Origin of the sequence: Kitasatospora sp. NPDC059795, assembly GCF_042732175.1 — a bacterium.
Lineage (GTDB): Bacteria > Actinomycetota > Actinomycetes > Streptomycetales > Streptomycetaceae > Kitasatospora.
Genome location: NZ_JBHWID010000012.1, coordinates 1 through 56,799, shown reverse-complemented (window position 1 = coordinate 56,799; position 56,799 = coordinate 1). Strand labels below are relative to the sequence as shown.

Genomic DNA, 56,799 nt, shown 5'->3' with positions numbered 1-56,799 from the left:
GAGGTCGCCGAACATCGGGTCGAGGACGACCATCAGGTCGGTGATCTCGCCGAGCATCTCCTCGTCCGGCTCCTCGCCGTCGGGGACGACCAGCAGCGCGGCCAGCACGCCGAGCGGGGCGGTCTCCTGGCCGGGCTCGGCGAACGCGGTGGTCTCGTACAGCACGTGCAGCGCCTCGTCGAGGATCTCGGCGGCCTGGTCCCGGGCGTCCTCCACCTCGGCGAGGCCGTCGGAGTCCTCGGCGCCGGCGTTCACGTCGCCCTCGACCACCTCCGGGTCCACCGACTCGGCCTCGGCGGCGAGCTCGCGGACCAGCTCGGCGGCCTCGAACCACAGGCCGAGCACGGCCGCCGGTTCGCCCGCCTCGACGGCCGGCAGGTCGGGGCCGGGGACGGCGATGTGGGTGCCGCCCTCGGTGGTGCCGGTCTCCACGACGCCGAGGTCGCAGGCCAGCGCCCAGGCCCGCATCGCCTCGATGACGTCTTCCTCGTCCGGGTCCTCGTAGCCCAGCATCCGGGCCGCCCGGACGCGGTCCTCGGGGCCGAGGTCGCCGTGCTCGTCGACGTCCCGGTGCGGGTCGACCCAGCGGGCCAGCGCGACCACCCGGGCGATCAGCGGGACGGCGAGCGCCGCGTCGGCGAGTTCGCGGTCCGTGGGCAGCGCGATCGGCGGGATCAGCACCGCGGTGTCGTCGGGGTCCTCGTCGCCGCTGTGCGAGCCGTACAGGTCGGCGAGGTCGTAGTCCGCGGGCAGCAGGCCCTCGGCGTCGGACGGCTGCTGCTCAGGGGTGTTACGGCTTCGTCCGGCCATCGCGCGCGATCTCCCGCAGGTTCCTCGGAGGGCGCCGCCGCCCGGTGGGCAGCCCGACGGGCTTCGGCGGCGCGGGCCGACACGTGTGCCGGCCCGTCAACCCAGCGTATCGGCCGCCATGACCGAAACCCCGCACCGGGCGGGCGTCCCCCCGAACGAGTGGGACAGGGTGCATCCGAACGAGTACCCGAGTGCACGTATCCTTCGGTGGGCATCGCGCACACCCCCGCGCGGGCGCCCGCGGAGCGACGAGGCTCCGAACCCCTTTCATGTGCACACCCGCACCGCTCGGGTCACGCCGCCGTGCCACCACTCCCGGCCTGGCCGCGCCCGACGGCGCCTTGCCACAGGAGACCCCTGCCATGGCGGACCTCTCCCCCGCCGGCCCCGGCCTGAGCACCGCTCAGTACGCCGGCCGCCGACTGTCGGAGGCCCTGCTTCCTCTGGAACTCGCGCCCCGCAAGCAGCTCCAGCTCTCCGCGATCAGCCGCTGGAACGCGCTGCGCGGCATCCGCGTCGGCCTGGTCGCCGCCGCCCTGCTGCTGATGCTGATCGGCGCCAACCTGGTCACCCCGCTCTACCCGGCGCTCCAGGTACGGCTCGGTCTGACCCCGCTCGACACCACGGTCCTGTTCACGGTCTACGTGTTCGCCCTGGTCCCGGTGCTGGCCGCGGTCGGCCACTGGTCGGACCACCTGGGCCGGCGCGCCATGATCCTCCCCGCGGTGGCGCTCTCCGCCGCCGGCGACGCGGTCTTCGCCACCGCCGACTCCTTCTGGCAGCTGGCCGCCGGACGCGCCGTCCAGGGCATCGCCGTCGGCCTCTCCACCGGCGCGGCCGGCGCCGCCCTCGGCGACCTGCTGCCCGACCGGCCCACCCTGGCCGCCAAGCTCACCCTGGCCTGCTCGGCGGGCGGCGTCGCCCTCGGCCCGCTGGTCGGCGCGGCCGCCGCCAGCGGCGCCAACCCGCTGCCCGGCCTCTTCCTCACCCACGCCGTCGCGCTGCTCGCCCTGTGCGTGCCGCTCGCCCTGGTGCACCCGCGGATGCCCGGCTCGGTCCGCCCGCCGGCCTCCGCGCCGCGCATCACCACCCCCGCCCACCTGCGCCCGCAGCGCCTGCGGCTGCCCCGCTCCGGACGCCGCGAGTTCCTGCTCGCCTCCGGCGCCGGCTTCGTCGCGTACGCGGTCTTCGGGGTCTACCTGGCCCTCGCCCCCGCGTTCGCCGGGACGCTCCTGCACACCGAGTCCCGGATGGCGGGCGCCGCCGTCGCGGCCCTCCTGCTCGGCTCCTCGGCGCTCGCCCAGCTGGTCGTCCCGCCGACCTCGGACCGGGTCGTCGTCGCCGCCGGCCTCACCGGCCTCGCCGCCGGCCTCGGCCTGCTCACCGCGGCCGCCGCCACCGGCACCCCCGCGCTCCTGTTCGTCGGCAGCGTCCTCGCCGGCGTCTCCCAGGGCATCGCCTTCCGCTCCCTGTTCACCACCGCCGTCGCCGCCCTCGACCCCGCCCGCCGCGGCAGCGAACTCTCCGCCCTCTGGGTGATCGTCTACCTCGGCTCCTCCGCCCCCATCATCGCCGTCGGCGCCCTCACCCGCGCCTACGGCCTGCTCCCCGCCGTCACCGCCTTCGCCGTCCTCGCCGCCACCGCCTCGCTGGCCCTGGCCGCCGCCGTCCTGCGCCGCACGCGCTGACCGCCCGCGCTCCTGACGCCCCGCAGGCCCTTCACGGCCGGTGGGGCGTCAGATCTTCCAGGCCATGTTCGACATGGTCGAGTCGCAGTCCCACTGCTGGACGGTGGCGCCGTCGTCCAGGTCCGAGTCCTCCACCTCCAGGCACTTGCCGCTGCGGTGGTTGACCAGCATCCGGTTGCCGGTGCCGCCGCGCAGGTCCCAGTGCTGCCCGGCGCCGCCGTTGCAGGCCCACTGCTGGGCGTGGATGCCGTCGTCCGTGCCGGGGCCCGGGATCTCCAGGCACTTGCCGCTGTTGACGTTGCGGATCTCCCAGCTGTCCCCGACCCAGTGCAGCACCCACTGCTGGGTGGGGATGCCGACGTAGGTCCACTGCTGGGCGCGGCCGCCGTCCTCGGTCGCGGAGTCCTCGATCTCCAACGCCATGCCGCTGTTGGCGTTGAGGATGCCGCCGCTGATGTCGGCGGGCGCCTGCGTGGCGGGCGCGGTGGGAGGGCCGGCAGCCGCGGACGGCGTGGCGGCCGACGTGGAGGGGTCGCCCGGGGCGGACGCCGGGGCGGAGCCGGTGCCCGAGGGCTGCGGGGCGAGGGACGGGCGCACCGCCCCGTCCGCGGGCGAGGCGCTCGTCCCACCCGCGGCCTTCGGCTTCGTCGTCCCGCCGGTCAGCTCCGCCACCGCGACCGTCCCCCCGCCGATCAGCACCACGGCCCCCACGGCGGCGCCGATCTGCCGCACGCGTCTTCGCCGCAGGGTCTCCCGCTCGTGCTCGTTCGCCAGTTCGGCCCAGTCCGGTTCGCCGCCGCCCGCCCCAAAAGTCATGGGTCCGGATTCTAGGACCCGGAGACGCGAGAAGGGGCGGGATCCGTAAGGATCCCGCCCCTTCGAACCGTCCGGGCCGATCAGACGTTGAAGCCGAGCGCGCGCAGCTGGTCGCGGCCCTCGTCGGTGATCTTGTCGGGGCCCCACGGCGGCATCCAGACCCAGTTGATCCGCAGGTCCTTGACCAGGCCGTCGGTGGCGGTGCGGGCCTGGTCCTCGATGACGTCGGTGAGGGGGCAGGCCGCGGAGGTCAGCGTCATGTCGACGGTGGCGGTGTCGTCCTCGTCGATGTGCAGGCCGTAGATCAGGCCCAGGTTGACGACGTCGATGCCCAGCTCGGGGTCGACGACGTCCATCAGGGCCTCCATGAGGTCCTCGGTGGAGACGGTCCCGGCGGTGGTGAACGCACCGGGGCTGTCGGACACCGCGACCTCGGCCGGGGCGGCCTCGGGGGTCTCGTTCTCGCTCATGAATTCAGTGTCCTAACGGGACGTCAGTCGGAAATCTCGGGGTGGCCGGCCAGCGCCTTGGCGGTGGCGTCCTTCCAGGCCATCCAGCCGAGCAGGGCGCACTTGACCCGGGCCGGGTACTTGGAGACCCCGGCGAAGGCGACGGCGTCCTCCAGGATCTCCTCGTCGCCCTCGGACTGCCCCTTGCTCTGCATCAGTTCCAGGAACGCCTCCTGGACCTGCTGGGCCTCGCCGACCGTCTTGCCGACCACCAGGTCGTTGAGCACGGAGGCGGAGGCCTGGCTGATCGAGCAGCCCTGCGACTCGTAGGAGACGTCCGCGACGACCGCGCCGTCGAGCTTCACCCGCAGGGTGATCTCGTCGCCGCAGGTCGGGTTGACGTGGTGCACCTCGGCGTCGCCGTCCCGCAGCCCCTTGCCGTGGGGGTTGCGGTAGTGGTCCAGGATGATCTCCTGGTACATCGAGTCGAGCTTCATGGCAGCCACCTCAGCCGAAGAAGTTGCGGACGTGGTGGAGGCCGTCGATCAGCGCGTCCACCTCGCCGGGCGTGGAGTACAGATAGAACGACGCCCTGGTGGTCGCCGGAATTCCGTACCGCAGGCAGACCGGCCGTGCGCAGTGGTGGCCGACCCGGACGGCGATGCCCTGCTCGTCGAGGACCTGGCCGACGTCGTGCGGGTGGATGTCGCCCAGCGTGAACGAGATCGCCGCACCGCGGTCGACGGCCGTGCGCGGGCCGATGATCCGCAGGTCGGGCACCTCGGCGAGGCGCTCGATCGCGTACGCGGTGATCGCGTGCTCGTGCGCGGCCACCTTGTCCATGCCGATCGCCGACAGGTAGTCGATGGCGGCGCCCAGGCCGACGGCCTGCGCGATCGGCGGGGTGCCGGCCTCGAACTTGTGCGGCGCGGGCGCGTAGGTGGACGAGCCCATGGTGACGGTCTCGATCATCTCGCCGCCGCCGAGGAACGGCGGGAGGTCCTCCAGCAGCTCCTGGCGGCCCCACAGCACGCCGATGCCGGTCGGGGCGAGCATCTTGTGGCCGGTGAAGGCGACGAAGTCGGCCTCCAGCGCCTGCACGTCGAGGACGGCGTGCGGGGCGGCCTGCGAGGCGTCGATGGCGACCAGCGCGCCGACCGACTGGGCCTTGCGGACGATGGTCTCCACCGGGTTGACGGTGCCCAGCAGGTTGGACACCAGCGTGACGGAGACGATCTTCGTCTTCTCGGTGATCAGCTCGTCGATGTTGGACAGGTCGAGCCGGCCCTCGTCGGTGAGCCCGAACCACTTCAGCTTCGCGCCGGTGCGCTGCGCGAGCAGCTGCCACGGAACGATGTTGGAGTGGTGCTCCATCTCGGTGATGACGATCTCCGAGTCGGCGTCCACCCGGTACGGCTCGTCGGCCCAACCCAGCATGTTGGCAACGAGGTTGAGCGACTCCGAGGCGTTCTTGGTGAAGATCACCTCGTTCCGGCTGGGCGCGTTGATGAACGCCGCGACCTTGTCCCGGGAGCCCTCGTACAGCGCGGTCGCCTCCTCGGCGAGCACGTGCACGCCGCGGTGGACGTTGGAGTTGTGCTGCTCGTAGTAGGCGTTCAGCGCGTCCAGGACCTGGCGCGGCTTCTGCGAGGTCGCCGCGTTGTCCAGGTACACCAGCGGCTTGCCGTCGTGCAGCACCCGCGACAGGACGGGGAAGTCCTTGCGGATCGCGTCGGTGTCCAGGAGTCCGGTCAGATGGGAGTGGGTCACTCGGAAGCGCCGCCCTTCACGTAGCTCTCGTAGCCCTCTTCCTCCAGCTTGTCGGCGAGCTCGGCACCGCCGGACTCGACGATCCGGCCGCCCGCGAACACGTGCACGAAGTCGGGCTGGATGTAGCGCAGGATGCGGGTGTAGTGGGTGACCAGCAGGGTGCCGACCTCGCCGGTGGAGCGGACCCGGTTGATGCCCTCGGAGACGATCCGCAGCGCGTCGACGTCGAGGCCGGAGTCGGTCTCGTCGAGGATCGCGATCTTCGGCTTGAGCAGCTCCAGCTGGAGGATCTCGTGGCGCTTCTTCTCACCGCCGGAGAAGCCCTCGTTGACGTTGCGCTCGGCGAACGCCGGGTCCATCTGCAGGGCGGCCATCGCCTCCTTGACCTCCTTGACCCACAGCCGCAGCTTGGGGGCCTCGCCGCGGACGGCGGTGGCGGCGGTGCGCAGGAAGTTGGAGACCGAGACGCCGGGAACCTCGACCGGGTACTGCATGGCCAGGAACACGCCGGCCCGGGCGCGCTCGTCGACCGACATCTCCAGCACGTCCTCGCCGTCCAGCAGCACCTGGCCGCCGGTGACGGTGTACTTCGGGTGGCCGGCCAGCGAGTAGGCCAGGGTGGACTTGCCGGAGCCGTTCGGACCCATGATCGCGTGGGTCTCGCCCTGCTTGACCGTCAGGTCGACGCCCTTGAGGATCTGGCGCGGGCCGCCCTCGGCGTTGACGGAGACGTGCAGGTCACGGATTTCAAGCGTTGCCATGGGGTACTCAGTTCTCCTGGTTGACGGAGACGAGCACATCGTCCCCTTCGATCTTTACGGGGTAGACGGCGACCGGCCTGGTCGCGGGCAGCCCGGACGGCTTTCCGGTGCGCAGGTCGAAGCTGGAGCCGTGCAGCCAGCACTCGATCATGCAGTCCTCGACCTCGCCCTCGGAGAGCGAGACGTTGGCGTGCGAGCAGATGTCGTTGATCGCGAACACGCCCTCGTCGGTCCGGACGATCGCCACCGGGACGCCGTTCAGCTCGACCTTCTTGGGCACGTCCTCCTGCAGCACGCTCAGCGCGCAGGCACGCACATAACCGGCGCTCATGCGACCGTCGCTTCCAGCTCGGCCTCGATCTTCGTCAGCAGGCGGTCCTGGATCTCGGCGACGCCGATCTGCTGGACCAGCTCGGCGAAGAAGCCGCGCACCACCAGGCGACGGGCCTCGTCGGCCGGGATGCCGCGGGACTGCAGGTAGAACAGCTGCTCGTCGTCGAAGCGGCCGGTCGCGGAGGCATGGCCGGCACCGACGATCTCGCCGGTCTCGATCTCCAGGTTGGGGACCGAGTCGACCCGGGCGCCGTCGGTGAGCACCAGGTTGCGGTTGAGCTCGTAGGTGTCGGTGCCGACCGCGGCCGCGCGGATCAGCACGTCGCCGATCCACACCGCGTGCGCGTCCTCGCCCTGCAACGCGCCCTTGTAGGCGACGTTGGAGCGGCAGTGCGGGGTGTCGTGGTCGATGATCAGGCGGTGCTCCAGGTGCTGGCCCGCGTCGGCGAAGTACAGGCCGAACAGCTCGGCCTCGCCGCCGGGGCCCGCGTAGGAGACCCGCGGGTGCAGGCGCACCACGTCGCCGCCGAAGGTGACCACCACGGACTTGAAGGTGGCGTCCCGGCCGACCAGCGCGTTGTGCTGGGCGGCGTGCACCGCGTCCCGCTCCCAGTCCTGGACGGAGACGAAGGTCAGCTTCGCGCCGTCGCCGACCAGCAGGTCGACGTTGGCGGCGCGGGTGCCGGTGCCGGTGTGGTTCAGCACCACGACGGCCTCGGCGAACGGCTTGACCTCGATCACCACGTGGGCGAAGCGGACCCCGCCCTCGCCGTGCACGTCGATCCGGACCGGCTCGGTCAGCACCGTCTCCTTGGGGACGGTCACCACCAGGGCCTGCTCGAAGGCGCTGAACGCCTGCGCGGCGATTCGGTCCACCGGGGTGCCGGCCTTGCCGAGGCGGGCGTCGTCGCGCCCGACCAGCTCGGAGGTCACGCCCTCCGGCAGGCCCAGCTCGATCTTGTCCTCACCGCGGACGGAGTCGACGGCGGTGCCGTCGTGCAGGCCGCCGAGGCGGTGCATCGGTGTGAAGCGCCAGTCCTCCTCGCGGCCGGTCGGCACCGGGAAGTCGTTGACGTCGAAGGACGGCTTGACGGCGACCCGGGCGTCGATCGGCTGCCGGACGCTCTCGCGGCCGGTGCCCGGACCGGCGAGCTGCGTGCCGGCGCCGGCGGTGCCCACCTCGATCGAACCGGCGGTGGTGGAGCCGGGGGTGTTCTGCTCAGCCATGGCTGTTCGTGTTGCTCTCTTTCGGAAATGGTCGACGGACGGGCGGGGGCTGACGGTGCGTCAGCCGACCGCGCCCTCCATCTGCAGCTCGATCAGCCGGTTCAGCTCCAGCGCGTACTCCATCGGCAGCTCGCGCGCGATCGGCTCGACGAAACCGCGGACGATCATCGCCATCGCCTCGGTCTCGCTCAGGCCGCGGCTCATCAGGTAGAAGAGCTGGTCCTCGGAGACCTTGGAGACGGTCGCCTCGTGGCCCATCGACACGTCGTCCTCGCGGACGTCCACGTACGGGTAGGTGTCCGAACGGGAGATGGTGTCGACCAGCAGCGCGTCGCACAGCACGTTCGACTTGGCGCCGTGCGAGCCCTCGCCGATCTCGATCAGACCGCGGTAGGAGGTCCGGCCGCCGCCGCGCGCCACCGACTTGGAGACGATGTGCGACGAGGTGTTCGGCGCCATGTGGACCATCTTCGCGCCGGCGTCCTGGTGCTGGCCCTCGCCCGCGAACGCGATCGACAGCGTCTCGCCCTTGGCGTGCTCGCCCATCAGGTAGACGGCCGGGTACTTCATGGTGACCTTGGAGCCGATGTTGCCGTCGACCCACTCCATGGTCGCGCCCTCGTACGCCACGGCGCGCTTGGTGACCAGGTTGTAGACGTTGTTCGACCAGTTCTGGATGGTCGTGTAGCGGCAGCGGCCGCCCTTCTTGACGATGATCTCGACCACCGCGGAGTGCAGCGAGTCCGAGGAGTAGATCGGCGCGGTGCAGCCCTCGACGTAGTGGACGTAGGCGTCCTCGTCGACGATGATCAGCGTCCGCTCGAACTGGCCCATGTTCTCGGTGTTGATCCGGAAGTAGGCCTGCAGCGGGATGTCCACGTGCACGCCCTTCGGCACGTAGATGAACGATCCGCCGGACCACACCGCGGTGTTCAGCGAGGCGAACTTGTTGTCGCCCACCGGGATGACGGTGCCGAAGTACTCCTTGAACAGCTCCGGGTGCTCACGCAGCGCGGTGTCGGTGTCCAGGAAGATGACGCCCTGCTCCTCCAGGTCCTCGCGGATCTGGTGGTAGACGACCTCGGACTCGTACTGGGCGGCGACACCGGCGACCAGGCGCTGCTTCTCCGCCTCCGGGATGCCCAGCTTGTCGTAGGTCGCCTTGATGTCGGCGGGCAGGTCCTCCCAGGACTCCGCCTGCTTCTCGGTCGAGCGCACGAAGTACTTGATGTTGTCGAAGTCGATGCCCGACAGGTCGGAGCCCCAGGTCGGCATGGGCTTCTTGCCGAACAGCTTCAGGCCCTTGAGCCGAAGGTTGAGCATCCACTCGGACTCGTTCTTCTTCGCCGAGATGTCGCGGACGACCGCTTCGCTCAGGCCGCGCTTGGCGGCGGCACCGGCCGCGTCCGAGTCGGCCCAGCCGTACTCGTACGTGCCGAGGCCTTCGAGCTCGGGGTGTGCGATGTCAGTCATGCGAGGTTCCTCCGCGCGGTGGAGCCGGTTTCGTTGGGGGACGTACCGGCAGGCGGCACGGCACCGGGCGTCCGGGAGGACGACGGTGCGGCACCGGATGCCGGCACATACGTGGTGCAGACCCCGTCGCCGTGGGCGATGGTGGCCAGCCGTTGCACATGGGTGCCCAGGAGCTGCGAGAAGACCTCGGTCTCGGCCTCGCAGAGCTGCGGGAACTGCTCGGCGATGTGCGCCACCGGGCAGTGGTGCTGGCAGAGCTGGGCGCCGGCCGGGGCGGCGGGCGCCGAGCCGGCGGTCGGAACACGCCGCACCGTGGCAGCGTACCCGTCGTCGCTAAGGGCCCTGGCGAGTGCCTCGGCGCGCTGCTGCGCGTCGGCCTGCTCGACCGCGCCCCGGTACTTCCTGCCCTGCTCGGCGAGCCGGGCCCGGGCGAAGGCGGCGACCGCCTGCCCGCCCGCCTCGCCGCCGCCGGCCGCCTCCGAGATCCAGCGCAACGCGTCCGCGGCGAGCTGGTCGTAGGCCTGGTGGAAGGCGTCCCTGCCGCCGTCGGTCAGGGCGAACACCTTGGCCGGGCGGCCGCGGCCGCGACTGCCGTACACCCGCTGCTCGCGGGACTCGACCAGCCCGGCGGCGGTCAGGCCGTCCAGGTGGCGGCGCACCGCGGCGCTGGTCAGGCCGAGGCGTCCGGCCAGGTCGGCGGCCGAGGACGGCCCGTGGTCGAGGATCGACCGGGCCACCCGTTCCCGGGTCGCCCGGTGCCCCTCGGTCAGGGCCTCCGGCATCGCCGTCGCAGGCATGTCGCAGCCGGGAGCCTCGGGCTCCCGCTGGGCGGCATGCTCGCGATTGTTTTTCACAACACGATTGTTGCGTAATTCGTCGGCCGGAAACAAGCCGTGACCCCGGTCTCACCGGTGGCCTCCGTCACGGAAGGCATGCCTTACCTGATCGGAGCCGTGAACTGCTCCTACACTCGCCGGTATGCATGCAGACCCCGCCGTCGAGGTGACCGGACTGGTCAAGCGGTACGGCGACAAGATCGCCGTGGACGGCCTGGACCTGGCCATCGCACGCGGCGCCGTCACCGCGGTGCTCGGCCCCAACGGCGCAGGCAAGACCACCACCGTCGAGACCTGCGAGGGCTACCGCCGCCCCGACGCCGGCACCGTCCGGGTGCTCGGGCTGGACCCGGTCGCGCAGGCCGCGCAGCTGCGGCCGCGGATCGGCGTGATGTTGCAGTCCGGGGGCGTGTACGCCGGTGCGCGCGCCCTCGAAATGCTCCAGCACACCGCGAAGCTGTACGCGAACCCGCTGCCCGTCGGCCCGCTCGCCGAACGCCTCGGCCTGGACTCCTGCGGCCGCACCCCCTACCGCCGGCTCTCCGGCGGCCAGCAGCAGCGCCTGGCCCTCGCCATGGCCGTGGTCGGCCGCCCCGAGCTGGTCTTCCTGGACGAGCCCACCGCCGGCCTCGACCCGCAGGCCCGCCGCGCCACCTGGGAGCTGGTCTCCGAACTCCGCGCCGCCGGCGTCACCGTCGTCCTCACCACGCACCAGATGGACGAGGCCGAACAGCTCGCCGACGACGTCGCGATCATCGACCGCGGTCGCGTGATCACCCAGGGCTCCCCCGACGAACTGCGCGGCAGCGAAGCCCAACTGCGCTTCGACGGCCCCGCCGGACTGGACCTCGCAGGCCTCCGCAAGGTCCTCCCGGACACCGCGGTGGTCGCCGAGCCCGCGCCCGGCTCCTACCGGGTGGAGGGCGCCCTGGACGCCGCCCTGCTCGCCGCCGTCACCGGCTGGTGCGCCGAGGCCGGGGTGATGCCCGACAAGCTCGCGGTGCAGCGCCGCAGCCTCGAAGACGTCTTCCTCGACCTGACCGGACGGGAACTGCGATGACCGCCACCGACCTCACCCCCCGCCCGGGCGCCGCCCCGGTCGGCCGGATGCTGCTCGCGCAGACCGCCCTGGAGACCAGGATGCTGCTGCGCAACGGCGAACAGCTGCTGCTCACGGTGGTCATCCCCACCGTGCTGCTGGTGCTGTTCTCCGCCGTCGACGTGGTCGCCGTGGACGGCCCCGGCAAGCGCGTCGACTTCCTCGCCCCCGGCCTGCTGGCGCTCGCCGTGATGTCCACCGCCTTCACCGGCCAGGCCATCGCCACCGGCTTCGAGCGCCGCTACGGCGTCCTCAAGCGGCTCGGCGCGACCCCGCTGCCCCGCTGGGCGCTGCTGACCGCGAAGACCGGCTGCGTGCTGGTCACCGAGCTGCTCCAGGTGCTGCTGCTGTCCGGCATCGCGCTGGCCCTCGGCTGGTCGCCGCACGGCAACCCGCTGGCGGTGCTGCTCCTGCTGGTGCTCGGCACCGCGGCGTTCTCCGGCCTCGGCCTGCTGATGGCCGGCACCCTGCGCGCCGAGGCCACCCTGGCCGGCGCGAACCTGGTGTTCATCCTGCTGCTGCTGGCCGGCGGCGTGGTCGTCCCGCTCGCCAAGTTCCCGGACGCGGTGCGCCCGGTGCTGGAGCTGCTGCCGATCTCGGCGCTCTCCGACGGCCTGCGCTCGGTCCTGCAGCTCGGCGGCGGCACGCCCTGGGCCGACCTCGGCATCCTGGCCGTCTGGTCGGTGCTGGGCCTGGCCGCCGCGGCCCGCTTCTTCCGCTGGGAGTAGGGCCCCGGGCGGGGCCCCACCCCTGGGTCAGGAGGAGGCGGCGGCCTTCTTGCGGCGCGCCTTGTACACGAGCGCGCCGCCCGCGGCGATCACCAGCGCCCCGCCGACGGTCAGCGGCACCAGGCCCTCGGCGCCGGTGAACGCCAGCCCGCCACCGCCACCGCCGCCGCTGCCGCCCGAGGCGCCGTGGCTCGCGGACGCCGACGGGGTGGCGCCGGCCGATCCGCTCGGCGCCGGGCTGCCCGAGCCGCCCGGGGTCGGCGACTCGCTGCCGCCGGGGGTCGAGGCGCTGCTCGACGGCGACGGGCTCTCCGAGCCGCCGGTGGAGCTCGACGGCGTCGGGGACGGCGAGGTCGGCGGCACCACGGTGCCGGGCAGGCAGCCCTCGAACGGGTAGTGGTGGGTCTCGGCCCCGCCGCTGCCGGTGAGCGACTTCGCCCACACCGAGCCGTTCACCGGACCGCCCTTGCCCAGGTCGAACGCCGCGTTCGGCGCCAGGATGCTGCCCGGCCAGGCGTTGCCGCTGTGCTTGGTGATCTTCGTGGCGGTGGGGAAGTTCCACAGCAGCTTCGCCCGCTCGGCGCCGCCGTCCGCGGACTGCAGCTTGTCGTCCAGCACGTAGCTCTTCCTGGCGTTGTCCCAGATCAGGAAGCCGCTGGTGGGGGCCTTGGTCTGGTCGTAGCTGCCGCCGGTGACGGTGATCACGGTGGACGAGCCGGCCGGGACCTTCAGCTGGATCTCGCCCGCCTTCTGCAGGGTGTCCGCCGCCACCGTGAAGAAGTTGGCCTTGGCGTCGGCGCCGGTGAAGGTCAGCGTCCGGCCGTCCGCCGTCGGGGCCGCGCCCGCGGTCTTCGCCAGCTCGGCGGAGAGCGCCCGCAGCTTGGCGAACTCGGCGGCGAAGTCGATCGGACCGGCGCCCTTCGTGACGCCCTCCAGCTGGCCGCCGCCGACGATCTGGCCGGCCACCACGCCCTTGCCCTTCATCACCTGGACGTGGGCGCCGTTCTGGATCAGGTTGCCGCCGACCACCAGCGCGTTGCCGCCGGGCAGCGCGGCCACCTGGGCGGCGGTGAGCTCGTTGCCGACGGTGAAGCCGCCGTGGCTGAAATCGGCGTTCCCGCCGATCGCCACCGCGCCCTCGGCGTCGGGGCTGTGGGTGTCGTCGCCCTCGATGAACTCGCCGTACCGGCCGGCGACACCGAGGCTGAAACAGGTGCCCTCGCCGGGGGAGGCGGTCGCCTGGGTGGGGACGACCAGGGCCGCGAGGGTGAGAGAGCCACCGAGTGCCACGGCGGCAGCGGATATGGACTTGCGCATGTGCAGGACTCCGCGGGTGGAGACGGGCAGGGGGATATGAGCCCGAACCGTGAAAGGTCTGGACCAAACCGCACTCTTTCGGCCACTCGCCGAGTGGTCAAGACCAATGACCCGACACGCTCGATCCGCCCCATTTGTCCGCGCGTCCCCCGCCGGGCCGGTCGCCGGACCCGCCCGCGCCGGAGCCGCGTGTAAGCCCGCCTACGATGGTCCGGTGACCAATCCGTTCTCCCTCCTCGCCGAGCGCTGGCATCCCAGTCCGCAGCACGTCCGCCTGGCCGCCATGGCCGCCCTGGTGATGAGCGTGGTGATCGTGGTCACCGGCGGCGCCGTCCGGCTCACCGACTCCGGCCTCGGCTGCACCACCTGGCCCCGCTGCACCAGCGAGAGCCTGACGCCGACGGCCGCGATGGGCATCCACGGCATCATCGAGTTCACCAACCGGATGCTCACCTACGTGCTGTCCGCCGCGGTCGGCTGGTTCATTCTGGCCGCCCGCTGCTGCAAACCGTGGCGGCACTCGCTGACCAGGCTCGGCTGGGCGCAGTTCTGGCTGGTGATGTCGAACGCGGTGATCGGCGGCATCACGGTGCTCACCCACCTCAACCCGTACGTGGTCGGCTTCCACATGGTGGCCGCGCTGGGCCTGGTGTGGACGGCGGTGCTCAGCTGGGAGCGGTCCAAGGAGGGCGACGGCGAGCCGCGGCTGCTGGTCGCTCCGGCGATCCACCGCTTCGCGCAGGTGCTGGTGGCCTCGATCGGCGCGCTCGCGCTGGTCGGCACCCTGGTCACCGGCGCGGGCCACCACCCGGGCTCGGCCGGCACCCCCCGCATCACCACCTTCGACTACGACCGGCTCACCCAGGCCCACGCCGACCTGGTGTTCCTCTCGGTCGGCCTGACGCTGGCCGCGCTGCTGGTGTTCGCCGCCGTGAAGGCCCCGCCGGCGGCCCGCGCCCGGGTGCGCGACCTGTTCGTGCTGCTGCTCGCGCAGGGCGTGCTGGGCTTCGTCCAGTACTTCACCGACGCGCCGGAGATCATGGTCGGCGTGCACATGTTGGGCGCCGCCCTGGTCTGGGGCGCCGCGCTGCGGATCCCGCTGGCACTGCGCAGCCGCTCGCAGATCCCGGCCCAGGCCGGTGCCCCGGCCGCCGAGCTCGTCGCGTAGCGCTCACCACCTGTCCCAGTGCAGGACCTGCTCGCGCGGGATCCGTCGGGCCGGCTTGAAGTCGGTCCCGACGGTGTGCGCGAGCGGGATGAACGCCGCCAGCATCACCTCCCGGTGCGGGACGCCGAGCAGCTCGGCCAGCTCCCGTTCCACCGGGCCCTGCGCGGTGGTCCACACGGTGCCGAGGCCGCGGGCCCGGGCGGCCAGCATGAAGCTCCAGACGGCGGGCAGGATCGAGCCCCAGGTCATCGACTGGTCGAGCACCGAGGCGCCCTCGGTGCGGCCCTCGATCGCCGGAATGACGAACGCGGGCACCCGGTGGACGTTGTCGTACAGGTGCTGCAGCCCGTCGTAGATCCGCTCCATGCTGCCGGGGTGGGCGTGCATCCGGGCGTGGTCGCGGGCGGTGGGCGGGGCGCCGCCGCCGGTGCGCAGCGCCGTGCGGAAGAGTTCGGCGACCTTCAGCCGCTGTTCGGCCTCGGTGACCACCAGGAAGTGCCAGCGCTGCCGGTTGCGGCCGGTGGGGGCCTGGGTGGCGAGGTCGACGCACTGTTCGATCAGCTCGCGGGAGACTTCGCGGTCGAGGTCCAGGCGCTTGCGGACGGCCCGGGTGGTGGACAGCAACTGGTCGGGATCGAGGTCGAGCAGCACAGCACTCCCCTATCGTCTGGCGGCAGACAGTTGTTGCGCAGATGATCCGGAAGCATATGAGCCCATCGATCGACGGTCAAACAATCTGCGGCCAGACGATTACACTGCTGCCCACGACCGATCAGGAGAACGGATGACCGACGGCTACTTCCCGCAGCTCGCCGCCGAGCGGCCCGACATCGCGCTGTGCCGCGCCTCCTCGGCGGTGGCCCGGATCACCGAGGCGCACGCCCGCGCGGCCGGCCTCGGCGTGGGCCCGCACCTGGTGCTGAAGATGCTCGCCGAGCGCGGCCCGTCCTCGCAGCGCGCCCTGGGCGAGCAGCTGCGGATCGACCGCACCGTGATGGTCGGCGTCTGCGACGGCCTGGAGCAGGACGGCCTGGTCCGCCGCGAACGCGACCCCGCCGACCGCCGCGCCTACGCCGTCACCCTCACCCCGGCCGGCCGCCGCCGCCTGACCGCCGCCGAGACCGCCGTGCCCGCCCTGCTGGACGAGGCGCTCGCCCCGCTGAACGCACAGGAGCGCGGACAGCTGTCCGCGCTCCTGCTCAAACTCACCGCCCAGCGGTGACGGGCCCCGTCAGATCTGGATGCCCGCCATCCGCTTCCACTCGTACGGGCCGGTCTTCACCTTCAGGCCGAGCTCGCCCTCGAAGTCGTCGTGCAGGGTGAGCCCGGCGAGTTCGGCGGCCCGGCGGCCGATCGCGTAGGTCGGGGCGACCTGGTCGCCCCAGGTGCCGTCCGCGCCGACCACGACGATCCGGGTGGCGGTGCGGCCGACGTACTCGACGACGCCGTCGGCGCTGCCGCCGTGCTGCGCGGCGAAGCTGCTCAGGTGCTTGGCAATGCGCTTGGCGCGGCGCTCGATGCGGGCGTCCGGCGCGGCGGTGGTGGCGGTCTCTGCGCTGGTCATGCCCGCATGCTACCGACCGGTAGTGCCGGTGGCGACGGCGCCGCCCTGTGCCGACGGCCACATGGCGGGCAGCGGCAGCTCACCGGCCCCGGCGTAGGCCAGCGCGAAGGCCGTGCCCTCCGGCCCGGGGGCGGCGATCCGGCGGATCCGCTCCAGGCGCAGCCGCAGCGCGAACCCGCGTTCCTCGGCCGCCAGCCCGGCGGGCAGGTGCAGCAGGTCGAGCAGCTGCTCGGAGAACTCCTGGGTCTGCCAGGCCGCGTCCAGCCGGCGCCGTTCGTAGCCGTCCAGCGCGTCGTGGCTGTCCAGCGCGTCGTGGCCGTCCGGCGCGCCGCCGTCGTCGCCGCCGCGCAGTTCGGCGAGCAGCGCGCCCGCCAGGTCGGCGGCGTCGGCGACCGCCGAGTTGAGGCCCTTCGCGCCGGACGGCGTGACGGTGTGCGCGGCGTCCCCCGCGAGCAGCAGCCGGCCGGAGCGCATCCGGTGGGCAACCCGGCCGCGCATCCGCAGCATGCCGGTCTCCAGCAGCTCGCCGAGCACCGGGTCGTTGCCGCCGAGGGCCAGCCGGCGGTGCAGCTCGGCGCGGATCCGCGGCTCGTCCCAGGCGGCGGGCTCCTCCCCGGCGGGCACCTCCAGGTAGAACCGTCCGACGTCGGCGGTGCGCGGCATCATCCCGGCGAACCCGTCGGCGTGCACCGCGTACCGGATCTGCTCGACCGGCCGGGAGATCCGCGCCAGCACCGTCAGCCAGTCGTACGGGTAGCGCCGCCCGGGCCCCTGCGCGCGGTCGGGGAAGGCGGCGGCGACGATGCCGTGCGCGCCGTCGCAGCCGATCGCGTACTCGGCGTGCAGCGGGCCGTCGGCGGTGTCCAGCACCGGCCGGCCGTCGGCGTCCGCCGTGACGCCCCGCACCGGCCGGTCGAAGGCGATGGAGCCGCCGGCCTGCTCGTAGGCGGCAATCAGGTCGCGCAGCAGCAGCTGCTGCGGGTACACCCAGTGCCGGACGCCGCCGGACAGCGCGCCGTAGTCGACCAGCACGTTCTCGCCGAGGCAGGTGATCTCGCACCGGCCGTGCCGTTCGCCCTCGGCGGTCAGCCGGTCGGCCAGGCCGAGCGCCCGCAGGTACTCGACCACCCGGTGCTCCAGCACCCCGGCCCGGGCGGCGCTCTCCACGGCGGCCCGGGAGAGGCGCTCGTGGACGGTGACGGCGATCCCGGCCCGGTGCAGCACGTGGGCGAGCACCAACCCGGCGGGCCCGGCCCCGACGATCGCGACGGTGGTGGTGCGGCGGGTCATCGGCGGCCTCCGGCGAGCAGTGCGGCGACGGGCGCGGCGGGCACCGCGGCCGGGTCGAAGGTCTCGGTGACGACGGCCAGCGGCTGCGTCCCGTGCCACATCAGGTAGGTCTTGTACGCGGCGTCCGCGCCGTCCCAGTCGCGCACCCCGGCGTCCAGCACGGTGCGCCGCAGGCCGGTGCCGGAGGCCTGGAGGGCGGCGCCGATGGGCGCGGCGGGGTCGGTCAGGCACTGTTCGGCGGCGGCGGAGAGCACCGGCCGGGCGACCACCAGGTTGCGCGAGAGTTCGGCGTCGGCGGGGCCGGTGAGCACCGAGCGGCGGACGATCAGCTCCTCGTCCGCCGCGGCCCGCAGCAGCGCCGCCGCCCCGGCGGGCGCCCCGGCGGCCGCCACCCGCCGGTGGTCGGCGCACCCGACCCGCACGGGCGCCCCGGTCCAGGCCGCCAGCAGCGTGGTGGTCAGGCCGTCCGCGCCGAGCAGTATCCGGGTGGCCGGTTCGGCGAAGGCGCCGATCCGTTCGGCGAGCTCGGCCGGTTCACGGACCCGGAGGCGGTACCCGGACACGACGATGGATTGCAACGGCATCGGTTCCCCCGAAAAGATGACGATGGGCGCACGGCGGTGGCCGACCCTACTGGAGAACTGTTTCCGCTGACGAACCGTCACTCCTCGAACCGGCCCCCGAAGACGTGAATACTGGCCGGGTGAACGATTTCCGCGGCTGGCCCGCCGAGGCCCTGGAGTTCTACGAGCACCTGGAGGCCGACAACTCCAGGACGTTCTGGACGGCGCACCGCGCCCGGTACGAGGAGTTGGTGCGCGCCCCGATGGAGGCGCTGCTGGCCCGGTTGGAGCCCGAGTTCGGCCCGGGGAAGATCTTCCGGCCGAACCGGGACGTCCGTTTCTCGGCCGACAAGTCGCCGTACAAGACGCACATCGGCGCGGTGCTGGAGTCCGGCGGGTACGTGCAGCTGTCCGCCGACGGGCTGGCCTGCGGGCTCGGCTACTACCACCTGGCGAGCGACCAGCTGGCGGCCTACCGCACCGCGGTCGCCGAGGACCTGCCGGGCGCGGAGCTGGAGCGGGTGGTGGCGGCGGTGCGCGCGGCCGGGCCCGAGGTGGTCGGCCGGGACAGCCTGAAGACCGCGCCGCGCGGCTACCCGAAGGACCATCCGCGGATCGAGCTGCTGCGGCACAAGGGCCTGATCGCCTGGCAGCGGTGGGAGCCCGCGCCGTGGTTGGGCACCGCGAAGGCGTACGGCCGGATCACCGGCTTCCTGCACGCGGCGGCCCCGCTGCACGAGTGGCTGGAGAACCACGTCGGCCCCAGCGGGCTTGCGCCGCGCTGAGGCCGAGTGTCAGAAGGGGGGCCGAGAACCGATCAGCCGATGAACGGGTCGATCGCGATTTCCAGGAAGAGCAGCGTCAGGTAGGTGATCGACCAGTGGAACAGCCGCATCTCCTTGAGCTTGGCGCCCACGACGCCGGCCTTGGCGCGCGACTGGAGCGCGTACGCCTCCTTCATCCACAGCACGCCGAGCACGGCGGCGGTGGCCGGGTACAGCCAGCTGGTGTGCGCGACCGGCCAGACCAGCAGCGAAGTCGCCACCATCACCCAGGAGTAGACGACGACCTGCTTGGCGACGCCGATGTTGCCGCGGATCACCGGCAGCATCGGCACGCCGGCCCGGGTGTAGTCGTCGCGGACCTTCATCGACAGCACCCAGGTGTGCGGCGGCGTCCAGAAGAACACCACCAGGAACAGCAGCAGCGCCGCCCAGGAGAGCGAGTTGGTGACGGACGCCCAGCCGACGAACACCGGCATGCAGCCGGCGATGCCGCCCCAGACGACGTTCTGCGCGGTGCGCCGCTTCAGGCCCAGCGTGTAGACGAACACGTAGAACAGCAGTGCGGCCAGCGCGAGCGCCGAGGACAGCCAGTTGACCAGGACTCCGAGCCAGACGGTGGAGACCACGGCCAGCGTCACGCCGAAGACCACGGCCTCCCGCGGGGAGACCATGCCGGTGACGATCGGACGCCGCTCGGTACGGGACATCACCGCGTCGATGTCGCGGTCGATGTACATGTTGAGCGCGTTGGCGCCACCCGCGGACAGGTAGCCGCCGACCACCACCGCGAGCACCCGCCACAGGTTGGGCACGCCGCCCTGGGCCAGGAACATCACCGGCACCGTGGAGATCAGCAGCAGCTCGATGATCCGAGGTTTGGTGAGGGCGACGAAGGCCCCGATGCGGGCCCCGAACGGCCGGCGTGCGGTGCTCGTCCCTACCACCCCGGCGGGGCGGGATTCGACGGCGGTCACGGACACCTCAACAGTCGATGAACTTCCACAGGCGTCCCGGAGACCCGCAGGGTGCCCACCGTCCGCGCTGCGCGTACCACGCAACCATAGACGTTCCATATCTCCCGATCCGCCCCGGGGTCCCCCGGCGAGCCGTGCCCGCGCGCGTCTTGCCCCTCGGACGGGCAAACCCTCCCCTGCCGGGTGAATGTAGGACAGAGCAGTTGACGACCCACCAGGGGAATGCGACGCCGCCGGTCCTCGTTGCCCGGCACGCAGGGTGAGGTGCCCCGCAAACGGTAGGCTCGCACAGAGAAGCGGGATCAACCCTCCGTGATCGGCACCAGCCACAGCGGCGTGGCCGACCGGTCCCCTTCACGGGGTGAGACTTCTACAAAAATCCGGAAGGAGCCCTGAGTCAGGGTGAGCACGACGCCGAACGTATTCGAGTGGAGCGAGCTGGACCAACGAGCCGTGGACACGGCCCGGGTCCTGGCCATGGACGCCGTGCAGAAGGTGGGGAACGGGCACCCGGGCACGGCCATGTCGCTGGCCCCCGCCGCCTACCTCGTTTTCCAGCGCTTCCTGCGCCACGACCCGACCGACCCGACCTGGGTCGGCCGCGACCGCTTCGTGCTCTCGCCGGGGCACACCTCCCTCACGCTGTACACCCAGCTGTTCCTGTCCGGTTACGGACTGTCGCTGGACGACCTGAAGGCCTTCCGGGTCGCGGGCAGCCGCACCCCGGGCCACCCCGAGCACGGCCACACCGCCGGCGTCGAGACCACCACCGGCCCGCTCGGCCAGGGCGTCGGCAACGCGGTCGGCATGGCGATGGCGGCCCGCTACGAGCGCGGTCTGTTCGACCCGGACGCGCCGGCCGGCGCCTCGCCGTTCGACCACACCGTCTGGGCGATCGTCTCCGACGGCGACCTCCAGGAGGGCATCTCCGCCGAGGCGTCCTCGCTGGCCGGCCACCAGAAGCTGGGCAACCTGGTCGCGCTGTACGACGACAACCACATCTCCATCGAGGGCGACACCGCCACCGCGTTCTCCGAGGACGTGCTGGCCCGCTACGAGGCGTACGGCTGGCACGTCCAGCGGGTCGTCCCGAAGGCGGACGGCGACATCGACGTCGTCGCGCTGGCCGCCGCGCTGGAGGCCGCCAAGGCCGAGACCGGCAAGCCGTCGATCATCGCGATGCGCACCATCATCGCCTGGCCCGCGCCGAACGCCCAGGACACCGCCAAGGCCCACGGCTCGGCCCTCGGCGACGCCGAGATCGCCGCCACCAAGAAGGTGCTGGGCTTCGACCCGGAGAAGACCTTCGAGGTGACCGACGAGGTCGTCGCGCACACCCGCGAGGTCGTGCAGCGCGGCCAGGCCGCCCGCACCGCCTGGGAGGAGCAGCTGCGCGAGTGGCGCGCCGCCAACCCGCAGCGCGCCGCCGAGTTCGACCGGATCCAGATCGGCGAGCTGCCCGACGGCTGGGAGAAGGCGCTGCCGTCCTTCCCGGCCGGCAAGGACGTCGCCACCCGCAAGGCGTCCGGCGACACCCTGAAGGCCGTCGGCAAGCTCGTCCCCGAGCTGTGGGGCGGCTCCGCGGACCTCGCCGAGTCGAACCTGACCACCATCGACGAGGAGTCCTCCTTCCTGCCGGAGGGCAACCCGCTCAAGAGCGCCTCGCCGTACGGCCGCACCGTCCACTTCGGCATCCGCGAGCACGCCATGGGCTCCGTGATGAACGGCATCGCGCTGCACGGCCGCACCCGCATCTACGGCGGCACCTTCCTGGTGTTCTCCGACTACATGCGCCCCGCGGTCCGGCTCGCCGCGCTGATGAAGCTGCCGGTGACGTACGTCTGGACGCACGACTCGATCGGCCTCGGCGAGGACGGCCCGACCCACCAGCCGGTGGAGCACCTGGCCGCGCTGCGCGCCATCCCCGGCCTGGCCGTGGTCCGCCCGGCGGACGCCAACGAGACCGCCGTGGCCTGGCGCACCGTGCTGGAGCGGCAGACCAGCCACCCCGGCCCGGTCGGCATGGTGCTGACCCGGCAGGGCGTGCCGACCTTCGACCGCGAGGTGTTCGGCTCCGCCGAGGGCGCGGCCAAGGGCGGCTACGTGCTGGCCGAGGCCGAGGGCGGCGAGCCCAAGGTCATCCTGATCGGCACCGGCTCCGAGGTGCAGCTGGCCGTGCAGGCCCGCGAGGCGCTGCAGGCCGAGGGCGTCCCGACCCGCGTGGTCTCGATGCCGTCGGTGGAGTGGTTCGACGAGCAGGACCAGGCGTACCGCGACAGCGTGCTGCCGCCGAACGTCCGGGCCCGGGTCTCGGTCGAGGCGGGCATCGCGCAGGGCTGGCGCGAGCTGGTCGGCGACGCCGGCCGGATCATCAGCCTGGAGCACTTCGGCGCCTCCGCCGACTACAAGGTGCTCTACCAGGAGTTCGGCATCACCGCGGACGCCGTCGCCAACGCGGCCCGCGCCTCGCTGCGCACGGTCGAGGCCGTCTCCCGCTAGCGCTCACCCCGGCCCGGGGGATCCGCACTCCCCCGGGCCGGGCCCCGGACTCCACCAGACGTACGAAAAGAAGAAGAGGGACTGAAGCACCATGACCGACGCATTGAACCGCCTCAGCGAAGAAGGCGTGGCGATCTGGCTGGACGACCTCAGCCGGGAGCGCCTGAACTCGGGCAACCTGGCCGAGCTGGTGCAGGAGAAGCACGTCGTCGGCGTCACCACCAACCCGACCATCTTCCAGAAGGCCATCGCGGGCAACGGCGCGTACAACCGCCAGCTGGAGGACCTCGCGGTGCGCAAGGTCACCACCGACGAGGCCGTCCGCATGATCACCACCTCGGACGTCCGCGACGCCGCCGACGTGCTGCGCCCGGTGTACGACGCCTCCAACGGCCGTGACGGCCGGGTCTCCATCGAGGTCGACCCGCGCCTCGCCCACGAGACCGCGGCGACCGTCGCCGAGGCCAAGCAGCTGTGGTGGCTGGTCGACCGCCCGAACGTGCTGATCAAGATCCCCGCCACGCTGGCCGGTCTGCCCGCGATCTCCGCGGTGCTCGCCAAGGGCATCAGCGTCAACGTCACGCTGATCTTCTCGCTGGAGCGGTACAAGGCCGTCATCGACGCGCACCTGACCGGCCTGGAGCAGGCCAAGGCCGCCGGTCTGGACCTCTCGCAGATCGAGTCGGTCGCGTCGTTCTTCGTCTCCCGCGTCGACACCGAGATCGACAAGCGCCTGAACGCGCTCGGCGGCGAGGCCAAGGACCTGCGCTCCAAGGCCGCGGTCGCCAACGCCCGCCTCGCCTACCAGGCGTACGAGGAGGTCTACGGCTCGGTCGACGGCGCCAAGCCCGCCTCGGCCCGCTGGGCGGCCCTGGAGGCGGCCGGCGCCAAGCCGCAGCGCCCGCTGTGGGCGTCCACCGGCGTCAAGGACCCGAGCCTGCCGGACACCCTCTACGTGACCGAGCTGGTCGCCCCCGGCACCGTCAACACCATGCCCGAGGGCACCCTGGACGCCACCGACGACCACGGCGTCGTCACCGGCGACACCATCACCCCGAACTACGCGGACGCCCAGGCCGTGCTGGACGCGGTCGCCGCGGCCGGCGTGGACTACGACGACGTGGTCCGGGTGCTGGAGGAAGAGGGCGTGCAGAAGTTCGAGGTGTCCTGGAACGAGCTCCTCGACACCGTCACCGCCGCGCTCCGGTCGCACGGCGACAACTGACCCTGCTCACGGAACCGACGCACGGAAAGCGGAGCACACCACAGTGAGCAACACCCAGCCGTACCCGGACGTGGAGGGAACGGAGCCGGCCGCGGGAGACACCCCGGACCGGCCCGTCAACCCCCTTCGGGACCCTGCCGACCGCCGGCTCCCGCGGATCGCCGGGCCGTCCGGCCTGGTCATCTTCGGCGTCACCGGCGACCTGTCGCGCAAGAAGCTGATGCCGGCCATCTACGACCTCGCCAACCGCGGCCTGCTGCCGCCGGGCTTCTCGCTGATCGGCTTCGCCCGGCGCGAGTGGGCCGACGAGGACTTCGCGCAGGTGGTGCACGACGCCGTCAAGGAGCACGCGCGCACCCCCTTCCGCGAGGAGGTCTGGCAGCAGCTCGCCAAGGGCATGCGGTTCGTCCAGGGCGACTTCGGTGACGACGACGCCTTCGACATGCTGCGTCGCACCATCGAGGAGCTCGACCAGGCGCAGGGCACCAGCGGCAACTTCGCGTTCTACCTGTCGGTGCCTCCGAAGTTCTTCCCCACCGTGGTCCAGCAGCTGAAGAAGCACGGCCTGACCGACCCGGCGCCGGGTTCCTGGCGCCGGGCCGTCATCGAGAAGCCGTTCGGCCACGACCTGGAGAGCGCCCAGGAGTTGAACCGGATCGTCCACGAGGTCTTCCCCCGTGACGAGGTCTTCCGGATCGACCACTACCTGGGCAAGGAGACCGTCCAGAACATCCTGGCGCTGCGTTTCGCCAACCAGATGTTCGAGCCGATCTGGAACCGCTCGTACGTCGACCACGTGCAGATCACCATGGCCGAGGACATCGGCATCGGCGGCCGGGCCGGCTACTACGACGGCATCGGCTCGGCCCGCGACGTCATCCAGAACCACCTGCTCCAGCTGATGGCGCTCACCGCCATCGAGGAGCCCGCGTCCTTCCACCCGAAGGCGCTGGTCGCCGAGAAGCTGAAGGTGCTCAGCGCCGTCAAGCTCCCCGCCGACCTGGGCAAGCACACCGTGCGCGGCCAGTACTCCTCCGGCTGGCAGGGCGGCGAGGAGGTGGTCGGCTACCTGGACGAGGACGGCATCAACCCCGAGTCCAAGACCGACACCTACGCGGCCATCAAGCTGGAGATCAACAACCGGCGCTGGGCGGGCGTGCCGTTCTACCTGCGCACCGGCAAGCGGCTGGGCCGCCGGGTCACCGAGATCGCGGTGGTCTTCCAGCGTGCCCCGTACCTGCCGTTCGACTCCTACGCCACCGAGGAGCTCGGCCAGAACGCCCTGGTGATCCGCGTCCAGCCGGACGAGGGCGTCACCGTGCGCTTCGGTTCGAAGGTCCCCGGCACCGCGCTGGAGGTCCGCGACGTCACCATGGACTTCGCCTACGGCGAGTCGTTCACCGAGTCCAGCCCCGAGGCGTACGAGCGCCTGATCCTGGACGTCCTGCTGGGCGACGCCAACCTCTTCCCGCGGCACCAGGAGGTCGAGCTGTCCTGGCAGATCCTCGACCCGATCGAGCAGTACTGGGACGCCAACGGCAAGCCCGCGCAGTACCCGGCCGGCACCTGGGGCCCGGTCGAGGCGGACGAGATGCTCGCACGAGACGGCAGGAGCTGGCGTCGGCCATGAAGATCGATCTGACGAACACCACGTCCAGCAAGATCAACGCTGCCCTGATGGACGCCCGGCGGGCCAGCGGCTCGACCGCCGCCGGCATGGTGCTGACCCTGGTCATCGTGACCGACGAGGGCAGCGCCTACGACGCCCTGAAGGCCGCCAACGACGCCTCCCGCGAGCACCCCTCGCGGACCCTGGCCGTCATCAAGCGGGCCGGACGCTCGCCCCGCGCCCGCGCCGAGACCCGGCTGGACGCGGAGATCCTGGTCGGCAGCGACGCCGGCTCCGGCGAGACGGTGATCCTGCGCATGCACGGCGAACTCGCCTCGCACGCCCAGTCCGTGGTCCTGCCGCTGCTCCTGCCGGACGCCCCCGTGGTGGTCTGGTGGCCGGACAACGCGCCGCTCAACCCCGCCCAGGACCCGCTGGGCGCGCTCGCCCAGCGCCGGATCACCGACGCCGTCACCGCCGAGTCCCCGGTCGGGCAGCTCGCCCAGCGGGCCACCGGCTACACCCCCGGCGACACCGACCTGGCCTGGACCCGGATCACCGGCTGGCGCTCCATGCTGGCCGCCGCGCTCGACCAGCGCGACGTCGGGATCACCGCCGCGGTGGTCGAGGGCGAGTCGTACAACCCCAGCGTCGAACTGCTCGGCCTGTGGCTGCACAACCGCCTGCGGGTGCCGGTCGAACGCGTCGTCACCGGCGGCCCCGGCATCACCTCGGTCACGCTCCGCACCAAGGACGGCGACATCGTCCTGGACCGCCCCGACGGCCTGCTCGGCACCCTGTCGATGCCCGGCGCGCCCGACCGCATGGTCGCGCTCAAGCGCCGCGACACCGCCGAGCTGATCGCCGAGGAGCTCCGCCGCCTCGACCCCGACGACATCTACGCCACCGCCGTCCGCACCCCCGTGGACCGGCTGCGCGAGCGGATCGCCGGAGTCGAGCACGCGGGCCCCGGCGGCACCGTCGAACAGGCCCACGTCGAGGAGCACGCGGTCGGCGAACGGGAGACCCCCGCCGCCACCAAGAAGGCCGCCGCCCGGAAGAAGACCGCCCAGTGAGCACCGACCGGATCCTGGTCCACCGCGGCCCGGCGCTGCTCGCCGAGGCGGCCGCCGCCCGGCTGATCACCGCCACCGTGGACGCCCAGGCCGCACGCGGCGCCGCCCACCTGGTGCTCACCGGCGGCCGCAACGGCAACGCCCTGCTCGCCGCGCTCGCCGCCCACCCGGCGCGCGACGCGGTGGACTGGGCGCGGGTCGACCTCTGGTGGGGCGACGAGCGCTTCGTGCCGCACGACTCCCCGGACCGCAACGCCGTCCAGGCCGCCGCGTTCCTGGACGCGGTCCGCCCGCTCGGCGCCCGCATCCACGAGATGCCCCCCGCCGACGGCACCACCAGCGCCGAGGACGGCGCCGCCCGCTACGCCGCCGACCTCGCCGCCGCGGGCCGGCCGGCGTTCGACGTCCTGCTCCTGGGCGTCGGCCCCGACGCGCACGTCGCCTCGCTGTTCCCCGGCCACCCCGGGGTCCACCGGACCGACACCACGGTCATCGCCGTCCACGACTCCCCCAAGCCCCCGCCGACCCGGCTGTCGCTGACCCTCCCGATGCTCAACAGCGCCCGCGAGGTCTGGCTCCTCGCGGCCGGCGAGGACAAGGCCGAAGCCGTGGCCCTCGCCCGCACCGCCCCGCCCGCCGCCACGGCCCCGGCCGGCGCGGTCAAGGGCACCGAACAGACCCTCTGGTTCCTGGACGAAGCCGCCGCGAGCAAGCTCCCCTGACACCCGCCACCCGACGCCCCGTCAGGGGCGCGTGGGGGCACCTCCCAGCCCGCCAGGGCTGGGGAGAACTGCGCGAAGGGGAACGCGACAACCGGAAAGCCGCCCACCCAGGGAATCCAACCCCCGGTGGGCGGCTTTCGCGATATCAGGTGCACTCCCCCCGGAGGGAACGCCACAAGCAGAAAGCCGCCCACCCCGGAGAACCCTCCAGGTGGGCGGCTTTCGTGTTGCCGAACGGCTCAGATCTCGCCGCGCAGCTTGGCCAGCGCCTCAGCGAGAATCGCCTCGCCGTCCGCGTCCGTCCGCCGCTCGCGCACGTACGCGAGGTGCGTCTTGTACGGCTCGTTGCGGGCCGGGGCGGGCGGGTTGTGCTCGTCCTGGCCGGCCGGGAAGCCGCAGCGGGGGCAGTCCCAGGTGTCCGGGATGGCCGCCTCCGCGGCGAAACTGGGGCGCGTCTCATGCTTGTTGGCGCACCAGAAGGAGATCCGGTTGCGGGGGGCGGACTCGCCGCGCTCCGCCTCCCCCATCGGGCCGGCACCGACTCTGCTGCCTCGGATCGCGTTGCCACTTGCCACGGTCTGACTCCCCTGCGTGCTGGTGCCGTCCGGCCGCGGCTGGGCGGACGGTGGCGAAGTCGTCCTAGTGTAAGCGGCGGTTAAGACTGTGCCACCACCGCCCGCCGACTTCCTGTCAGTTGTCGGCGTCCGTCACGAACGTCAGTTGCCCTTGAGCAGCAGGCCCAGCACGATGATGCACGCGAACCAGGCCAGGCCGATGACGACGGTGATGCGGTCCAGGTTGCGCTCGGCCACTGCGGAGCCGCCACCGGTGGACATCGCGCCGCCGCCGAACATGTCGGACAGGCCGCCGCCCTTGCCCTTGTGCAGCAGGACCAACATGATCATCAGCACACTGAGGACGATCAGTGCAATCTCGAACCCGAGAACCACGACGGGACCAACTCTCTCGAATCTTCGGCGAAGGGGCCGGGCCCGCTTGAGCGGTCCGGCCCCAAAGCCTACGTTGCGGTGGCGGCGTTAGCCTACTGCCTGGTCACGGAAGCGCACGATCTTGACGAACTCGTCGGCGTCCAGCGAGGCGCCGCCGATCAGTGCGCCGTCGACGTCGGGCTTGGCCATCAGGCCGGCCGCCGACGAGGACTTCACCGAACCGCCGTACAGGACGCGGACCTTGTCGGCCAGGTCGGTGCCGTACAGCTCGCCGAGCCGGGCCCGGATCGCGCCGCACACCTCCTGCGCGTCCTCGGGGGTGGCGACCTCGCCGGTGCCGATCGCCCAGACCGGCTCGTACGCGACCACGATGCTCTCCGCGTCGGAGGCCGGGACGCCGTCCAGCGCGCCGTCCAGCTGCGCGAGGGTGTACGCGACGTGGGTGCCGGCCTTGCGGATCTCCAGCGGCTCGCCGATGCACAGGATCGGGGTGATCCCGTTGCGGTAGGCGGCCTTGACCTTGGCGTTGACGATCTCCTCGTTCTCGCCGTGGTACTGGCGGCGCTCGGAGTGGCCGATCACCGCGTAGGTGCAGTTCAGCCGCGACAGCATCGGGCCGGACACCTCGCCGGTGTAGGCGCCGCCGTCGTGCTGCGAGATGTCCTGCGAGCCGTACTTGATCTTCAGCTTGTCGCCGTCGACCAGGGTCTGCACGGAGCGCAGGTCGGTGAACGGGACGAGGACGGCGACCTCGACGGCCGCGTAGTCCTTGTCGGCCAGCGAGAACGCCAGCTTCTGGGTGTGGCGGATGGCCTCGAGGTGGTCGAGGTTCATCTTCCAGTTGCCCGCCATCAGCGGGAGACGCTCAGTCATGTCTCTCTCAGTCCTCCAGGGCGGCGAGACCGGGGAGGGTCTTGCCCTCCAGGTACTCGAGGCTCGCGCCACCGCCGGTCGAGATGTGTCCGAACTTCGTCTCGTCGAAGCCCAGGGTGCGCACCGCCGCCGCCGAGTCGCCGCCGCCGACCACCGTGAACGCCTCGGAGTCGAGCAGCGCCTGGGCGACCGCCCGGGTGCCGTCGGCGAACGCCGGGTGCTCGAACACGCCCATCGGGCCGTTCCAGAACACCGTCTTCGCGTCGGCGATCTTCTCCGCGAACAGCTGCGCGGTCTTCGGGCCGATGTCCAGGCCGATCGCGCCGTCCGGGATGGCGTCCACGCCGACGACCGCGAAGTCCTCGACCGGGGCGCCGCCCTTGACGTCCGGGAAGGAGCCGGACACCGCGGTGTCCAGCGGGATCACGAACTCCACGCCCTGCTCGGCGCCGCGCTTCAGGTAGTCCTGGACGACCGGGATCTGGTCCTCCTGGAGCAGCGAGGCGCCGACGCCGTGGCCCTGGGCGGCGATGAAGGTGTACATCATGCCGCCGCCGATCAGGATCCGGTCGGCCTTGTCGAGCAGGTTCTCGATCACGCCGACCTTGTCGGAGACCTTGGAGCCGCCGAGCACCACCACGTACGGGCGGGCCACGTCCTCGGTGAGGCGCTTGAGGACGCCCACCTCGGTGGCGATCAGGTCGCCGACGGCGTGCGGCAGCCGGGCCGGCAGGTCGTACACGGAGGCGTGCTTGCGGTGCACCGCACCGAAGCCGTCGCCGACGTACAGGTCCGCCAGGGCGGCCAGCTCGTCGGCGAACGCGCCGCGCTCGGCGTCGTCCTTGGACGTCTCACCGGCGTTGAACCGCAGGTTCTCCAGCAGCGTGACCTCGCCGTCGCCGAGAGCGGCGACGGTGGCCTTCGCGCTGTCCCCGACCGTGTCGGTGGCGAAGCTCACCGGGCGGCCGAGGATCTCGCCGAGGCGGACCGCCACCGGTGCGAGCGAGAACTTCGGGTCCGGCTCGCCCTTCGGACGGCCCAGGTGCGAGGCGACGACCACCCGCGCGCCGCGCTCGACGAGCTTGGCGATGGTCGGCGCGACGGCGCGGATCCGGCCGTCGTCGGTGATGGTGTCACCGGACAGCGGCACGTTGAGGTCGGCGCGGACGAACACCCGCTTGCCGGAGACCTCCAGGTCTTCGATCGTCTTCACGGTCTTGCTCCTCGATGGATGGATCGGCAGGCGGTGACACGGCGCAGCCAGTCACCGGGAAAAGGTAGGACGGACGAGGGTGGGCGCAGCGGCAGGGCCCGGTCGGCGGTCACAGCCGTCCGGGCCCTGCCCCTTACGTCACGTCAGCTACCGCTGGGAGTCAGAGCTGCTCGCCGATGATGGCGACCAGGTCGACGAGGCGGTTCGAGTAGCCGAACTCGTTGTCGTACCAGCCGAGCACCTTGACCTGGTTCCCCTGAACCATCGTCAGCTGCGAGTCGAAGATGCAGGAGTGCGGGTCGTTCACGATGTCCGCGGACACGATCGGGTCTTCGGTGTACGCCAGGATGCCCTTGAGCGAGCCTTCCTGGGCGGCCTTCTGGAACGCGGCGTTGACCTCGTCCTTGGTGACCTCGCGCTCCAGGGTGACCACCAGGTCGGTGATGGAGCCGGTCGGCACCGGGACGCGCAGCGAGGTGCCGTCCAGCTTGCCCTTCAGCTGCGGAAGGACCAGGGCGGTGGCCTTGGCGGCGCCGGTCGAGGTCGGAATGATGTTCTGCGAGGCGGCGCGGGCGCGACGCAGGTCCTTGTGCGGGAAGTCCAGGGTGACCTGGTCGTTGGTGAAGGCGTGCACGGTCGTCATCAGGCCCTTGACGATGCCGAAGTTCTCGTCGAGCACCTTCGCCATCGGCGCCACGCAGTTGGTGGTGCAGGAGGCGTTGGAGATGATGTCGTGCGCAGCCGCGTCGTACTTGTCGTCGTTGACGCCCAGCACGATGGTGATGTCCTCGCCGCTGGCGGGCGCCGAGATGACGACCTTCTTCGCACCGGCGGTCAGGTGCTTCTTCGCACCCTCGGCCTTGGTGAAGATGCCGGTGGACTCGACGACGATGTCGGCGCCCAGCGCGGCCCAGGGGAGGTTCGCGGGGTCACGCTCAGCGGTGACCTTGAAGGTGTGACCATCGACGGTGATGGTGTCCTCGGTGTGCGAGACCTCGCCGGGGAAGGTTCCGAGAGTGGTGTCGTACTTGAGCAGGTGAGCCAGCGTCTTGGTGTCGGTCAGGTCGTTGACACCGACGATTTCGATGTCCGCGCCCTGGGCCTTGACCGCACGGAAGAAGTTGCGGCCGATGCGGCCGAACCCGTTGATGCCTACCCGGATCGTCACGAACCGATCTCCTAACAGGTACGCCGGGCCGGAGCCCGACGGGGGTGAAATTTTGGGTTTTCCCCGACCACTGATGACCCTACCTCCCCCAAGTGTCGCAAGGCACATCGCCTCACCGGTAGGGCGCAAGGGCCCAGATGGCCGAAAGGGGCGTGCGGGCTTGTCCGCGGCGGATGCCGCGTCACGCTCCGCACGCCCCTTCGGGTTTGCGTTCCAGGAGGTTGACGGCCCGTCAGTTCAGGGCCATCTCCTCGGTCAGGTTGGCCTCGGTGTTGGGCAGGCCGAGTTCGGCCGCACGCTTGTCGGCCATCGCCAGCAGGCGGCGGATCCGGCCGGCCACCGCGTCCTTGGTCAGCGGCGGGTCGGCGAGCGCGCCGAGCTCCTCCAGCGAGGCCTGCTTGTGCTGCATGCGCAGCGCGCCGGCGGCCGCCAGGTGCTCGGGCACCTCCTCGCCGAGGATCTCCAGGGCGCGGGCGACCCGGGCGCCGGCCGCGACCGCGGCGCGGGCCGAGCGGCGCAGGTTGGCGTCGTCGAAGTTGGCCAGCCGGTTGGCGGTGGCGCGGACCTCGCGGCGCATCCGGCGCTCCTCCCAGGCCAGCACCGACTCGTGCGCGCCGAGGCGGGTGAGCAGCGCGCCGATCGCGTCGCCGTCGCGGATCACCACCCGGTCCACGCCGCGGACCTCGCGGGCCTTGGCGGGGATGCCGAGCCGGCGGGCCGCACCGACCAGCGCGAGGGCCGCCTCGGAGCCGGGGCAGGTGATCTCCAGCGAGGAGGAGCGGCCCGGCTCGGTGAGCGAGCCGTGCGCCAGGAACGCGCCGCGCCAGGCGGCCTCCGCGTCGCACGTCGCCCCGGACACCACCGCCGGGGGCAGGCCCCGGATCGGGCGTCCGCGTCCGTCCACCAGCCCGGTCTGCCGGGCCAGCAGCTCGCCGTCCTTCACCACCCGCACCACGTACCGGCTGCCGCGACGCAGCCCGCCGGGGGCCATCACCACCAGATCCGAGGAGTGTCCGAAGATCTCCAGGAGGTCCTTGCGCAGCCGCCGTGCCGCAATGCCGGTGTCCAGCTCCGCCTCGATCACGATGCGGCCGCTCACAATGTGCAGTCCGCCCGCGAAACGCAGGATCGCCGAGACCTCCGCCTTGCGGCAGCAGGCACGGGTGACGGGAAGCCGGGAGATCTCGTCTTTCACCGCTGCCGTCATCGCCATGGGCCGATCCTTCCATGAGTCCGGAAAATCCGGTCGTACGCCGCGGCCAAGAGCTCCGCGTCGTGTCGCGGGGTCCCGTCGGCGCGCGCCACCGAATCGAGCACCAGGGAGGCGCCCATCCGCTTCGCGGCCTGCTCCAGGCCCGTCAGGTCGGCGAGCCCGAAAGCACCTCCGCTGACGGCCCGCTCATCCACCAGGATCGCATCCACCACGAGGTCCGGAGCGTGGTCGGCGATCACCTCCAGGTGGCGCTGCGGGGTGAAGCCCTCGGTCTCGCCGGGCTGCGGCGCCAGGTTGAGGGTCAGCAGGCGGCGGGCCCGGGTCTCGGTGAGGGCCTTCGCCAGCTCGGGGACCAGCAGGTGCGGCAGCACGCTGGTGAACCAGGAGCCCGGGCCGAGCACCACCCAGTCCGCCTCCAGCACGGCCTGCACCGCCTCGGGGACGGCCGGCGGCTCGTCCGGGACCAGCCGGATCGACTGCACGGTGCCCGGCGTCACCGCGACCGAAGCCTGGCCGCGGACCGCCGACACCTCGCCCGGGCGCAGCGGGTCGTGGCCGCGGACCTGCGCCTCGATGTCCAGCGGCACCGCGGACATCGGCAGTACCCGGCCCTGTACGTTCAGCAGCCGGCCCACCCAGTTCAGCGCCTCCACCGGGTCGCCGAGCTTCTCCCACAGCGCCACGATCAGCAGGTTGCCGACGGCGTGGCCGCCGAGTTCGCCGGTGCCGGTGAAGCGCTGCTGGATGACCTCCGACCAGGTGCGGCCCCAGTCGTCGTCGCCGCACAGCGCGGCCAGCGCCTTGCGGAGGTCGCCGGGCGGCAGCACGCCGAGTTCGGCGCGCAGCCGCCCGCTGGAGCCGCCGTCGTCGGCGACGGTGACCACGGCGGTCAGCTCGGTGGTCAGCCGGCGCAGCGCGGACAGTGAGGCGGACAGGCCCTGGCCGCCGCCCAGCGCGGCGATCCTCGGGGCGCCGGGGCGCTGTCCCGAGGCCCGCTCGGCAGGTCTGGTCCGGAGCTGCTGCCGCGCTGGCACGTATCCCGTCACGCCGACCCCATGTTCCTGTCTCGTGCTCGGCCGGGGCGGCGGTTACGGGGGGTTCCCGGCCGCTACTCCCGGCCCATGTCCCGGTGGACCAGCACCGTCTCGACTCCGTCCGCGATCAGACGCTTCGTCAGCTGCTCGGACATCGCGACGCTGCGGTGTTTGCCTCCGGTGCAGCCTACGGCAAGCGTCATGTAACGCTTCCCCTCGCGGCGGTAACCCTCGGTGATGATCCGCAGCAGCTCGGTGTAGCCGTCCAGGAACGGCTGCGCCCCGGGCTGCTGGAACACGTACTCTGCCACGTCCGGATCGGTTCCGGTACGGGCCCGCAGCTCCGGCACCCAGTGCGGGTTCGGCAGGAAGCGGCAGTCGACCACCAGGTCGGCGTCGACCGGCAGGCCGTACTTGAAGCCGAAGGACATCACGGTGGCGCGCAGCTCCGGCTCGTCCTGGCCGGCGAACTGGGCGTCCATCTTGGCGCGCAGCTGGTGCACGTTGAGGTTCGAGGTGTCGACCACCAGGTCGGCCTCGCCGCGCAGCTCGCGCAGCAGTTCGCGCTCGCGGGCGATGCCGTCGACGATCCGGCCGTCGGCCTGCAGCGGGTGCGGGCGGCGGACCGACTCGAAGCGGCGCACCAGGGCGTCGTCGGAGGAGTCCAGGAACACCACCCGGAGTCGGACGCCGCGCTTCTCCAGTTCCTCCAGGGAGGTCAGCAGGTCGTCGAAGAACGTCCGGCTCCGCACGTCGACCACCACGCCGATCCGCGGCACCGCGCCCTGCGAGCGGGCCCCCAGGTCGACCATGGTGGGAATCAGCGCCGGCGGCAGGTTGTCCACCACGAACCAGCCGAGGTCCTCCAGGCACTTGGCCGCCGTGGAACGGCCTGCCCCGGACATGCCGGAAATGATCACCAGCTCGGGGGTGCTCTCTCCCCCGTTGGACACAGTCACGTCTCTTCCCCGCTTCTCGGTACCGCTGTGGTGCTGCTGTCTTCGATGATCTCGCCCGTCGCGGTGTTGATCGCGAATGCGGCGGGTGTACGGGAGGCCAAGGCTGCGGCAACAGTCTCGGCGGTCCGGCGCCCGATCCCCGGGACTTCGCACAACTCGTCGACGGTGGCCGCGCGGAGCTTCTTCAGCGAACCGAAGTGCTTCAGCAGGGCCCGGCGGCGAGTCTCGCCGAGCCCGGGGACGGAGTCCAGCTCCCCCGCCGTGAGCCGCTTGGCCCGCTTCGAGCGCTGATAGGTGAGGGCGAACCGGTGCGCCTCGTCGCGCGCCCGCTGCAGCAGGTACAGGCCCTCGCTGGAGCGCGGCAGCACCACCGGGTCGTCCTGCCCGGGCAGCCACACCTCCTCCAGCCGCTTCGCCAGGCCGCACACCGCGACGTCGTCGATGCCCAGTTCGGCCAACGCCCGCTGCGCCGCCGCGACCTGCGGCTGCCCGCCGTCGACCACCAGCAGCTGCGGCGGGTAGGCGAAGCGCTTCGGGCGGCCGTTCTCGTCGGTCAACGCCTCGTCGCCGTCCGGGGTTTCCGGGGTCTCCGGGGTCTCCTCCGGGGCGGGGACCTCCTCCGGGACGGCCCACTCGCCGGTCTGCTCGCGCTCCTGGAGGTAGCGGCGGAACCGGCGGGTGATCACCTCGTGCATCGAGCGGACGTCGTCCTGGCCCTCGAAGCCCTTGATCTGGAACCGGCGGTACTCGCTCTTGCGGGCCAGGCCGTCCTCGAACACCACCATGGACGCCACCACGTCCTCGCCCTGCAGGTGCGAGATGTCGAAGCACTCGACCCGCAGCGGCACCGAGTCCAACTCCAGTGCGTCGGCGATCTCCTGGAGCGCCCGGCTGCGGGTGGTGAGGTCCGAGGCGCGCTTGGTCTTGTGCAGCGCCAGCGCCTGCTGGGCGTTGCGCTGGACGGTCTCCATCAGGTCCTTCTTGTCGCCGCGCTGCGGCACCCGCAGGTCGACGTGGGCGCCGCGCAGGCCGGACAGCCATTCGTGCACGGCCTCGCCGGGCACCGCCGGGACGAGCACCTCGCGCGGCACCTGCTCGGTGCCCGCGCCGTACAGCTGCTGCAGCGCGTGCTCGACCAGGCCGGCCGTGTCCACGTCCTCGACCTTGTCGGTCACCCAGCCGCGCTGGCCGCGCACCCGGCCGCCGCGGACGTGGAAGATCTGCACGGCCGCTTCGAGTTCGTCCTCCGCCACCGCCAGCAGGTCCGCGTCGGTGCCGTCGCCCAGCACCACCGCGTTCTTCTCCATCGCGCGGCGCAGCGCCCCCAGGTCGTCGCGCAGCCGGGCCGCCTTCTCGTACTCCATGTCGGCGGCCGCCTCCTGCATCTGCTGCTCCAGGCGGCGCAGGTAGTTGCCCGTCCGGCCGGCCATGAAGTCGCAGAACTCCTCGGCGAGTTCGCGGTGCTCGGCGGCGTCCACCCGGCCCACGCAGGGCGCGGCGCACTTGCCGATGTACCCCAACAGGCAGGGGCGGCCGACCTGTTGGGCCCGCTTGAACACGCCGTTGGAGCAGGTGCGGACCGGGAACACCCGGAGCAGCAGGTCGACGGTCTCGCGGATCGCCCACGCGTGCCCGTACGGCCCGAAGTAGCGCACGCCCTTCTTGTGCGCCCCGCGCATCACCTGGACCCGCGGGAACTCCTCGTTCAGCGTGACCGCGAGCTCCGGGTAGCTCTTGTCGTCCCGGTACTTGACGTTGAACCGCGGGTCGAACTCCTTGATCCAGGAGTACTCCAGCTGCAGCGCCTCGACCTCGGTGGACACCACCGTCCACTCCACCGACGCCGCGGTGGTCACCATCGTCGCGGTGCGCGGGTGCAGGTTCGCGACGTCCTGGAAGTACGAGGACAGCCGCTGGCGCAGGTTCTTCGCCTTGCCGACGTAGATGACCCGCCCGTGCGCGTCACGGAACTTGTACACCCCGGGCGAGAGCGGGATCGCCCCCGGAGCCGGACGGTAGGTGGACGGGTCAGCCATGCCCCTACCGTACCGACTGACGCCGACACCCCGGAGCGATCACCGACAGGCGGACGCTACTTGGTGACCTGAAGCTTCCCGTCCTGCACCGCGACCTTGTACTCGGGCAGCGGCTTCGGCGCGGGGCCGTCCTGCACGGCGCCGTCGGAGATCCCGAAACGGCTGCCGTGGCACAGGCACTGGATCTGCTCCTTGACCACGCCGTTGACCAGGCACCCGGCGTGCGTGCACTTCGCGCTGAACGCCTTGTACTCGCCGGCGGCCGGCTGCGTCACCACGACGGCCTGCTCCCGGTACACCTTGCCGCCGCCGACGGGGACCTCCGAGGCCGCACCGAGGTCGATCGGGCCCGAGGACTTCGGCTCTTCCTTGCCGCTGCCGGAGGAGCAGCCGGCCGCCGTGGCGCCTGCCAGTGCGACGGCCGCACAGCAGAGGACAGTACGGCGGGAAGCGACGGGCTCGGACATCGGGAACTCCTCGGTGCGGGAAAGGGCGCCAGCAACGTAGCACGCACGACGCGGGCCGCCCGGGGAGCCTGGTGCTCTCCCCGGACGGCCCGCGCCGTCACTCGGCTACTTCTTCCTGCGCTTCACCGGCGTCGCGTCCGAGACCCCCGGGAGGATGTCGCGGAGGAACTTGCCCGTGTGGCTGGCCGTGGAGGCGGCGACCTCTTCCGGGGTGCCCTCGATGACGACGGTGCCGCCGCCGGAGCCGCCTTCGGGGCCCATGTCGACGAGCCAGTCGGCGGTCTTGATGACGTCGAGGTTGTGCTCGATGACGATGACGGTGTTGCCCTTGTCGACCAGGCCCTCCAGGACCTTGATCAGCTTGCTGATGTCCTCGAAGTGCAGGCCGGTGGTGGGCTCGTCGAGGACGTAGACCGTGCGGCCGGTGGAGCGCTTCTGGAGTTCGGCGGAGAGCTTGACGCGCTGGGCCTCGCCGCCGGAGAGGGTGGTGGCGGGCTGGCCGAGGCGGACGTAGCCGAGGCCGACCTCCTTGAGGGTGCGCAGGTGGCGGGCGATCGCGGGGACGGCCTCGAAGAAGTCGAGGGCCTCCTCGATCGGCATGTCGAGCACCTCGGCGATGGACTTGCCCTTGTAGTGGACCTCCAGCGTCTCCCGGTTGTAGCGGGCGCCGTGGCAGACCTCGCAGGGGACGTAGACGTCCGGCAGGAAGTTCATCTCGATCTTGATGGTGCCGTCGCCGGAGCAGTTCTCGCAGCGGCCGCCCTTGACGTTGAACGAGAACCGGCCGGGCAGGTAGCCGCGGACCTTGGCCTCCTGGGTCTCCGAGAACAGCCGCCGGACGTGGTCGAAGACGCCGGTGTAGGTGGCCGGGTTGGAGCGCGGGGTGCGGCCGATCGGCGACTGGTCGACGTGCACGACCTTGTCGACCAGGTCGGTGCCGGTGATCCGGGTGTGCCGGCCGGGGACGCTGCGGGCGCCGTTGAGCTCGCGGGCCAGGTGCGTGTAGAGGATGTCGTTGACCAGCGTCGACTTGCCCGAGCCGGAGACGCCCGTGACCGCGGTGAAGGTGCCCAGCGGGAAGGCGACCGTGACGTCCTTGAGGTTGTGCTCGCGGGCGCCGTGCACCACGATCTGCCGCTTCTTGTCGCGCGGGCGGCGGGCGACCGGGATCGGGATGCCGCGCTTGCCGGACAGGTACTGGCCGGTGAGCGACTCGTCGTTCTTCAGCAGTTCCTTGAGCGAGCCGGAGTGCACGACCTTGCCGCCGTGCTCGCCGGCGCCGGGGCCGATGTCGACGATCCAGTCGGCGGTCTTGATGGTGTCCTCGTCGTGCTCGACGACGATCAGGGTGTTGCCGATGTCGCGCAGCCGGACCAGGGTCTCGATCAGGCGGTGGTTGTCGCGCTGGTGCAGGCCGATGGACGGCTCGTCGAGCACGTAGAGCACGCCGACCAGGCCGGAGCCGATCTGGGTGGCGAGCCGGATGCGCTGGGCCTCGCCGCCGGAGAGGGTGCCGGCGGCGCGGTTCAGCGACAGGTAGTCGAGGCCGACGTCGACCAGGAAGCGCAGCCGTTCCAGGACCTCCTTGAGGACCCGCTCGGCGATCTTCTTGTCGCGGGCGTCGAGGCGCAGCGCGCCGAGGAAGTCCGCGCAGTCGCTGATCGACATGGCGGAGACCTCGGCGATGGACTTGTCCATCACCGTGACGGCGAGGACCACCGGCTTGAGCCGGGTGCCCTTGCAGGTCGGGCAGGGCACCTCGCGCATGTAGCCCTCGAAGCGCTCGCGGCTGGAGTCGCTCTCCGACTCGGAGTGCCGCCGCGTCACGAACGGCACGGCGCCCTCGAACGCGGTGGTGTAGGAGCGCTCGCGGCCGTAGCGGTTGCGGTAGCGCACCTCGACCTGGGTCTTGTGGCCGTACAGCAGGGCCTTGCGGGCGCGGGCGGGCAGCCCGGCCCACGGGATGTCGGTGCGGAAGCCGAGTTCGCCGGCCAGCGCGTTGACCAGGCGCTGGAAGTACTCCTTGGTGGCGCCCTGCGACCACGGGTGGATGGCGCCCTCGTCGAGCGTCTTCTCCGGGTCGGGGACGAGGAGTTCGGGGTCGACCTCCATCCGGTTGCCCAGGCCCGAGCAGTCGGGGCAGGCGCCGAACGGGGAGTTGAAGGAGAACGAGCGCGGCTCCAACTCCTCGAAGGAGACGTCGTCGTAGGGGCAGTAGAGGTGCTCCGAGAACATCTTCTCGCGCTCGGGGTCGTCCTCGGCGAGGTCGACGAAGTCGAGCACCACCATGCCGCCGGCCAGCTTGAGGGCCGTCTCCACCGAGTCGGTGAGTCGGCGCTTGGCGCCGGCCTTCACGGTGAGGCGGTCGATGACCACCTCGATGGTGTGCTTCTCCTGCTTCTTGAGCGTCGGCGGCTCGGTCAGCTGGATGGTCTGGCCGTCGACCCGGGCGCGGGCGTAGCCCTTGGACTGCAGGTCGGCGAAGAGGTCGACGAACTCGCCCTTGCGCTCCCGGACGACCGGGCTGAGGACCTGGAACCGGGTGCCCTCGGGCAGCTCCAGCACCTTGTCGACGATGGCCTGCGGCGACTGCCGGGCGATCGGGCGGCCGCAGTGCGGGCAGTGCGGCTTGCCGATCCGCGCGAACAGCAGGCGCAGGTAGTCGTACACCTCGGTGATGGTGCCGACGGTGGACCGCGGGTTGCGGCTGGTGGACTTCTGGTCGATCGAAACGGCCGGGGAGAGTCCCTCGATGAAGTCGACGTCCGGCTTGTCCATCTGCCCGAGGAACTGCCGGGCGTACGAGGACAGCGACTCGACGTAGCGCCGCTGGCCCTCGGCGAAGATCGTGTCGAAGGCGAGCGAGGACTTGCCGGACCCGGAGAGGCCCGTGAAGACGATGAGGGAATCCCGGGGCAGGTCGAGCGAGACGTTCTTGAGGTTGTGCTCGCGTGCACCGCGGACGACGAGGCGGTCTGCCACTGCTTCTGGCGCCTTTCTCCGGGTCGAAATGTGAGTTCTGCTTCTTCCAGGATGCGCCCGCCAGCGTACTAGCTCATGTGTTCGAATTTCGAACCTGTCCAGCGGGGTCCACCCGGACGAGTGAACGGCACCCGCCGCCGACGGTAGCGTCAACGACTGACAACCGCCCCCGGCAACGGTTCGGGGCGGCCGAGAACGCCTGGAACCGCTCCACCGACCGTCGAAAGGCACCACCCGATGAGCGACGCGACCACCGCAGCCGAGCAGCTGCGGGCCACTGTCGAGAGCACCGACGAACTGCTGCACACCCTGGCCGAGCTGAAGCCCGAAGCGCTGTTCGAACCGTCCGCCCTGCCCGGCTGGACCCGCGGCCACGTGCTGACGCACATCGCCCGCAACGCCGACTCCCTGGTGATCCTGCTCAACAACGCCCGTACCGGCCAGGACCTTCCCCAGTACGCCAGTGCGGCCGCCCGGGACGCCGACATCGAGGCCGGCTCCGGCCGGCCGCTGGACGTGCAGCTGGCCGACGTCCGCGAGAGCCAGCAGCGCTTCGTGGACGCCGCCCGGCTGCTCGCCCCCGAGCACTGGCAGGCCGTGCTGACCCACCGCTCCGGCTACCGGTTCCCGGCCTGGCAGCTGCCCGGCAAGCGGCTGGCCGAGCTGGAGTACCACCACGTCGACCTGAACGCCGGCTACACCCCGGCGCACTGGCCGGAGCAGTTCGCGGTCGCCGAGTTCCACCGCCTGGGCACCCACTTCGGCGCCCTGGAGGGCCTCCCGGTGCTCCGGCTGATCGCCGAGGACGCCGGGGTCGAGGCCCGGCTCGGCGGCGCGGGCGAGCCGGAGCTGACCGTGGAGGGCCCGGTGCGGGCGCTCACCGGCTGGCTGTCGGGCCGCTCGGACGGCGACGGCCTGCAGGTCCACCGCGACGGCCACCTGGTCGACGCGCGCACCGCCCTCCCCCAGCTGCCCCCGATGGGATGATGGTGCCGGTTGACGGGACACCCAGCGGCAGCGAGGAGCGCGTGATGACGTACCACGGAACGGTCAAGGTCGGTGGTGCACCGGACGTCCGGGAGCTGGCCCACCTGATCATCACCAAGGTGGCGGTCGGACCGTACGACAACAACGCCTACCTGCTGCGCTGCCGGGCCACCGACGAGCAGCTGCTGATCGACGCGGCCGCCGACGCGCCGGTGCTGCTGGAGACCGTCGGCAACCGGCTGGCCATGGTGGTCACCACCCACCGTCACCACGACCACTGGGGCGCGCTGGCCGAGGTGGTCGCCGCCACCGGGGCGCGCACCGCCGCCGGACGGATCGACGCGGAGGGCATCGAGGTGCCCACCGACGTCACGCTGGAGGACGGCTCGGTGCTCCGGGTCGGGCAGATCGAGCTGACCGTCCGCCACCTGGTGGGCCACACCCCGGGCGCGATCGTGCTGGTCTACGACGACCCGCAGGGCCACCCGCACCTGTTCACCGGCGACTGCCTGTTCCCGGGCGGGGTGGGCAACACCTGGGGCGACCCGGAGGCCTTCGACTCGCTGTTCCGGGACGTCAACCGGAAGATCTTCGACGTCCTCCCGGACGAGACCTGGGTCTACCCCGGCCACGGCAGCGACACCACGCTCGGCGCCGAGCGCCCGCACCTGCCGGAGTGGCGCGAACGCGGCTGGTGAACGGCGCGGGAAGAGGGCCCCCGCCGAGGCGGGGGCCCTCCTTCGTGCGCTGCCGGTCAGGCGTCGATCTTCTCCGGCCTGTCGGAGTCGTCGTCCTGCTTGCGCGCGGCGATCAGGCTGGTGACGGTGGTGACCGCCAGCGTCAGCAGGATGAAGCCCAGCGACACCGGGATGCTGATCTCCGGGACGTGCGCCCCGGCCTCGTGCAGCGCGTGCAGCACCAGCTTCACGCCGATGAAGCCGAGGATCACCGACAGGCCGTAGGACAGGTGGACCAGCTTCTTCAGCAGCCCGCCGATCAGGAAGTACAGCTGCCGCAGACCCATCAGCGCGAAGGCGTTGGCGGTGAAGACGATGTACGGGTCCTGTGTGAGACCGAAGATGGCGGGGATCGAGTCCAACGCGAACAGCACGTCGGTGGTGCCGATCGCGATCATCACGATCAGCATCGGGGTCATCAGCCGGCGGCCGTTCTCCCGGATGAACAGCTTGGTGCCGTGGTACCGGTCGGTGGACGGGACGCGCTTCTGGATCGACCTGAGCAGCCGGTTCTCCTCGAAGTCCTCCTCGCCCTCCTCCTCGGCCCGGGCCTCCTTGAGCAGCTTCCAGGCCGTCCAGATCAGGAACCCGCCGAAGATGAAGAACACCCAGGAGAAGCTGGAGACCAGCGCCGCGCCGCCGGCGATGAAGATCGCCCGGAGCACCAGGGCGATGATCACGCCGAACATCAGCACCCGCTGCTGGTAGATCCTCGGCACCGCGAACTTGCCCATGATCAGGATGAACACGAACAGGTTGTCGACGCTGAGCGACTTCTCGGTGATGTAGCCGGCGAAGAACTCCCCGGCCGGTTGGCCGCCGCCGTACCACCACAGGAACCCGCCGAACAGCACCGCCAGCACGACCCAGACGGCCGTCCAGATCCCGGCCTCCTTGAGGGAGACCTCGTGCGGCTTGCGACCGCCGATGAAGAAATCGGCCAGGATCAACAGGGCCAGCACCGCAATGGTGCCGGCCCACAGGCCTGCGGAAACGTCCATGACTGCTCCTCCGGCAGCTAGGCGAACATCGTCACTGCCGGAGGTCTCTTCCGCCGCACGGCGCGCCCATCGGTCGGCGCCGCGCGACCAGTGCCCCGGGATGCCGCGACGGGCAGCCGTGATGACGGGGTCACTGAACGGGGAATACTCCCCTCCGCTCCCGTCGAGAGTAACAGGAACGCCAAGGGAAGGTAAAGAAGGTAAAGGGCCGCTCTCGGACTGCCGGACTACAGGCCTACCGGCCTACAGGAACGGCTCGATGAACGGCAGCATGTCCCGGAAGGTGCGGCCGGTGGCGGGAGCGCCGATCGCGGTCATCTTCCAGCCCGCGCCGTCCCGCTCCACCTTGGCCATGATCTGCCCGGTGTGGGTGCCGCCGCCGGTGAGCTCGTAGCGGGCCAGCTCCTGGTTGGTGGTCTCGTCGACCAGCCGGCAGTGCGCGTTCTGCACCTCGAGGAAGTTCTGGCCGCTGTACGAGCTGACGGTGAACACGATCTGGGTGACCCGGCGCGGCACCTTGGTCAGGTCGACCAGGATGCTCTCGTCGTCCACGCCGCCCGCGCCGCCGACCAGGTTGTCGCCGGTGTGCTGCACCGAGCCGTCGTTGCTGACCAGGTGCGAGAAGAACACCACGTCGCTCATCGTCCTGCCGTCGTACAGCAGGGCGGACGCGTCCAGGTCGATGTCCTTCGGGCGGCGGCTGAAGAAGCCGCGCTTGCCCGGGGCGGACTTCCAGCCGAGGCCCATCCGGACCACGCTCAGCGTCCCGCCGTTGGACTTCTCCAGGCTGACGCTCTGCCCCTTCGCCAGGCTCACCGACACCCCGACCACCCCATTCCTCCGGGCTGCCCCGGCCTCTCGCACGCGACCGGCCGCGACAGGAGCGTCCTGGCCCCAGGCCGGTCGCGCACCACCCTACGCCGCCGCCCCGCCGCCCCGGTCCGGGACGGCGAGACTGTGGCAGAACCACGACATGGCGGCCGTTTCGGACCGCCCGGATCAGGCCATGCCGGCCTCGCGCATCTGGCGCAGCTCGCGCTTGAGCTCCTTGACCTCGTCGCGCAGCCGGGCCGCCACCTCGAACTGCAGCTCGGCGGCGGCGGTGTGCATGCGATCCGTCATGTCCTGGATCAGCTGGGCGAGTTCGGCCGCGGGCAGGCTCTTGGCGGGCTTCCGGTCGATGCCCAGCGACGGCACCGCGGCCTTGCCCTTGCCCTGCTGCCGGTAGCCGGTGGCGAGCAGTTCCTCGGTGTCGACGTCCTCGCCGGCCATGGTGGAGAGCAGGTCTCCGATCTTCTTCCGCAGCGGCTGCGGGTCGATCCCGTGCTCCTCGTTGTACGCCTGCTGGACGACGCGCCGGCGGTTGGTCTCGGAGATCGCCAGGTCCATCGCCGGGGTGATCTTGTCGGCGTACATGTGCACCTGGCCGGAGACGTTTCGCGCGGCACGGCCGATGGTCTGGATCAGCGAGGTGCCGGAGCGCAGGAAGCCCTCCTTGTCGGCGTCCAGGATCGCCACCAGCGACACCTCGGGCAGGTCCAGGCCCTCGCGGAGCAGGTTGATGCCGACCAGCACGTCGTACTCGCCGGCCCGCAGCTCGCGCAGCAGCTCGATCCGGCGCAGCGTGTCGACGTCGCTGTGCAGGTAGCGGACCCGGATGTCCAGGCCGAGGAAGTAGTCGGTGAGGTCCTCCGCCATCTTCTTGGTGAGGGTGGTGACCAGGACGCGCTCGTTCTTCTCCACCCGCTGCCGGATCTCGTGCACCAGGTCGTCGATCTGGCCCTCGGTCGGCTTGACGATCACCTCGGGGTCGATCAGGCCGGTCGGGCGGATGATCTGCTCGACCTGCCCGTCGCCGCGTGCCAGTTCGTACTTGCCGGGGGTGGCCGACAGGTAGACGGTCTGGTCGATCCGCTCCTGGAACTCCTCCCACTTCAGCGGCCGGTTGTCCATCGCCGAGGGCAGCCGGAACCCGTGCTCGACCAGCGTGCGCTTGCGCGAGGCGTCGCCCTCGTACATCGCGCCGATCTGCGGGACCGTCACGTGCGACTCGTCGATGACCAGCAGGAAGTCCTCGGGGAAGTAGTCGAGCAGCGTGTTCGGCGGCGAGCCCGGCTCGCGGCCGTCGAAGTGCATCGAGTAGTTCTCCACGCCCGAGCAGGTGCCGATCTGGCGGAGCATCTCGATGTCGTAGGTGGTGCGCATCCGCAGCCGCTGGGCCTCCAGCAGCTTGCCCTGCTTCTCCATCCGGGCGAGGGTCTGCTCCAGCTCGGTCTCGATGTCGCGGACCGCCCGCTCCATCCGCTCCGGGCCGGCCACGTAGTGCGAGGCGGGGAAGACGTGCACCGAGTCGTCCTGGCTGATCACCTCGCCGGTCAGCGGGTGCAGCGTGTACAGCGCCTCGATCTCGTCGCCGAACATCTCGATCCGGACGGCGAGTTCCTCGTACACCGGGAAGATCTCGATGGTGTCGCCGCGCACCCGGAAGGTGCCGCGGCTGAACGCCAGGTCGTTGCGGGTGTACTGGATGTCCACGAAGCGGCGCAGCAGGGCGTCCCGGTCGACCTCCTCGCCGACCTTCAGCCGCACCATCCGGTCGACGTACTCCTGCGGCGTGCCGAGGCCGTAGATGCACGACACCGACGCCACCACCACGACGTCCCGCCGGGTGAGCAGGCTGTTGGTGGCGGAGTGCCGCAGCCGCTCGACCTCCTCGTTGATCGAGGAGTCCTTCTCGATGTAGGTGTCCGTCTGCGGGACGTACGCCTCGGGCTGGTAGTAGTCGTAGTACGAGACGAAGTACTCGACGGCGTTGTTCGGCAGCAGCTCGCGGAACTCGTTCGCCAGCTGCGCGGCCAGCGTCTTGTTCGGCGCCATCACCAGGGTGGGGCGCTGGAGCTTCTCGATCATCCACGCGGTGGTGGCGGACTTGCCGGTGCCGGTCGCGCCGAGCAGGACGACGTCCTTCTCCCCGGCGCGGATCCGGCGTTCCAGCTCGGCGATGGCCGCCGGCTGGTCACCATTGGGCTGGAAGGGGCTGACGACCTCGAAAGGCGCCACGGACCGCTCGATACTCGTGATGGGACGCACCACTCCACGGTACGACCGGCCACCGACAGTCCGGACTACTTGGCGGAGTCCCGGGCCAGCGCGACCAGCCGGGAGACCGCCCGCAGGTACTTCTTCCGGTAGCCGCCGCGCAGCATCTCCTCGGTGAACACCTGGTCGAACGGCACACCGGACGCGGTGATCGGCAGCTCCCGGTCGTACATCCGGTCCGCCAGCACCACCAGCCGCAGCGCGGTCGCCTGGTCGTCGACCTGCCGCACCCCGCGCAGGAACACCGCGCCAACCTCGTCCAGCAGCGCGCCGTAGCGGCTCGGGTGCACCTCCTTCAGGTGCTCCAGCAGCACGTCGAAGTCGTCCAGCGAGGCGTTCGGGGTCTGCTCGGCCCGCGCGGTCACCTCGGCGTCGGTGTACGGCGGCGGCGCGGCCGGCAGACCGCGGTGGCGGTAGTCCTGGCCGTCGATCCGCACCGGGCGGAAGTGCCCGGACAGGCCCTGGATCTCCCGCATGAAGTCCGCGGCGGCGAACCGGCCCTCACCGAGCTTCTCCGGCAGCGTGTTCGACGTCGCACAGAGCTTGACGCCGTTCTCCACCAGCCGGCTCAGCAGCGTCGACACCAGCACGGTGTCGCCCGGGTCGTCCAGCTCGAACTCGTCGATGCACAGCAAGCGGTGCGAGCTCAGCGTCCGCACCGCGCCCTGGAACGTCAACGCGCCGACCAGGTTGGTCAGTTCGACGAAGGTGCCGAACGCCTTCGGCCCCGGCACCGCATGCCACAACGAGGCCAGCAGATGCGTCTTTCCTACGCCGTACCCGCCGTCCAGGTAGATCCCCGCCGGCCCGCTCGGCACCGGCGCGGACCGCCGGAACCACCCGCGCTTCGCCGGCTCCGCACCCGCGTTCAGGCTCGCCGCGAAACCCTCCAGGATCTGCACGGCCTCGTACTGGCTCGGCTGCGACGAATCCGGCAGATAACTGCCGAAACTCACGCCGGCGAACCGCGGCGGCGGCACCATCTCGGCCACCAGCCGCTCGGCCGGGACCACCGGCCGCCGAGAGGCGAGGGCTGTCACGGTACGGATTTCGGACTCCGAGGCAGGTGCAGACACAGACGATAAGCGTACAGGTGGGCCCGCACCCGGGGCGCGGGCGCTGGGGATGCGCCACCAGGGGCGCGGGGAACTGCGCGAAGCGGAAGGCTCCCGACGGCAAGATCGCGACGCAGGACAATGACCTGCACGTGGGCGCGACCCAGCAGGGGGCCTGGAAGACTCGGTGCCATGGAGCAACTTCTCGGCAGCACCCCCGGCACCCCCGGCACCCTGGAGTGGCTGGCCCAGGCGTACGCGTACCCCTCGGACACGCCCTGGCTGCGGGCCAACATGGTGGCGTCGCTGGACGGCGCCGCCCGGTTGGACGGCCTCTCGGACGGCCTGTCCAGCGAAGCGGACAAGCGGATCTTCGGCGTGCTGCGGGCGCTGTGCGACGTGGTGCTGGTGGGTGCCGAGACGGTGCGGGCGGAGGGGTACCGGCCGGGTCGTGCGCGGGCGGAGTTCGCCGAGCGGCGGCGGGCCGCGGGCCAGTTGCCCGCGCCGGTGATCGCGGTGGTGTCGCGGAGCCTCGACCTGGACCTGTCCGCCCCGCTGTTCACGTCCCCGCTGGTGCCGACGGCGGTGATCACCGTCTCGGACGCCCCGGCCGAGAAGCTGGCCCGGACCGCCGAGGTCGCCGATGTGATCACCGCAGGAACGGGCTCGGTGGACCTCCCCCGGGCGGTGGCGGCGCTCACGGAGCGTGGTTGGCGCCGGCAGCTCACGGAGGGCGGTCCCCGCTTGCTCGGGCAGCTCGCGGCGGACGGTCTGCTGGACGAGTTGTGCCTCTCGGTGGCCCCTCTGGTCACGGGCGGTGATTCACCGAGGATCGTGAACGGCCCGCAAATCGCGGACGTCCGGCGGATGCGGCTGGTGTCATTGATCGAGGAGAAAGGTTTCCTCTTCACCCGCTATCTGCGGTCGACCGATCCGGACCGCTCGCCGAGCGACCCCGCCCTCACCTGAGCCACTTCCTGACCGATGTGGACCACGTGTTCCATGTGGCGCGTGTGCAGCGTGAGGAATCCTTCCTCCGGGCACTATGAAGGAGGGGCTGTGGAGCCGGACCCGGGGGCCCGTACCAGCGAAGGGACTCGCGTGTTCAAGACCGTACTGATGATCGAAAAGGCACTCTCCGACGCCGACGTGGAACTGGTCACCACGCTCCACGGCGAGGAGAAGGTGTCCTTCGTCGTCCTGATGCAACCGCGCGGCAAGCAGGACGAACTGCTGCGTGCCCTGGACGATGTGGCCCTCGGCCATCTCGACCAGGCGGTGCACGAGCACGACGAGGCCGCCGGCGACGAACCGACCCTGGCCGGGGAGTCCCTGGAGCACAGCCTGCGCCACCTGCGCCGCTCCGGTGCGGAGGCGGTCGGCGAGGTGGTCGAGCAGCAGCCGCTGGTGCGTCTGCGCGAGGTGGTCGAGGAGTTCCGGGCCGACGAGGTGCTGGTGCTGACCTCGCCGCACTTCGTCGAGGAGTTCTTCCACCGCGACTGGGCCTCCCGCGCCCGGCACGAGGTCGGCGTCCCCGTCCTCAAGCTGTTCGCCAGCGACTCCTGACCGCCCTCCCGATTAGGGCAGAATCGTCCCGTGGCACCGCCCTGCAAGCGGGCCGCGGGACGACCCATTCCGACCTCGCCTGTACGGAGCAGCCTTGAACGACGCCGCGCACGACCTGCACGCCCCGCACTTCATCGGCATCGGCGGCGCCGGCATGTCCGGCCTGGCGAAGATCCTCGCGGTGCGCGGCGCCACCGTCTCGGGCAGCGACGCCAAGGAGTCGGAGACCGTGCGGGCGCTGCGCGAACTGGGCGCGACGGTGTACGTCGGCCACGCGGCCGAGCACCTGCCGGCCGGGACGAGCAGCGTGGTGGTCTCCAGCGCGATCCGCGCCGACAACCCGGAGCTGGTCGCGGCGCAGGAGCGCGGCGTCCCGGTGGTGCACCGTTCGGACGCGCTGGCCGCGCTGATGGGCGGCCGTCGGGCGCTCGCGGTGGCGGGCACGCACGGCAAGACCACCACCACCTCGATGCTGGCGGTCAGCCTGGGCGAGCTGGGTCTGGAGCCGTCGTACGCGATCGGCGGCGACCTGGACCTGCCGGGGTCGAACGCGCACCACGGCGCGGGCGAGATCTTCGTCGCGGAGGCGGACGAGAGCGACCGCAGCTTCCACAAGTACGCGCCCGAGGTGGCGATCGTCCTCAACGTGGAGCTGGACCACCACGCCAACTACGCGTCGATGGAGGAGATCTACGAGTCCTTCGAGACCTTCGTCGGCCGGATCGTCCCCGGCGGCACCCTGGTGGTGTCGGCCGACCACGAGGGCGCCCGGGAGCTGACCCGCCGGGTCGCCGGGCGCGAGGGCCTGAACGTGGTGACGGTCGGCGCGGCCGAGGACGCGGACGTGCGGGTGCTGTCGGTGGCGGCGCGCGGCATGACCAGCGAGGTGACGGTCGAACTGGGCGGCGAGCAGCTGGCGTTCACCGTCTCGGTGCCGGGCCGGCACTACGCGCACAACGCGGTGGCGGCGCTGGCCGCGGGCGTCGCGCTGGGCGTTCCGGCGGACGGGCTGGCGAAGGCGCTTGGCGCGTACACCGGCGTGAAGCGGCGGCTGCAGCTGAAGGGCGAGGCCCGCGGCGTGCAGGTGATCGACTCGTACGCGCACCACCCGACCGAGATGGCCGCCGACCTGGAGGCGATCCGCGAGGCCGCGGGCGAGGCCCGGGTGCTGGTGGTGTTCCAGCCGCACCTGTTCTCCCGCACCCAGCAGCTGGCCGAGGAGATGGGCCGGGCGCTGGCGCTGGCGGACGGCTCGGTGGTGCTGGACATCTACCCGGCCCGCGAGGACCCGATCCCGGGCGTCACCGCCGAGCTGATCATCGACGCGGCCCGTCGGGCCGGTGCGGACGTCCGCGCCGAGCACGAGTTCGCCGCCGCGCCCGCCGTGCTGGCCGCCCTGGCCCGGCCCGGCGACCTGGTGCTGACCATGGGCGCGGGCGACGTCACCAACCTGGGCCCGGAAATTCTGGCCGCCCTGGCGGACGTTGCACCTGCTGTCTGAGTCGAACGGCGAGCCCTGGAGAGTGTCGTGAGCTACGAGGTCGAGAAGTCCGACGCCGAGTGGCGCGCCGAGCTGAGCCCCGAGGAGTACCACGTGCTCCGCGAGGCCGGCACCGAGCGCCCGTTCGTCGGCGAGTACACCGACACCAGGACGGTCGGCGTGTACAGCTGCCGGGCGTGCGGGGCGGAGCTGTTCAGCAGCGAGACGAAGTTCGATTCGCACTGCGGCTGGCCGTCGTACTACGCGCCGCTGGCCGGGGACTCGGTGGAGTACCTGGAGGACAGCACGCTCGGGATGCGCCGGGTCGAGGTGCGGTGCAAGAGCTGCGGCAGCCACCTCGGGCACGTGTTCGAGGGCGAGGGCTACGGCACGCCGACCGACCAGCGGTACTGCATCAACTCGATCTCGCTGCGGCTGAAGCCCGCCGAGTAGGGCGCGACCACGCCCGCCCCCGTGGAAGACTGGTCGCTCTCGATCGGTCTGGACGTGGGTGGGGCGGGCGTGGCGCGGCGGCGGTCTTCCGGGGTGTGGTCGGTACTGGCGGAGGCGCAGCGTGAGCAGCACCGCCGCGTGGAGGCGCAGCGGAAGGCGGCGGCCGCGCAGCAGCGCGACCACGAGCGCGCGCAGCGCGAGGCGCAGCGGGCAGCGGCCCGGGGCGAGCGCGAGGCGCTGAAGGCGTACCAGCAGCAGCGGGACGCGGACGCGGCCCGTCGGACGGCCGAACTGGACGACCGGGTGGCCGAGTTGCGCGGCGTGCTGGCGGCGGGCCTGGCCGGGCCCGGGTTCTCGCTGGCGGAGCAGAGCCGGGGCGGGCAGGGCGCGATTCCGCCGTTCGACCCGGGTCCGCTGGGCACGCCGGTGCCGATGCCCGATCAGAACTGGTACCTGGTGCCGCCGTTGACGGGCGCGCAGGCGTACAACCCGGCGGCCCGCCGCCAGTGGGAGGAGCAGGCCGCGCACGCGCGGGCCCGGTTCGAGTACGACTGGCAGGCGGCGTGGGCGGCCGAGCAGCAGCGACAGCGTCAACTCGCCGACTACCGCGCCCAGTACGACGCATGGGCGGCCGAACGGCACCGGTTGCTGGCCGGGCAGAGCACCCAGGCGGGCCGGCTCGAAGCACGGCTGCGGGCGGGCGAGGCGGCGGCGGTCGCCGAGTACTTCGAGGCGGTGATCGACTGGCGGGAGGACTGGCCGGACGACTTCCCCACCGACGGCGAGACCTCCTGGGACGCCGACACCCGCCGCCTGGTGGTGCGGTGGGAGCTGCCCCCGTTCGACGTGGTGCCCTCCGTCGGCCGGTACCGGTACGTCCGCTCCGACGACCGCGAGGACGAGGTGGCGCGACCGGCCACCCAGCGCAAGGAGATCTACCGCGAGGTGCTCGCGCAGTGCGCGCTGCGGGTGCTGGCGGAGGTGTTCCGGGCCGACACCGGCGGGCTGATCGCCTCGGTCGGCCTGAACGGCGTCGTGGTGGCCCCGGACCCGGCGACCGGCCAGGAGGGCGACCGCTGCCTGCTGGCCGTCGAGGTCGACCGGGAGACCTTCGCCGGACTGGCGCTGGACCGGGTCGCCCCACTGGACTGCCTGCTGGAGGCGCTCGGCGGCCGACTCTCCGCCCGTCCCGAGAAGGCCGACACGGTGGCCGCGATCCCGGCCGCCGCGACCTCCGCCGTCGACGGCGACGAGCCGGACCTGTTCGCGATGGACCCGATCGAGTTCGAGAAGCTGATCGCCGAACTGTTCCGCCGCCGCGGCTTCCGCACCAGCACCACCGCCCGCAGCGGGGACGAGGGCGTGGACGTCCTCGCCGAGGACCCGGACCCGATCACCGGCGGCAAGATCGTCATCCAGGCCAAGCGCTACCGGCACACCGTCTCCCCCAGCGCCGTCCGCGACCTGGAGTCCACCATGCGCCGCCAGGGCGCCAACCGCGGCATCCTGGTCACCACCTCGGGCTTCGGCCCCGGCTCCCGCAAGCACGCCGAGGGCCAGCCGCTCACCCTGGTGGACGGCCCGATGCTGCTCACCCTGCTCCGCGAACACGGCCTCCCGGGGCGGCTCGGCCCCGCCGAGATCCCGGCGCAGCGCGCCGAGGAGCCGGCCGCCGTCGAGTTGACGCCCGGCCAGAACACCGTGCTGCCCGACGGCGAGGTGCGGGTGCGTTTCCGGGCCGGCGGCGCGGACGCCGACCTGACGCTGCTGCTGCTCGACACCGGCGGCAAGGTCCGGGCCGACGCGGACTTCGTCTTCTACCACCAGCCGACCGCCGAGAACGGCGCCGTCACCCTGGAGCCGGGCGACGGCAGCGCGACCGTCCGCACGGCGCGGCTGCCGGCCGCGATCCACCGGGTCGCGATCTCGGTCAACCTCGACGCCGACACCGACGCCACCTGTGCCGATCTGGTGGACCCGACCGTGGAACTCGTCTCCGGCCCCGCCCGCTGGCTCTTCCGCCCGCCCACCGACCCGGCCATCTCCGCGATGCTGGTCGCCGAGCTCTACCGCCACCCCGCCGACGGCTGGAAACTCCGCGCCGTCGGCCAGGGCTGGTCCGACGGCCTCGCGGGCCTGGCCCGCGACCACGGCGTCGAGGTGGAGTAGGGGCACCACCAGGGGCTCCCCTGCGCTACAGCGTCCGGCTGTGTTTCCACTCCTCCGCGCAGACCCGGTACCCGAACCAGTCGTTGATCGCGAGCATCGGCGCGTTGTCCCCGTCGTTGTTGGTGTACGCGGCCGCCAGCCCCCGTTCCTGGGCGCGCCGAAGCGCATGGGCCTTGGCGAGCTTGGCCAGCCCGCGCCCGCGGTGCGTGGAGCGGGTCGCGGTGAAGGCCGACCAGTAGTTGCGCCCGTCGGTCTGGGCCGCCGAGAACGCGACGGCCTCGCCGCCGTCGAGCACCACCGACGTCAAGGCGTGGTCCTGGTCGGGCCGTTGCCAGATCTCGGCGAGCCAGCCCTCGTAGGACTGGTCCTCCAGGGCGAGGTCGCCGGGTTCGGCGCGGGTGCCGTCGATGTCGACCAGGTAGATCGGGTAGGGGTCGTCCAGGAAGTCGGCGGCGGTGCGCAGTTCGATGCCGGCCGGGGTGGGCGGCAGCGGCGGGAGCGGGACGGTGAGGTCGCGGCCGGCGAACTGGGCGCGGCGGCCGCGGCGGTAGCCGCGCGCGGCGGCGAATCCGAGGGCTTCGGGGGTGCCGTCCGCCCAGCCGTGGACGTCGCGGACGTCGAGCGCGGCGAGTTCGCGTTCGGCGGCGGTGAGCAGCGCGGTGGCGATGCCCGCGCCGCGGTGCTCGGGCAGCACGCTGACGTTCAGGAAGCCCTGGTGGGGGGTGGTGCTCTCGGTGACCGGGCCGAACCTCGCGGAGCCGACGACCTGCCCGCCGCGTTCGGCGACCAGCAGGTGGTAGTGCGGAAGGCCGACGAGCCAGTTGGTCACCTCGGGCGTGATGACCAGGTGCGGTCGGCCGGCCCGGTAGGCCTCGGTGGCCCCGGCGGCGTCCTCGGGAACGAACGGGCGGATGTGGTACGGCATCGAAGTCATAGGCATGTCACGTTAGTCAGTCGTTCGCCTGCGCGCCGCTGAATTTCCCCCACCTGCGGGCCGTGGTGTTCAGTGGGCGGGAAAGCTCAAGTTCAGCTCTGAGTTTCCGGTGTCCCGCTTGGCACGGGGCCCGACCGGATACACCCTCGGCAGGGGGGACCGAGGCCGTCGAAAGGCCCGGCGGGAAGGGGTGGAATATGTCGTCGCACGGAATTCCGCGGCTGGGCACGGGTCTTGGCTGGCGCCCCGAGATCGACACCGCCGTCGAGCGGCTGCCCGGGCTGGACTGGGTGGAGGTGGTCGCGGAGAACGTCTGCGCCGATCATCTGCCGCCGTCGCTGGTGGCGTTGCGGGCCCGGGGCGTCACCGTCGTCCCGCACGGTGTCTCGCTGGGGCTCGGGGACGCCGCGGAGCCCGCTCCGGCGCGCGTCGCCCGGCTGGCGTCGGTCGCCGAGGCACTGGGTTCGCCGCTGGTCAGCGAGCATCTGGCGTTCGTCCGGGCGGGCGGTCTGGAGGCCGGTCACCTGCTGCCGGTGCCGCGGACCCGGGAGGCGCTGCGAGTGGTGGCGGCCAATGTGCGGATCGCCCAGCAGGAGCTGCCGGTGCCGCTGGCGCTGGAGAACATCGCCGCCCATCTCGCATGGCCGGGCGACGAGTTGACGGAGGCGCAGTTCCTCGCCGAGCTCGTCGAGCGCACCGGCGTGCACCTGCTGGTGGACGTCGCCAACCTGCACACCAACCGGGTCAACCTGGGCGTCGACCCGGCCGCCGAACTCGACCGGCTGCCGCTGGACGCGCTCGCCTACGTGCACGTCGCGGGCGGGGTGGAGCGTGACGGCGTCTGGCACGACACCCACACCCACCCCGTCACCGCGCCCGTGCTGGAGGTGCTCGCCGCACTGTGCGAACGCACCGACCCGCCCGGGGTGCTGCTGGAGCGGGACGGCGCCTACCCGCCGCCCGCCGAACTGTCCGCCGAACTCGACGCCATCCGCCGGGTCCATCGCAGGGCCCGTGCCCATCGGGAGGAGCCCGACCTTGTCCGAACGGGACGAATACCTGATCCGTGACCGTACCGACGCCGAACTCGCCCTGGCCCGCCGCCACTTGGCGGCACGCCAGGAGGAGCTGCTGACCGCACTGGTGGCCGGCGGCCCCGCGCCCGCCGGCTTCGACCCGGCGCACCTGCGCATCCAGGCCGAGGGCCTGCTCGCCAAGCGCCGCGAGACCGTCGGCCATCTGATGCCCGACCTTCCCGAGCTGCTCGGCGCGGACTTCGCGCCGCTGTTCCGCCGCTACGCCACCGACCGCCCGCTCGCCGGCGGCTACCGGGCCGACGCCCGCGCCTTCGCCGACTGGGCACTGGACGCCGCGCCCACCGCGCCGTGGCACCCGGCACTGCACCGCCTGCTCCACCCGACGGCCCGCCGCTGGGCCCGCCTGCTGCCGCGCCGCACCGCCCGGGCGCACGGGTAGCCGCCGCACCGCCGCCATCCCGCACCACCGCACGAAAGGACGTCGGGGGAATGTGGAACACCCAGTTCGTCGTGGCCCTGGCCCTGGTCGCGTCGGCCGTGGCCGTCGCCACGGTCTTCAACCGGCGCTGCCGCCGGGTCACCGAACCGAAAGGCCTGCCCGGACGCGGCATGCTGCTGCTGGAGGCCGCGTACCTGGCCGGCGGCCCGGCCCGGGCGGTGGACACCGCGCTGGTCCGGATGGAGCGCGAGGGCCGGGTGGTGATCTCCCGGGCCCACCGGGTGACGGTCACCGACAGCGAGCCGCGCGACGCCGTCGAGTCCGTGCTGATCACCGCGGTCGGCGGCCGCACCGGGCGGGACCTGTCCGTGCTGCGCACCTCCGTGGTGGGCAGCCCGGACGTGCAGCGGATCGGCGACCCGCTGGCCGCCCGCGGCCTGCTGCGCCGGCCCACCGCGATCAGGGCCGCCTGGCGGGCCCGCCGGCTGGTGGTGCTCGCACTGGTGGTCACCCTGGCGCTGGGCACGGCCGCCACCCTCCAGTGGCTGTCCGGGCCGGCGCGGGACTCAAGCGCTCCGCCGTTCTTCCCGTTCGGCGCGCTGGCCATGATCGCCGCGCTGTACCTGGTGATCGGGCGGCCCCCGAAGGCGCCGATCACGCCCGCCGGGCTGCGCCAGCTGCGCCTGGTGCGCGGCACCACCCCGTGGCGTCCGCGCGACGTGAGCGGGGAGCACGCCGCGCTGGTCGGCGCGTTCGCCCTGGACGGGGCCGCCGCGCTGACCGACGAGGAGCACCTGCTGCGCGAGGCGTTCGGCGGCGCCGTGGCCTGGCCGGTCCGGCTGACGAAGGCGGGCCGCCGGTCCGTCGGCAGCTTGGCCGGCGGGTCGGCGGCCGCGGGCAACGCGTGGTGCGGGGCCGCGTCCTACGCCTGCGGCTCGTCCTCGAACCACTCGGGCGGGCATTCGGGCGGCGGCCACTCCGGCGGCGGGCACTCGCACTCGTGCGGCTCGTCCTCCGGCGGGGATTCGGGCGGGCATTCGGGCGGCCACTCCTGCGGCGGCTCCTCGCACTCGTGCGGTTCGTCCAGCTCGTGCGGGTCGTCCGGTTCGAGCTGCGGGGGCGGCGGGGGCTGCGGTTCCTGAACGAATCCTGTGTCACAGTTCGGTATCGCGGCAGGTGGATCAGTTCCGTTTGCCGTGCACACGGGACTAGAACAAACACCATGTGGGTGCTGCTGCTGATCCCGACCTGTGCCGCCGCGGTGCTGTCCTGTCTGCGCCTGGTCCGGGTCGCCGCGATCGCCGACGCGCTCGTCGAGCACCTGCCGGCCGCCGACCGGGCCACGGGGATCGGCCTGTACGAGACCGCGTACCTGGCGGGCGGTCCGGCCCGGGTGGTCGATCTGGCGCTGGTCCGGATGGCCGGGCTGGGCCGGCTGCACCTGGCGCACACCGGGTGGACGACGGTGGTCGACCCGCTCGACCGGGGCCGGCTGGAGCGGGCGCTGATCACCGCGATCGGCCCCGAAGGCCAGTGCCGCACCGCCCAGTTGAAGGCCGCACTGGCCACCCACCCGACCGTCCGGGACATCGGCGACCGGCTCGCCCTGGCCGGGCTGGCGACGCCCGCGGCACTCCGGGACCGGGCCCGCCGAGCGGTCGGGCACGTGCGGTACGCGCTGCTCACGGCCGTCGCGATGCTGCTGGTCACGGTGGTGCTGAACGCCGACGGCCGGTCCGCCCGGACGGCCGTCGCCTGGTACGCCCTGCCGCTGGTGCTGACCGGCGGCACCCTGCTGATGGCCCGGGTCGACGTGCACGCCTACACCGCGTGGGCCGCCCCGGCCGGCCAGCACCTGCTGCGCGCGCTGGGCCGCCCGCACCTCTGCCGGGCCGGCGCCGCCGACGACCTGCTCACGGCGGTCGCGATGCGCGGCCCCGAGGCCGTCCAGGACCCGCGCCTGCGGGCCGCGCTGATCCATCGTTAGACCCGGCCCGCCGGGAGCCGGCCGGGCCCACTTCCGACGCCGCACCAGCGCGGTGGGACGACGGCTCCACCATCCCGGTCGACTACCGGCTGCGGCTGCCCGACCTGGTCATCGACGACCTGCAGAACGCCCCCGACCGCACCCCGACACACCGACAGCCGCCGCCGTGCCTTCGCAC

Annotated in this window: 52 protein-coding genes and 1 pseudogene (1 of these 53 only partly in view); 21 read left to right on the top strand and 32 right to left on the bottom strand. The window is 72.0% G+C overall.

Annotation, left to right across the window (positions count from 1 at the left end):
• On the bottom strand, positions 1-810 hold the 5' portion of the coding sequence (locus ACFV4P_RS23785; protein ID WP_380474186.1) for a hypothetical protein. Its footprint begins 783 nt before the window's first position; the window shows 810 of its 1,593 coding nt (coding positions 1-810); it begins with the start codon at positions 808-810; its stop codon lies off the left edge, out of view.
• Positions 811-1,172: 362 nt separating this feature from the next.
• Between ACFV4P_RS23785 and ACFV4P_RS23780 the strand changes: the two genes are divergently transcribed.
• A complete protein-coding gene (locus ACFV4P_RS23780; RefSeq protein WP_380474184.1) occupies positions 1,173-2,498 on the top strand; it encodes an MFS transporter in 1,326 nt (441 codons plus the stop codon).
• A gap of 48 nt (positions 2,499-2,546) precedes the next feature.
• Here the strand turns inward: ACFV4P_RS23780 and ACFV4P_RS23775 are convergent, their stop codons facing one another.
• From ACFV4P_RS23775 to ACFV4P_RS23735, 9 genes are all read right to left on the bottom strand, one after another.
• The gene (locus ACFV4P_RS23775; protein WP_380474182.1) at positions 2,547-3,314 is read right to left on the bottom strand and encodes an RICIN domain-containing protein; all 768 of its coding nucleotides are present in this window, start codon (positions 3,312-3,314) and stop codon (positions 2,547-2,549) included.
• Between the two features lie 80 nt (positions 3,315-3,394).
• A complete protein-coding gene (locus tag ACFV4P_RS23770) occupies positions 3,395-3,784 on the bottom strand; it encodes a metal-sulfur cluster assembly factor (protein WP_380474180.1) in 390 nt (129 codons plus the stop codon).
• Between the two features lie 23 nt (positions 3,785-3,807).
• Positions 3,808-4,260 (bottom strand): Fe-S cluster assembly sulfur transfer protein SufU, encoded by a 453-nt coding sequence (gene sufU, locus ACFV4P_RS23765; RefSeq protein ID WP_073814843.1) that lies wholly within the window; start codon positions 4,258-4,260, stop codon positions 3,808-3,810.
• Positions 4,261-4,270: 10 nt separating this feature from the next.
• Entirely contained in the window at positions 4,271-5,533 is a 1,263-nt protein-coding gene (locus ACFV4P_RS23760; protein ID WP_380474178.1) for a cysteine desulfurase, read from the bottom strand.
• Positions 5,530-6,294: a Fe-S cluster assembly ATPase SufC gene (sufC, locus tag ACFV4P_RS23755; RefSeq protein ID WP_380474176.1), complete on the bottom strand. Its 765-nt coding sequence runs from the start codon at positions 6,292-6,294 to the stop codon at positions 5,530-5,532. Before sufC ends, ACFV4P_RS23760 begins: the two co-directional genes overlap by 4 nt.
• A gap of 7 nt (positions 6,295-6,301) precedes the next feature.
• Positions 6,302-6,625 (bottom strand): non-heme iron oxygenase ferredoxin subunit, encoded by a 324-nt coding sequence (locus ACFV4P_RS23750; protein ID WP_035867074.1) that lies wholly within the window; start codon positions 6,623-6,625, stop codon positions 6,302-6,304.
• Complete coding sequence (sufD, locus tag ACFV4P_RS23745; protein ID WP_380474174.1) at positions 6,622-7,854, bottom strand: Fe-S cluster assembly protein SufD; 1,233 nt, start codon at positions 7,852-7,854, stop codon at positions 6,622-6,624. Before sufD ends, ACFV4P_RS23750 begins: the two co-directional genes overlap by 4 nt.
• 60 nt (positions 7,855-7,914) lie before the next feature.
• On the bottom strand, positions 7,915-9,327 hold the full coding sequence (sufB, locus tag ACFV4P_RS23740; protein ID WP_380474172.1) for a Fe-S cluster assembly protein SufB: 1,413 nt from the start codon (positions 9,325-9,327) through the stop codon (positions 7,915-7,917).
• The gene (locus tag ACFV4P_RS23735; protein ID WP_073814852.1) at positions 9,324-10,124 is read right to left on the bottom strand and encodes a metalloregulator ArsR/SmtB family transcription factor; all 801 of its coding nucleotides are present in this window, start codon (positions 10,122-10,124) and stop codon (positions 9,324-9,326) included. The genes sufB and ACFV4P_RS23735 overlap by 4 nt, the downstream gene beginning before the upstream one ends.
• A 181-nt stretch (positions 10,125-10,305) precedes the next feature.
• Here ACFV4P_RS23735 and ACFV4P_RS23730 point away from each other — a divergent pair, with 181 nt between their 5' ends.
• Both ACFV4P_RS23730 and ACFV4P_RS23725 read left to right on the top strand, forming a co-directional pair.
• A complete protein-coding gene (locus ACFV4P_RS23730; protein WP_380474169.1) occupies positions 10,306-11,223 on the top strand; it encodes an ABC transporter ATP-binding protein in 918 nt (305 codons plus the stop codon).
• Positions 11,220-11,990, top strand: a complete 771-nt coding sequence (locus tag ACFV4P_RS23725; protein ID WP_073814855.1) for an ABC transporter permease — start codon at positions 11,220-11,222, stop codon at positions 11,988-11,990. Before ACFV4P_RS23730 ends, ACFV4P_RS23725 begins: the two co-directional genes overlap by 4 nt.
• A gap of 27 nt (positions 11,991-12,017) precedes the next feature.
• On the opposite strand, the gene ACFV4P_RS23720 is transcribed toward ACFV4P_RS23725, so the two are convergent.
• The gene (locus ACFV4P_RS23720) at positions 12,018-13,307 is read right to left on the bottom strand and encodes a choice-of-anchor A family protein (RefSeq protein ID WP_380474166.1); all 1,290 of its coding nucleotides are present in this window, start codon (positions 13,305-13,307) and stop codon (positions 12,018-12,020) included.
• Positions 13,308-13,521: 214 nt separating this feature from the next.
• Between ACFV4P_RS23720 and ACFV4P_RS23715 the strand changes: the two genes are divergently transcribed.
• Entirely contained in the window at positions 13,522-14,475 is a 954-nt protein-coding gene (locus ACFV4P_RS23715; RefSeq protein ID WP_380474164.1) for a heme A synthase, read from the top strand.
• Positions 14,476-14,478: 3 nt separating this feature from the next.
• Here ACFV4P_RS23715 and ACFV4P_RS23710 read toward each other — a convergent pair whose 3' ends face one another.
• Positions 14,479-15,126 (bottom strand): nitroreductase family protein, encoded by a 648-nt coding sequence (locus ACFV4P_RS23710; protein ID WP_380474162.1) that lies wholly within the window; start codon positions 15,124-15,126, stop codon positions 14,479-14,481.
• Between the two features lie 133 nt (positions 15,127-15,259).
• Here ACFV4P_RS23710 and ACFV4P_RS23705 point away from each other — a divergent pair, with 133 nt between their 5' ends.
• Positions 15,260-15,697 (top strand): MarR family winged helix-turn-helix transcriptional regulator, encoded by a 438-nt coding sequence (locus ACFV4P_RS23705; RefSeq protein WP_380474159.1) that lies wholly within the window; start codon positions 15,260-15,262, stop codon positions 15,695-15,697.
• A gap of 9 nt (positions 15,698-15,706) precedes the next feature.
• Here the strand turns inward: ACFV4P_RS23705 and ACFV4P_RS23700 are convergent, their stop codons facing one another.
• The 3 genes from ACFV4P_RS23700 to ACFV4P_RS23690 are packed head-to-tail and all read right to left on the bottom strand — an operon-like array spanning position 15,707 to position 17,892.
• A complete protein-coding gene (locus ACFV4P_RS23700; protein WP_073814863.1) occupies positions 15,707-16,039 on the bottom strand; it encodes a hypothetical protein in 333 nt (110 codons plus the stop codon).
• Between the two features lie 9 nt (positions 16,040-16,048).
• Positions 16,049-17,329, bottom strand: coding sequence for an FAD-dependent monooxygenase (locus tag ACFV4P_RS23695; protein ID WP_380474156.1), 1,281 nt, complete (start codon positions 17,327-17,329; stop codon positions 16,049-16,051).
• Positions 17,326-17,892, bottom strand: coding sequence for a chorismate pyruvate-lyase family protein (locus ACFV4P_RS23690; protein WP_380474154.1), 567 nt, complete (start codon positions 17,890-17,892; stop codon positions 17,326-17,328). The genes ACFV4P_RS23695 and ACFV4P_RS23690 overlap by 4 nt, the downstream gene beginning before the upstream one ends.
• Positions 17,893-18,032: 140 nt before the next feature.
• Between ACFV4P_RS23690 and ACFV4P_RS23685 the strand changes: the two genes are divergently transcribed.
• Positions 18,033-18,677 carry a DUF2461 domain-containing protein gene (locus ACFV4P_RS23685; RefSeq protein WP_380474151.1) on the top strand — a complete coding sequence of 215 codons (645 nt, stop codon included), beginning with the start codon at positions 18,033-18,035 and terminating at the stop codon, positions 18,675-18,677.
• Between the two features lie 32 nt (positions 18,678-18,709).
• Here ACFV4P_RS23685 and ACFV4P_RS23680 read toward each other — a convergent pair whose 3' ends face one another.
• Positions 18,710-19,651: a heme o synthase gene (locus ACFV4P_RS23680; RefSeq protein ID WP_380474543.1), complete on the bottom strand. Its 942-nt coding sequence runs from the start codon at positions 19,649-19,651 to the stop codon at positions 18,710-18,712.
• A gap of 402 nt (positions 19,652-20,053) precedes the next feature.
• Here ACFV4P_RS23680 and tkt point away from each other — a divergent pair, with 402 nt between their 5' ends.
• From tkt to pgl, 5 genes are all read left to right on the top strand, one after another.
• Positions 20,054-22,150, top strand: a complete 2,097-nt coding sequence (tkt, locus tag ACFV4P_RS23675) for a transketolase (protein WP_380474148.1) — start codon at positions 20,054-20,056, stop codon at positions 22,148-22,150.
• Positions 22,151-22,241: 91 nt separating this feature from the next.
• A complete protein-coding gene (tal, locus tag ACFV4P_RS23670) occupies positions 22,242-23,375 on the top strand; it encodes a transaldolase (protein ID WP_073814870.1) in 1,134 nt (377 codons plus the stop codon).
• A 70-nt stretch (positions 23,376-23,445) separates the two neighbouring features.
• Entirely contained in the window at positions 23,446-25,005 is a 1,560-nt protein-coding gene (gene zwf / locus ACFV4P_RS23665) for a glucose-6-phosphate dehydrogenase (RefSeq protein ID WP_380474541.1), read from the top strand.
• Positions 25,002-26,060: a glucose-6-phosphate dehydrogenase assembly protein OpcA gene (gene opcA, locus ACFV4P_RS23660; RefSeq protein ID WP_380474146.1), complete on the top strand. Its 1,059-nt coding sequence runs from the start codon at positions 25,002-25,004 to the stop codon at positions 26,058-26,060. Before zwf ends, opcA begins: the two co-directional genes overlap by 4 nt.
• Complete coding sequence (pgl, locus tag ACFV4P_RS23655; protein ID WP_380474144.1) at positions 26,057-26,782, top strand: 6-phosphogluconolactonase; 726 nt, start codon at positions 26,057-26,059, stop codon at positions 26,780-26,782. The genes opcA and pgl overlap by 4 nt, the downstream gene beginning before the upstream one ends.
• A gap of 239 nt (positions 26,783-27,021) precedes the next feature.
• Here pgl and ACFV4P_RS23650 read toward each other — a convergent pair whose 3' ends face one another.
• The 11 genes from ACFV4P_RS23650 to uvrA form a co-directional block, all read right to left on the bottom strand.
• Positions 27,022-27,357, bottom strand: coding sequence for an RNA polymerase-binding protein RbpA (locus tag ACFV4P_RS23650; RefSeq protein WP_073814874.1), 336 nt, complete (start codon positions 27,355-27,357; stop codon positions 27,022-27,024).
• 141 nt (positions 27,358-27,498) lie between these two features.
• Positions 27,499-27,732 (bottom strand): preprotein translocase subunit SecG, encoded by a 234-nt coding sequence (gene secG / locus ACFV4P_RS23645; protein WP_380474141.1) that lies wholly within the window; start codon positions 27,730-27,732, stop codon positions 27,499-27,501.
• Positions 27,733-27,819: 87 nt separating this feature from the next.
• Positions 27,820-28,605, bottom strand: a complete 786-nt coding sequence (gene tpiA / locus ACFV4P_RS23640) for a triose-phosphate isomerase (protein ID WP_380474138.1) — start codon at positions 28,603-28,605, stop codon at positions 27,820-27,822.
• Between the two features lie 7 nt (positions 28,606-28,612).
• Positions 28,613-29,818, bottom strand: a complete 1,206-nt coding sequence (locus tag ACFV4P_RS23635) for a phosphoglycerate kinase (RefSeq protein WP_380474136.1) — start codon at positions 29,816-29,818, stop codon at positions 28,613-28,615.
• Positions 29,819-29,978: 160 nt separating this feature from the next.
• Positions 29,979-30,986: a type I glyceraldehyde-3-phosphate dehydrogenase gene (gene gap, locus ACFV4P_RS23630; RefSeq protein ID WP_380474133.1), complete on the bottom strand. Its 1,008-nt coding sequence runs from the start codon at positions 30,984-30,986 to the stop codon at positions 29,979-29,981.
• A 232-nt stretch (positions 30,987-31,218) separates the two neighbouring features.
• On the bottom strand, positions 31,219-32,199 hold the full coding sequence (gene whiA / locus ACFV4P_RS23625) for a DNA-binding protein WhiA (RefSeq protein WP_043910002.1): 981 nt from the start codon (positions 32,197-32,199) through the stop codon (positions 31,219-31,221).
• Positions 32,190-33,245, bottom strand: coding sequence for a uridine diphosphate-N-acetylglucosamine-binding protein YvcK (gene yvcK / locus ACFV4P_RS23620; protein WP_143200345.1), 1,056 nt, complete (start codon positions 33,243-33,245; stop codon positions 32,190-32,192). Before yvcK ends, whiA begins: the two co-directional genes overlap by 10 nt.
• Before the next feature lie 62 nt (positions 33,246-33,307).
• Complete coding sequence (rapZ, locus tag ACFV4P_RS23615) at positions 33,308-34,186, bottom strand: RNase adapter RapZ (RefSeq protein ID WP_380474539.1); 879 nt, start codon at positions 34,184-34,186, stop codon at positions 33,308-33,310.
• A 2-nt stretch (positions 34,187-34,188) separates the two neighbouring features.
• Entirely contained in the window at positions 34,189-36,228 is a 2,040-nt protein-coding gene (gene uvrC / locus ACFV4P_RS23610; protein ID WP_073814883.1) for an excinuclease ABC subunit UvrC, read from the bottom strand.
• A gap of 56 nt (positions 36,229-36,284) precedes the next feature.
• Positions 36,285-36,695, bottom strand: a complete 411-nt coding sequence (locus ACFV4P_RS23605) for a Rieske (2Fe-2S) protein (RefSeq protein WP_380474129.1) — start codon at positions 36,693-36,695, stop codon at positions 36,285-36,287.
• Positions 36,696-36,800: 105 nt separating this feature from the next.
• Positions 36,801-39,677: an excinuclease ABC subunit UvrA gene (uvrA, locus tag ACFV4P_RS23600; protein WP_380474126.1), complete on the bottom strand. Its 2,877-nt coding sequence runs from the start codon at positions 39,675-39,677 to the stop codon at positions 36,801-36,803.
• A gap of 237 nt (positions 39,678-39,914) precedes the next feature.
• Here uvrA and ACFV4P_RS23595 point away from each other — a divergent pair, with 237 nt between their 5' ends.
• Complete coding sequence (locus ACFV4P_RS23595; protein ID WP_380474125.1) at positions 39,915-40,664, top strand: maleylpyruvate isomerase family mycothiol-dependent enzyme; 750 nt, start codon at positions 39,915-39,917, stop codon at positions 40,662-40,664.
• Positions 40,665-40,708: 44 nt separating this feature from the next.
• The gene (locus ACFV4P_RS23590) at positions 40,709-41,362 is read left to right on the top strand and encodes an MBL fold metallo-hydrolase (RefSeq protein ID WP_380474123.1); all 654 of its coding nucleotides are present in this window, start codon (positions 40,709-40,711) and stop codon (positions 41,360-41,362) included.
• 56 nt (positions 41,363-41,418) lie between these two features.
• Here ACFV4P_RS23590 and ACFV4P_RS23585 read toward each other — a convergent pair whose 3' ends face one another.
• The 4 genes from ACFV4P_RS23585 to zapE form a co-directional block, all read right to left on the bottom strand.
• A complete protein-coding gene (locus ACFV4P_RS23585) occupies positions 41,419-42,402 on the bottom strand; it encodes a TerC family protein (RefSeq protein ID WP_380474121.1) in 984 nt (327 codons plus the stop codon).
• Between the two features lie 243 nt (positions 42,403-42,645).
• The gene (locus tag ACFV4P_RS23580) at positions 42,646-43,224 is read right to left on the bottom strand and encodes a TerD family protein (protein WP_380474119.1); all 579 of its coding nucleotides are present in this window, start codon (positions 43,222-43,224) and stop codon (positions 42,646-42,648) included.
• A 177-nt stretch (positions 43,225-43,401) separates the two neighbouring features.
• Complete coding sequence (uvrB, locus tag ACFV4P_RS23575; protein ID WP_380474116.1) at positions 43,402-45,492, bottom strand: excinuclease ABC subunit UvrB; 2,091 nt, start codon at positions 45,490-45,492, stop codon at positions 43,402-43,404.
• A 35-nt stretch (positions 45,493-45,527) separates the two neighbouring features.
• Positions 45,528-46,484 carry a cell division protein ZapE gene (gene zapE, locus ACFV4P_RS23570; protein ID WP_380474537.1) on the bottom strand — a complete coding sequence of 319 codons (957 nt, stop codon included), beginning with the start codon at positions 46,482-46,484 and terminating at the stop codon, positions 45,528-45,530.
• Positions 46,485-46,748: 264 nt separating this feature from the next.
• On the opposite strand from zapE, the gene ACFV4P_RS23565 reads away from it, so the two are divergent.
• The 5 genes from ACFV4P_RS23565 (at position 46,749) to ACFV4P_RS23545 (ending at position 52,224) form a co-directional block, all read left to right on the top strand.
• Positions 46,749-47,525, top strand: a complete 777-nt coding sequence (locus ACFV4P_RS23565; protein WP_380474114.1) for a pyrimidine reductase family protein — start codon at positions 46,749-46,751, stop codon at positions 47,523-47,525.
• A 132-nt stretch (positions 47,526-47,657) separates the two neighbouring features.
• Positions 47,658-48,122: an indole-3-glycerol phosphate synthase gene (locus ACFV4P_RS23560; RefSeq protein WP_143200346.1), complete on the top strand. Its 465-nt coding sequence runs from the start codon at positions 47,658-47,660 to the stop codon at positions 48,120-48,122.
• A 94-nt stretch (positions 48,123-48,216) separates the two neighbouring features.
• Entirely contained in the window at positions 48,217-49,623 is a 1,407-nt protein-coding gene (murC, locus tag ACFV4P_RS23555; protein WP_380474112.1) for a UDP-N-acetylmuramate--L-alanine ligase, read from the top strand.
• Between the two features lie 27 nt (positions 49,624-49,650).
• Complete coding sequence (gene msrB / locus ACFV4P_RS23550) at positions 49,651-50,055, top strand: peptide-methionine (R)-S-oxide reductase MsrB (RefSeq protein ID WP_073814902.1); 405 nt, start codon at positions 49,651-49,653, stop codon at positions 50,053-50,055.
• A gap of 21 nt (positions 50,056-50,076) precedes the next feature.
• The gene (locus ACFV4P_RS23545; protein WP_380474109.1) at positions 50,077-52,224 is read left to right on the top strand and encodes a restriction endonuclease; all 2,148 of its coding nucleotides are present in this window, start codon (positions 50,077-50,079) and stop codon (positions 52,222-52,224) included.
• 25 nt (positions 52,225-52,249) lie between these two features.
• Here ACFV4P_RS23545 and ACFV4P_RS23540 read toward each other — a convergent pair whose 3' ends face one another.
• Positions 52,250-53,158 (bottom strand): GNAT family N-acetyltransferase, encoded by a 909-nt coding sequence (locus ACFV4P_RS23540; protein WP_380474106.1) that lies wholly within the window; start codon positions 53,156-53,158, stop codon positions 52,250-52,252.
• Between the two features lie 197 nt (positions 53,159-53,355).
• Between ACFV4P_RS23540 and ACFV4P_RS23535 the strand changes: the two are divergent.
• From ACFV4P_RS23535 to ACFV4P_RS23525, 3 genes and pseudogenes are all read left to right on the top strand, one after another.
• Positions 53,356-54,634 (top strand): annotated as a pseudogene (locus ACFV4P_RS23535) (DUF692 domain-containing protein).
• Between the two features lie 50 nt (positions 54,635-54,684).
• The gene (locus ACFV4P_RS23530) at positions 54,685-55,776 is read left to right on the top strand and encodes a TIGR04222 domain-containing membrane protein (RefSeq protein WP_380474103.1); all 1,092 of its coding nucleotides are present in this window, start codon (positions 54,685-54,687) and stop codon (positions 55,774-55,776) included.
• 80 nt (positions 55,777-55,856) lie between these two features.
• Positions 55,857-56,621, top strand: a complete 765-nt coding sequence (locus ACFV4P_RS23525) for a TIGR04222 domain-containing membrane protein (RefSeq protein WP_380474100.1) — start codon at positions 55,857-55,859, stop codon at positions 56,619-56,621.
• The last annotated feature ends 178 nt before the right edge of the window (positions 56,622-56,799 follow it).

Excerpts from the sequence above, each read along its gene's own strand:
- sufB (WP_380474172.1), bottom strand. The coding sequence starts at position 9,327 with ATGACTGACATCGCACACCCCGAGCTCGAAGGCCTCGGCACGTACGAG.
- zapE (WP_380474537.1), bottom strand. The coding sequence starts at position 46,484 with ATGGTGCCGCCGCCGCGGTTCGCCGGCGTGAGTTTCGGCAGTTATCTG.
- uvrC (WP_073814883.1), bottom strand. The coding sequence starts at position 36,228 with ATGGCTGACCCGTCCACCTACCGTCCGGCTCCGGGGGCGATCCCGCTC.
- ACFV4P_RS23590 (WP_380474123.1), top strand. The coding sequence starts at position 40,709 with ATGACGTACCACGGAACGGTCAAGGTCGGTGGTGCACCGGACGTCCGG.
- whiA (WP_043910002.1), bottom strand. The coding sequence starts at position 32,199 with ATGGCGATGACGGCAGCGGTGAAAGACGAGATCTCCCGGCTTCCCGTC.
- ACFV4P_RS23565 (WP_380474114.1), top strand. The coding sequence starts at position 46,749 with ATGGAGCAACTTCTCGGCAGCACCCCCGGCACCCCCGGCACCCTGGAG.
- sufC (WP_380474176.1), bottom strand. The coding sequence starts at position 6,294 with ATGGCAACGCTTGAAATCCGTGACCTGCACGTCTCCGTCAACGCCGAG.
- ACFV4P_RS23775 (WP_380474182.1), bottom strand. The coding sequence starts at position 3,314 with ATGACTTTTGGGGCGGGCGGCGGCGAACCGGACTGGGCCGAACTGGCG.
- ACFV4P_RS23705 (WP_380474159.1), top strand. The coding sequence starts at position 15,260 with ATGACCGACGGCTACTTCCCGCAGCTCGCCGCCGAGCGGCCCGACATC.
- ACFV4P_RS23695 (WP_380474156.1), bottom strand. The coding sequence starts at position 17,329 with ATGACCCGCCGCACCACCACCGTCGCGATCGTCGGGGCCGGGCCCGCC.
- sufU (WP_073814843.1), bottom strand. The coding sequence starts at position 4,260 with ATGAAGCTCGACTCGATGTACCAGGAGATCATCCTGGACCACTACCGC.
- ACFV4P_RS23530 (WP_380474103.1), top strand. The coding sequence starts at position 54,685 with ATGTGGAACACCCAGTTCGTCGTGGCCCTGGCCCTGGTCGCGTCGGCC.
- ACFV4P_RS23585 (WP_380474121.1), bottom strand. The coding sequence starts at position 42,402 with ATGGACGTTTCCGCAGGCCTGTGGGCCGGCACCATTGCGGTGCTGGCC.
- sufD (WP_380474174.1), bottom strand. The coding sequence starts at position 7,854 with ATGGCTGAGCAGAACACCCCCGGCTCCACCACCGCCGGTTCGATCGAG.
- ACFV4P_RS23605 (WP_380474129.1), bottom strand. The coding sequence starts at position 36,695 with ATGTCCGAGCCCGTCGCTTCCCGCCGTACTGTCCTCTGCTGTGCGGCC.
- ACFV4P_RS23770 (WP_380474180.1), bottom strand. The coding sequence starts at position 3,784 with ATGAGCGAGAACGAGACCCCCGAGGCCGCCCCGGCCGAGGTCGCGGTG.
- ACFV4P_RS23525 (WP_380474100.1), top strand. The coding sequence starts at position 55,857 with ATGTGGGTGCTGCTGCTGATCCCGACCTGTGCCGCCGCGGTGCTGTCC.
- tpiA (WP_380474138.1), bottom strand. The coding sequence starts at position 28,605 with ATGACTGAGCGTCTCCCGCTGATGGCGGGCAACTGGAAGATGAACCTC.
- ACFV4P_RS23725 (WP_073814855.1), top strand. The coding sequence starts at position 11,220 with ATGACCGCCACCGACCTCACCCCCCGCCCGGGCGCCGCCCCGGTCGGC.
- ACFV4P_RS23750 (WP_035867074.1), bottom strand. The coding sequence starts at position 6,625 with ATGAGCGCCGGTTATGTGCGTGCCTGCGCGCTGAGCGTGCTGCAGGAG.
- ACFV4P_RS23595 (WP_380474125.1), top strand. The coding sequence starts at position 39,915 with ATGAGCGACGCGACCACCGCAGCCGAGCAGCTGCGGGCCACTGTCGAG.
- opcA (WP_380474146.1), top strand. The coding sequence starts at position 25,002 with ATGAAGATCGATCTGACGAACACCACGTCCAGCAAGATCAACGCTGCC.
- ACFV4P_RS23730 (WP_380474169.1), top strand. The coding sequence starts at position 10,306 with ATGCATGCAGACCCCGCCGTCGAGGTGACCGGACTGGTCAAGCGGTAC.
- tal (WP_073814870.1), top strand. The coding sequence starts at position 22,242 with ATGACCGACGCATTGAACCGCCTCAGCGAAGAAGGCGTGGCGATCTGG.
- ACFV4P_RS23540 (WP_380474106.1), bottom strand. The coding sequence starts at position 53,158 with ATGACTTCGATGCCGTACCACATCCGCCCGTTCGTTCCCGAGGACGCC.
- ACFV4P_RS23720 (WP_380474166.1), bottom strand. The coding sequence starts at position 13,307 with ATGCGCAAGTCCATATCCGCTGCCGCCGTGGCACTCGGTGGCTCTCTC.
- ACFV4P_RS23700 (WP_073814863.1), bottom strand. The coding sequence starts at position 16,039 with ATGACCAGCGCAGAGACCGCCACCACCGCCGCGCCGGACGCCCGCATC.
- ACFV4P_RS23780 (WP_380474184.1), top strand. The coding sequence starts at position 1,173 with ATGGCGGACCTCTCCCCCGCCGGCCCCGGCCTGAGCACCGCTCAGTAC.
- ACFV4P_RS23735 (WP_073814852.1), bottom strand. The coding sequence starts at position 10,124 with ATGCCTGCGACGGCGATGCCGGAGGCCCTGACCGAGGGGCACCGGGCG.